The organism is Kordiimonas lacus, from assembly GCF_001550055.1.
Classification (GTDB): domain Bacteria; phylum Pseudomonadota; class Alphaproteobacteria; order Sphingomonadales; family Kordiimonadaceae; genus Kordiimonas; species Kordiimonas lacus.
In genome coordinates this window covers 122844-180514 of sequence record NZ_LRUA01000010.1, presented here as the reverse complement: position 1 = coordinate 180514, position 57671 = coordinate 122844, and the positions used below count along the sequence as shown (strand labels likewise).

At 58.0% G+C, this 57671-nt stretch carries 51 protein-coding genes (2 of these 51 cut by a window edge); 26 read left to right on the top strand and 25 right to left on the bottom strand.

Annotated features, from left to right (window positions below):
* The 3 genes in view from KORLAC_RS15715 to KORLAC_RS15705 are tightly spaced (at most 25 nt apart) and all read left to right on the top strand, a layout consistent with a single transcriptional unit that may run on beyond the window.
* On the top strand, positions 1 to 213 hold the end of the coding sequence (locus tag KORLAC_RS15715) for a S9 family peptidase (protein WP_068308249.1). 1839 nt of this gene lie to the left of the window's left edge; 213 of the gene's 2052 nt are visible here — the last part of the coding sequence; the start codon falls outside the window, past its left edge; its stop codon occupies positions 211 to 213.
* Positions 214 to 238: 25 nt separating this feature from the next.
* Complete coding sequence (locus KORLAC_RS15710) at positions 239 to 865, top strand: GNAT family N-acetyltransferase (RefSeq protein WP_068308246.1); 627 nt, start codon at positions 239 to 241, stop codon at positions 863 to 865.
* Positions 866 to 868: 3 nt separating this feature from the next.
* Positions 869 to 1402, top strand: coding sequence for an STM3941 family protein (locus KORLAC_RS15705; RefSeq protein ID WP_068308244.1), 534 nt, complete (start codon positions 869 to 871; stop codon positions 1400 to 1402).
* Between the two features lie 5 nt (positions 1403 to 1407).
* Here the strand turns inward: KORLAC_RS15705 and KORLAC_RS15700 are convergent, their stop codons facing one another.
* From KORLAC_RS15700 to KORLAC_RS15685, 4 genes are all read right to left on the bottom strand, one after another.
* Positions 1408 to 1851 carry a protein tyrosine phosphatase family protein gene (locus KORLAC_RS15700; RefSeq protein ID WP_068308241.1) on the bottom strand — a complete coding sequence of 148 codons (444 nt, stop codon included), beginning with the start codon at positions 1849 to 1851 and terminating at the stop codon, positions 1408 to 1410.
* Positions 1852 to 1867: 16 nt separating this feature from the next.
* Entirely contained in the window at positions 1868 to 2506 is a 639-nt protein-coding gene (locus KORLAC_RS15695) for a DNA-3-methyladenine glycosylase family protein (RefSeq protein ID WP_068308237.1), read from the bottom strand.
* Positions 2507 to 2767 (bottom strand): hypothetical protein, encoded by a 261-nt coding sequence (locus KORLAC_RS15690; protein ID WP_068308234.1) that lies wholly within the window; start codon positions 2765 to 2767, stop codon positions 2507 to 2509.
* Between the two features lie 147 nt (positions 2768 to 2914).
* Positions 2915 to 4669: a serine hydrolase domain-containing protein gene (locus KORLAC_RS15685; protein WP_068308231.1), complete on the bottom strand. Its 1755-nt coding sequence runs from the start codon at positions 4667 to 4669 to the stop codon at positions 2915 to 2917.
* Positions 4670 to 4823: 154 nt separating this feature from the next.
* Here KORLAC_RS15685 and KORLAC_RS15680 point away from each other — a divergent pair, with 154 nt between their 5' ends.
* Positions 4824 to 5438 (top strand): nitroreductase family protein, encoded by a 615-nt coding sequence (locus tag KORLAC_RS15680; protein WP_068309345.1) that lies wholly within the window; start codon positions 4824 to 4826, stop codon positions 5436 to 5438.
* A gap of 7 nt (positions 5439 to 5445) precedes the next feature.
* Here KORLAC_RS15680 and KORLAC_RS15675 read toward each other — a convergent pair whose 3' ends face one another.
* Entirely contained in the window at positions 5446 to 6327 is an 882-nt protein-coding gene (locus KORLAC_RS15675) for a MipA/OmpV family protein (RefSeq protein ID WP_082714732.1), read from the bottom strand.
* A gap of 146 nt (positions 6328 to 6473) precedes the next feature.
* Complete coding sequence (locus KORLAC_RS15670) at positions 6474 to 7856, bottom strand: MATE family efflux transporter (RefSeq protein WP_068308225.1); 1383 nt, start codon at positions 7854 to 7856, stop codon at positions 6474 to 6476.
* Positions 7857 to 8011: 155 nt separating this feature from the next.
* Between KORLAC_RS15670 and KORLAC_RS15665 the strand changes: the two genes are divergently transcribed.
* The 5 genes from KORLAC_RS15665 (at position 8012) to KORLAC_RS15645 (ending at position 13678) form a co-directional block, all read left to right on the top strand.
* Entirely contained in the window at positions 8012 to 9742 is a 1731-nt protein-coding gene (locus KORLAC_RS15665; RefSeq protein ID WP_068308222.1) for an OPT family oligopeptide transporter, read from the top strand.
* Positions 9743 to 9753: 11 nt separating this feature from the next.
* A complete protein-coding gene (locus KORLAC_RS15660) occupies positions 9754 to 10293 on the top strand; it encodes a hypothetical protein (protein ID WP_068308220.1) in 540 nt (179 codons plus the stop codon).
* A 148-nt stretch (positions 10294 to 10441) separates the two neighbouring features.
* The gene (locus KORLAC_RS15655; RefSeq protein WP_068308217.1) at positions 10442 to 10918 is read left to right on the top strand and encodes a RidA family protein; all 477 of its coding nucleotides are present in this window, start codon (positions 10442 to 10444) and stop codon (positions 10916 to 10918) included.
* 136 nt (positions 10919 to 11054) lie between these two features.
* The gene (locus KORLAC_RS15650) at positions 11055 to 12326 is read left to right on the top strand and encodes a Xaa-Pro dipeptidase (RefSeq protein WP_068308214.1); all 1272 of its coding nucleotides are present in this window, start codon (positions 11055 to 11057) and stop codon (positions 12324 to 12326) included.
* An 86-nt stretch (positions 12327 to 12412) separates the two neighbouring features.
* Positions 12413 to 13678 (top strand): M24 family metallopeptidase, encoded by a 1266-nt coding sequence (locus tag KORLAC_RS15645; RefSeq protein ID WP_068308212.1) that lies wholly within the window; start codon positions 12413 to 12415, stop codon positions 13676 to 13678.
* A 237-nt stretch (positions 13679 to 13915) separates the two neighbouring features.
* Here KORLAC_RS15645 and KORLAC_RS15640 read toward each other — a convergent pair whose 3' ends face one another.
* Positions 13916 to 15487: an MFS transporter gene (locus tag KORLAC_RS15640; RefSeq protein ID WP_068308209.1), complete on the bottom strand. Its 1572-nt coding sequence runs from the start codon at positions 15485 to 15487 to the stop codon at positions 13916 to 13918.
* 198 nt (positions 15488 to 15685) lie between these two features.
* A complete protein-coding gene (locus tag KORLAC_RS15635; RefSeq protein WP_068308207.1) occupies positions 15686 to 16672 on the bottom strand; it encodes a hypothetical protein in 987 nt (328 codons plus the stop codon).
* Between the two features lie 207 nt (positions 16673 to 16879).
* Here KORLAC_RS15635 and KORLAC_RS15630 point away from each other — a divergent pair, with 207 nt between their 5' ends.
* The 3 genes from KORLAC_RS15630 (at position 16880) to KORLAC_RS15620 (ending at position 20919) form a co-directional block, all read left to right on the top strand.
* Positions 16880 to 17386 carry a PAS domain-containing protein gene (locus tag KORLAC_RS15630; protein ID WP_068308205.1) on the top strand — a complete coding sequence of 169 codons (507 nt, stop codon included), beginning with the start codon at positions 16880 to 16882 and terminating at the stop codon, positions 17384 to 17386.
* A gap of 171 nt (positions 17387 to 17557) precedes the next feature.
* Entirely contained in the window at positions 17558 to 19150 is a 1593-nt protein-coding gene (locus KORLAC_RS15625) for an HD domain-containing phosphohydrolase (RefSeq protein WP_068308202.1), read from the top strand.
* A complete protein-coding gene (locus KORLAC_RS15620; protein ID WP_068308199.1) occupies positions 19150 to 20919 on the top strand; it encodes a GAF domain-containing sensor histidine kinase in 1770 nt (589 codons plus the stop codon). The genes KORLAC_RS15625 and KORLAC_RS15620 overlap by 1 nt, the downstream gene beginning before the upstream one ends.
* 35 nt (positions 20920 to 20954) lie before the next feature.
* Here the strand turns inward: KORLAC_RS15620 and KORLAC_RS15615 are convergent, their stop codons facing one another.
* The 4 genes from KORLAC_RS15615 to mobA all read right to left on the bottom strand — a co-directional run bounded on the left by KORLAC_RS15615 (position 20955) and on the right by mobA (position 27145).
* Positions 20955 to 22652, bottom strand: coding sequence for a dipeptidyl-peptidase 3 family protein (locus KORLAC_RS15615; RefSeq protein WP_068308197.1), 1698 nt, complete (start codon positions 22650 to 22652; stop codon positions 20955 to 20957).
* A 50-nt stretch (positions 22653 to 22702) separates the two neighbouring features.
* Complete coding sequence (locus KORLAC_RS15610) at positions 22703 to 25948, bottom strand: S41 family peptidase (RefSeq protein WP_068308194.1); 3246 nt, start codon at positions 25946 to 25948, stop codon at positions 22703 to 22705.
* 209 nt (positions 25949 to 26157) lie between these two features.
* The gene (locus tag KORLAC_RS15605; protein ID WP_068150689.1) at positions 26158 to 26364 is read right to left on the bottom strand and encodes a cold-shock protein; all 207 of its coding nucleotides are present in this window, start codon (positions 26362 to 26364) and stop codon (positions 26158 to 26160) included.
* A gap of 232 nt (positions 26365 to 26596) precedes the next feature.
* Positions 26597 to 27145, bottom strand: a complete 549-nt coding sequence (mobA, locus tag KORLAC_RS15600; RefSeq protein ID WP_068308191.1) for a molybdenum cofactor guanylyltransferase — start codon at positions 27143 to 27145, stop codon at positions 26597 to 26599.
* A 528-nt stretch (positions 27146 to 27673) separates the two neighbouring features.
* Here mobA and KORLAC_RS15595 point away from each other — a divergent pair.
* From KORLAC_RS15595 to KORLAC_RS15585, 3 genes are all read left to right on the top strand, one after another.
* Entirely contained in the window at positions 27674 to 28357 is a 684-nt protein-coding gene (locus KORLAC_RS15595; protein WP_068308188.1) for an RNA polymerase sigma factor, read from the top strand.
* Between the two features lie 40 nt (positions 28358 to 28397).
* On the top strand, positions 28398 to 29384 hold the full coding sequence (locus KORLAC_RS15590; RefSeq protein ID WP_160328653.1) for a FecR family protein: 987 nt from the start codon (positions 28398 to 28400) through the stop codon (positions 29382 to 29384).
* Between the two features lie 67 nt (positions 29385 to 29451).
* The gene (locus KORLAC_RS15585) at positions 29452 to 32631 is read left to right on the top strand and encodes a TonB-dependent receptor (RefSeq protein WP_160328652.1); all 3180 of its coding nucleotides are present in this window, start codon (positions 29452 to 29454) and stop codon (positions 32629 to 32631) included.
* Between the two features lie 70 nt (positions 32632 to 32701).
* On the opposite strand, the gene KORLAC_RS15580 is transcribed toward KORLAC_RS15585, so the two are convergent.
* Positions 32702 to 32980 (bottom strand): energy transducer TonB, encoded by a 279-nt coding sequence (locus tag KORLAC_RS15580; RefSeq protein ID WP_241493437.1) that lies wholly within the window; start codon positions 32978 to 32980, stop codon positions 32702 to 32704.
* Between the two features lie 296 nt (positions 32981 to 33276).
* Here KORLAC_RS15580 and kefF point away from each other — a divergent pair, with 296 nt between their 5' ends.
* The 5 genes from kefF to KORLAC_RS15555 all read left to right on the top strand — a co-directional run bounded on the left by kefF (position 33277) and on the right by KORLAC_RS15555 (position 39054).
* Positions 33277 to 33819, top strand: a complete 543-nt coding sequence (kefF, locus tag KORLAC_RS15575) for a glutathione-regulated potassium-efflux system oxidoreductase KefF (RefSeq protein ID WP_068308176.1) — start codon at positions 33277 to 33279, stop codon at positions 33817 to 33819.
* Positions 33816 to 35612 (top strand): monovalent cation:proton antiporter-2 (CPA2) family protein, encoded by a 1797-nt coding sequence (locus tag KORLAC_RS15570; RefSeq protein WP_068308173.1) that lies wholly within the window; start codon positions 33816 to 33818, stop codon positions 35610 to 35612. The genes kefF and KORLAC_RS15570 overlap by 4 nt, the downstream gene beginning before the upstream one ends.
* Positions 35613 to 35681: 69 nt before the next feature.
* Positions 35682 to 35975 carry a hypothetical protein gene (locus KORLAC_RS15565; protein ID WP_068308170.1) on the top strand — a complete coding sequence of 98 codons (294 nt, stop codon included), beginning with the start codon at positions 35682 to 35684 and terminating at the stop codon, positions 35973 to 35975.
* A gap of 151 nt (positions 35976 to 36126) precedes the next feature.
* Positions 36127 to 37704 carry a SulP family inorganic anion transporter gene (locus KORLAC_RS15560; RefSeq protein ID WP_420913277.1) on the top strand — a complete coding sequence of 526 codons (1578 nt, stop codon included), beginning with the start codon at positions 36127 to 36129 and terminating at the stop codon, positions 37702 to 37704.
* Positions 37705 to 37839: 135 nt separating this feature from the next.
* Positions 37840 to 39054, top strand: a complete 1215-nt coding sequence (locus tag KORLAC_RS15555) for a M24 family metallopeptidase (protein WP_068308167.1) — start codon at positions 37840 to 37842, stop codon at positions 39052 to 39054.
* Here KORLAC_RS15555 and aroQ read toward each other — a convergent pair.
* The 9 genes from aroQ to KORLAC_RS15515 form a co-directional block, all read right to left on the bottom strand.
* Positions 39051 to 40034: a gamma subclass chorismate mutase AroQ gene (gene aroQ, locus KORLAC_RS15550; RefSeq protein ID WP_068308164.1), complete on the bottom strand. Its 984-nt coding sequence runs from the start codon at positions 40032 to 40034 to the stop codon at positions 39051 to 39053. The genes KORLAC_RS15555 and aroQ overlap by 4 nt on opposite strands.
* An 8-nt stretch (positions 40035 to 40042) precedes the next feature.
* Complete coding sequence (locus KORLAC_RS15545; RefSeq protein ID WP_068308161.1) at positions 40043 to 40915, bottom strand: alpha/beta hydrolase family protein; 873 nt, start codon at positions 40913 to 40915, stop codon at positions 40043 to 40045.
* Positions 40916 to 40999: 84 nt separating this feature from the next.
* On the bottom strand, positions 41000 to 42229 hold the full coding sequence (locus KORLAC_RS15540; RefSeq protein WP_068308158.1) for a TIGR03862 family flavoprotein: 1230 nt from the start codon (positions 42227 to 42229) through the stop codon (positions 41000 to 41002).
* A 149-nt stretch (positions 42230 to 42378) separates the two neighbouring features.
* Positions 42379 to 43293: an agmatinase gene (speB, locus tag KORLAC_RS15535; RefSeq protein ID WP_068308156.1), complete on the bottom strand. Its 915-nt coding sequence runs from the start codon at positions 43291 to 43293 to the stop codon at positions 42379 to 42381.
* 5 nt (positions 43294 to 43298) lie between these two features.
* A complete protein-coding gene (locus tag KORLAC_RS15530) occupies positions 43299 to 44351 on the bottom strand; it encodes a 1,9-bis(guanidino)-5-aza-nonane synthase (protein ID WP_068308153.1) in 1053 nt (350 codons plus the stop codon).
* A 52-nt stretch (positions 44352 to 44403) separates the two neighbouring features.
* Positions 44404 to 45654, bottom strand: a complete 1251-nt coding sequence (locus tag KORLAC_RS15525; RefSeq protein ID WP_082714728.1) for a type III PLP-dependent enzyme — start codon at positions 45652 to 45654, stop codon at positions 44404 to 44406.
* Positions 45655 to 45762: 108 nt separating this feature from the next.
* Entirely contained in the window at positions 45763 to 45906 is a 144-nt protein-coding gene (locus KORLAC_RS18915) for a hypothetical protein (RefSeq protein ID WP_160328651.1), read from the bottom strand.
* Positions 45907 to 46110: 204 nt separating this feature from the next.
* Entirely contained in the window at positions 46111 to 46770 is a 660-nt protein-coding gene (gene rluA, locus KORLAC_RS15520; RefSeq protein ID WP_068308150.1) for a bifunctional tRNA pseudouridine(32) synthase/23S rRNA pseudouridine(746) synthase RluA, read from the bottom strand.
* Entirely contained in the window at positions 46770 to 47315 is a 546-nt protein-coding gene (locus tag KORLAC_RS15515) for a GNAT family N-acetyltransferase (protein ID WP_068308147.1), read from the bottom strand. Before KORLAC_RS15515 ends, rluA begins: the two co-directional genes overlap by 1 nt.
* Before the next feature lie 142 nt (positions 47316 to 47457).
* On the opposite strand from KORLAC_RS15515, the gene KORLAC_RS15510 reads away from it, so the two are divergent.
* Complete coding sequence (locus KORLAC_RS15510; protein WP_068308144.1) at positions 47458 to 48000, top strand: hypothetical protein; 543 nt, start codon at positions 47458 to 47460, stop codon at positions 47998 to 48000.
* Positions 48001 to 48004: 4 nt separating this feature from the next.
* Here KORLAC_RS15510 and KORLAC_RS15505 read toward each other — a convergent pair whose 3' ends face one another.
* Positions 48005 to 48988 (bottom strand): ion channel, encoded by a 984-nt coding sequence (locus tag KORLAC_RS15505; protein ID WP_068308141.1) that lies wholly within the window; start codon positions 48986 to 48988, stop codon positions 48005 to 48007.
* 160 nt (positions 48989 to 49148) lie between these two features.
* Between KORLAC_RS15505 and KORLAC_RS15500 the strand changes: the two genes are divergently transcribed.
* Positions 49149 to 50858 carry a formate--tetrahydrofolate ligase gene (locus KORLAC_RS15500; RefSeq protein WP_068308138.1) on the top strand — a complete coding sequence of 570 codons (1710 nt, stop codon included), beginning with the start codon at positions 49149 to 49151 and terminating at the stop codon, positions 50856 to 50858.
* A gap of 27 nt (positions 50859 to 50885) precedes the next feature.
* Positions 50886 to 51107, top strand: a complete 222-nt coding sequence (locus tag KORLAC_RS15495; protein WP_068308135.1) for a SlyX family protein — start codon at positions 50886 to 50888, stop codon at positions 51105 to 51107.
* Here the strand turns inward: KORLAC_RS15495 and KORLAC_RS15490 are convergent.
* Entirely contained in the window at positions 51104 to 52816 is a 1713-nt protein-coding gene (locus tag KORLAC_RS15490) for a monovalent cation:proton antiporter-2 (CPA2) family protein (protein WP_068308132.1), read from the bottom strand. The two genes, KORLAC_RS15495 and KORLAC_RS15490, sit on opposite strands and share 4 nt — an antisense overlap.
* A gap of 60 nt (positions 52817 to 52876) precedes the next feature.
* On the bottom strand, positions 52877 to 54313 hold the full coding sequence (locus tag KORLAC_RS15485) for an oligosaccharide flippase family protein (protein WP_068308129.1): 1437 nt from the start codon (positions 54311 to 54313) through the stop codon (positions 52877 to 52879).
* Between the two features lie 261 nt (positions 54314 to 54574).
* On the opposite strand from KORLAC_RS15485, the gene KORLAC_RS15480 reads away from it, so the two are divergent.
* The 3 genes from KORLAC_RS15480 to KORLAC_RS15470 form a co-directional block, all read left to right on the top strand.
* Positions 54575 to 55045: a cupin domain-containing protein gene (locus tag KORLAC_RS15480; RefSeq protein WP_068308126.1), complete on the top strand. Its 471-nt coding sequence runs from the start codon at positions 54575 to 54577 to the stop codon at positions 55043 to 55045.
* A gap of 92 nt (positions 55046 to 55137) precedes the next feature.
* Positions 55138 to 57000: a DNA helicase RecQ gene (recQ, locus tag KORLAC_RS15475; protein ID WP_206594989.1), complete on the top strand. Its 1863-nt coding sequence runs from the start codon at positions 55138 to 55140 to the stop codon at positions 56998 to 57000.
* A gap of 146 nt (positions 57001 to 57146) precedes the next feature.
* Positions 57147 to 57671 carry the 5' end (the start) of a hypothetical protein gene (locus KORLAC_RS15470; protein ID WP_139167402.1) on the top strand. The gene runs 1059 nt beyond the window's last position, so the window shows 525 of its 1584 coding nt (coding positions 1-525); the start codon lies at positions 57147 to 57149; its stop codon lies beyond the right edge, outside the window.

The window sequence follows — 57671 nt, the reverse complement described above, 5'->3', positions numbered from 1 at the left end:
CTGGTAACAGGCGGCCTCAATGACCCGCGCGTGACCTATTGGGAGCCCGCCAAATGGACCGCCAAACTGCGCGCCACCAAAACCGACGATAACCTCCTCATGATGAAGATCAACATGGGGGCGGGGCACGGCGGCAAGTCAGGCCGGTTTGAACGTTACCGCGAGGTGGCGGAGGAATATACCTTCCTTCTGATGGCATTTGATCTTATTTAACCGAACGATTGGTTGGGAAATATTTATGGCACTGGATGGCACGTATGATCGGGAAGTTCTGGCGCTTGATCCGACGCCGGTTGAGACGGAGCGCTTACGGCTGAGGCTGTTTGAGGAAGGCGACGCACACGCCATGTGGCTGATGCTCTCAAACCCCAATGTGATGCGTTTCATTCCGCGCCCGGCAGGCACTGATGAGGCCGAGGAAAAGCAGGCTTTTCTCAAGGGTCTGAAGGAAGGGCGCTTCAAATTCTTCTATGCGGTGACTTGGAAAAGCTCTCAGCATGGTACGGACGAAACGGCCCTTGGCTGGGTGTTGATGCGCCCCACGCCTGATGGTCGGTTCGTTGAAGTGGGCTATTGGTTCCGGGAAGAATATTGGGGCATGGGGCTGGCCACGGAAGCGGGCCGAGCGGCAATTGAAGCCGCGCGCAAAACCATGGGCTTTCCAGACCATGACCTGTTCGCATACGTGCTTCGGGGCAATGAGCCCAGCCGCAATGTGCTCAGGAAGCTAGGGCTGGAGCACCGGCAGGACGCCGTGATCGACGGCGATGAAGTATGGGAACTATATGGTCCGGGTGCCGAGATTTACGAAGAAACCGTGCGCTTCATTCACAAGCAGCCAGAAACAATCCCAGTTGAAGGATAGGCAATGGATATTACTTTCAAGGCTTCGAAGGTGCGCCAATTTGCCATAGTTTTGTTGGGCATTGGGCTTGTATGCGGCTATATTTGGTGGTGGTTTGAGGCAACCAATGGACATTGGGGCCTTAAGGCTTTCATAATTCTTGGCGGCAGCTTTTTCGCTCTATGCACTATCCGTGGAGTATATGTTCTTGCAAATGGCATTGACCAATTGGAAATCAATTCCCAGGGATTTCATGCAAAGGCTTGGGCCGAGTTCGTGCCATGGACGAAAGTCAAAGGTGTGTACACCAGCGAAACCAACCGTCAGAAATTCGCTTGCTTTGAGCTTGAAGAAGACGCTCTGCCAAATGGACAGCGCCTTTGGCTTAAACGCACTCTGACTAACCTAAATAGCAGGCTTGGTTTCGGTCAGGTGCAAGTTGCAACGAGCCACTATTCAGAACCTCACGAGGAAATCATTGAAGCGGCATGTGGCGCGTTCCGGCGGGCGGTTCCGAATGTTGACTGCGGCCCAGACGGCTGCTGGCGCAAAGCGTAACCAGTCTAGCCGTGATGCAGTTGCTTGAGGTGATCAAGCGTGGGGGCCATGCCTGAGACGTCATAGCCTGCCTTGGCGGCGTGGGCGAGAATGTCCGGTGTTTCCATCGCACCTGTCAGCGCCTGTGCCAAAGACCATAGCGTGCAGGACCGGGTGCCTGAGCGGCAATAAGCCAGCACCGGGCCGTCCGCGTCCTTCAGCGCCATCGCCATCATTTCGATCGATTCGAACGTCAGTTGACCGCCGACCACCGGAATGGTGGCCCACTTCAGGCCCTTGTCCGCCGCGTAGGCCGCCAGGTCATCATTTTTGGGCTGGCCGCCTTCTTCGCCGTCTGGACGGTTGTTGATGATCAGCTTGAAGCCCGCGTCCTTCGCGGCGTCGATGTCAGCCTTGCCAATTTGGGGGGAGACAGAAACCGTGTCTGTCACTTTTTTGAAGTCGCTCATGTCTGTCTCCTGAAACTTAATCACCAATGGCGGGAGCGTTAGAATAGTAATGCCAGGCCAGAAGCGCAATGGCGCTGCGGTGTGGTTTCCAACGTTCGCCGATTGTCAGAGCCTCTTTCTCGGTCGGGCGCTCCGCATGCCCCACGATCCGGCCTGCACCCACGCGCACCGCCAGGTCGCCCACCGGCCAGATGTCGGGCCGCCCCAGCGAGAACATCAGATACATATGCGCGCTCCAGACCCCCAGGCCCTTCACCGCCGTGATGGCCGCAATCGCGTCGTCGTCCGACATATGTGGCAGCGCGTCCACATCCAGCGTGCCGTCGCGTACTGTTTCCACAAGTGACCGGGCATAGGAAATCTTCTGCCATGACAGGCCCGCACCCCGAAGCTGTTCGTCGGTCACCTTATCGTAGCTGTCCGGGTTGGCTGGATCACCCACCAGCGCCTCAACCCGGCCGCGGATGGTGGCGGCGGCCTTCACCGAAAGCTGCTGGCCGACAATTACTTGCATGAAGGTCTGGAAGCCCTGTGTGCCGCGCCGCTCGGCGGGGTAGCCCACAAGCTTGACCGCTGCAGCCACATGGGGGCAGTCCTCAGCCAGGAGATCAAGCCTGCGCCTGATCTCGCTTTCCGTCAAAATGAATTCAGTCATCTATCCCACAAAATGCTCGAGCATGGCGCGAAGCACCTGCTTGTCTTCCTTCAGGTCTGTCTGGATAGCACGGGCGTCGGTTTCGGCCAATGCCTTGACGACAATGGTGACCGAAAGTGTCCCATCCTTGTGCGCGACAGTGCTGACGCGGGATGGTTGGCTTTGGCTGGTGGAAAAGTGGGATAACACGTTACTTAACGCGTGGGGTTGCCTCCAGGTGAGGACTTCAAAGCGATTGGCTATTTCAAACGGCGCAGTCATGGTGCGCGACTCCCATAAACAAATTGTGGTTGGATCGAACGACAGAGACCCGGCTTCCCTTGGAAACCGGGCGGATCATTCGCCACATTCGTTTATACGCACCTGTTTGTGTCATGAGCGGGACCATATAGGGGCAGCCTTCATAAATCAATAGGCTGTGAAGGTGCCAGCCACGCCCCAGATGATGGTGGTCAAAAACAGGCCGATGGCGGCCAGCGAAATCAGTCCCAGGTGCGGCCCGGCGAACAGTAGTGCAAAGCCGCGCTCGGGCATATTCTGCTGCCTGATGAAGGTCGTCGACAGCATGGGCAGGGCCAGCATCAGCATCAGCCCGACGTTGAGCCCCGTACGCCACAGCACAATCAGCCACGGCATCTGAAGCTTATAGAGGACGGTTGGCCACCAGTGCCAGTCGGCATACAGCCCGAACCCGACAAGTGCCGCGCCGGTGAGGCAGAACCAACCATAGCGGCGCCACTGCACGGATGTTTTGCTGCGGATATGCAATGCCCCGGTCAAGAGGATGATGATCATCAACGGAGTATAGTTGCCCGCGATTGGTCGGATATAGCCAAGCATACCCACCTTTACGTAGGCCACATCGCCGATATAGGCATAGCCGCCGGCCTTGTATGGGCTGAAGATCAGCGGCGGTTCGGCAAGGCTGCCTCGGTAGGCGTATGGCGCTTCCCATTGATAGCGCCGAGACAAAGGCGGTCCCGCCACAAAGTCCGCGCGCGGCGGCCAAACGATCGTCGCGGTCAAGGTCTCGCCATCAATCATGCGGGTTGTCAGTGTGCAGGTCTCGGATCCGTCCACCCGGTCTTTTACCCAGGCCGATATGTTGGCGCATTGATAGCGCCCGCCCAATTGTTCCGGTTCGAGCAATTTATCCGCAGCTGCAATTGCCTCCTGCCGGGTCCATGTCGGGGGAATGTTGGCAGTCGCGTTCGAGAGTGCCCGTTCGCGAAACAGCTTGCCCGTGCAGCTTTGGCTTTGGGTGCTGGGAAAAGGCGTGGCCTCCGGATCGACATAGGCAATGCCCGATGCAGGGAAGGCCACGACTGAAACACCCGGCCTGCAGTGCCCAAGCTGGACCCATTCATGCGACCCAGAGCGGTAGCGTCGTGACCCTGCCATAGCGTCAAACCCAAGCGGGTGCATCTGCCATAAGGGGTCTGATATCAGGCGGGCGTGGTTTTCCGGTGTCAGGAACGGTGCGCCTGACGCGTCTTCATTGACAAGCAGCAAACGGGCCAACGCTATAACGGCATCCCCGCGCAAAACCGCGTCCGATAATGGTGTGGCGGTCACATCGGGATATCTGGTCTCTACAGGCATTAAAGCCTCTTCCGACAGGCCAAGCGGCCGTAGAAGTTCCTGGGTGAGCAGATCGACAACAGACTGGCCTGTACGCTTTTCAAGGAAGGCCTGTAGCAACCGCCAACCGATGGGGTCATGCAGTGAAACCTGCCCTGCACCCCGCGACTTGATCAGGTAATAGTTGAGAGGCGCCTCATTCATGCCCGCGACGGGCCTTGCAAACCCGCCGGTTTCCGCCAGCAGATGCCCAGGCGTGATCGCGACCTCGAAGGGATTGAAATCCATCAGGTTCGGCATGGCTTTGGCGACCGGCTCATCAAGGCTGATTACGCCCTTGTCTGCCAGCCGCAGCGTGACGAGGGCGAGCACATATTTTGCACTGTCCCCCAGCGGGTAATAGGCTTCGGCCATCTCATCCGCTATGCCGTGCACGTCATGGCCGTTGATATAGAAAGCCTCAGGCGCGGCTTCCTTGAGGCGCGGCAACACGTCGTCGGGCCGCAGCACAACCGCCTGTCCAAAAGCGGGCGCCGCCATGAGCATCAGGCTCAGCCACATGATGAAACGGGAAAAGCGCATAAACCCCCACGCAGTTCGCTGGATATTTCCGTCAGGGTGATTTAAGCACGAGTTTGAGGGGATTACCACCGATGCATCAGAAGGAGCAGCAGGCGTGGCAACTGGGGAAAAATTCATCCCGCTTGAGGGCTTTGAAGCCCGCACGGGCGAGGAAATGCTTGAGCGCTCGAAAGCGTTCTATGAGATGATGAAAAAGCGGCGCACGGTAAGGGATTTTTCCAACAAGCCCGTGCCGCGCGAGGTGATTGAGAATGCCATCCGCACCGCCGGGCGCGCGCCATCGGGCGCCAACAAACAGCCCTGGCATTTTGCTGTCATCGCCGATCCTGCGGCCAAGAAAAAGCTGCGCGAAGCGGCTGAAGCCGAAGAACGTGAGTTTTATGGCGGGCGGGCGACGGATGAGTGGCTGGAGGACCTTGAGCCTTTCGGCACGGATGCCAGCAAACCCTTCCTGGAGACAGCCCCCTATCTGATTGCCGTGTTCCGCGAGAGCTACGGTATCGATGCGGAGACGGGCGAGCGCACCAATAATTATTATGTCCATGAAAGTGCAGGGCTGGCGGCAGGCTTCCTGATTGCGGCCCTTCACAATGCCGGGCTGGCCACGCTCACCCACACGCCGTCGCCCATGGGGTTCCTCAATGAGATCTGCGGCCGTCCAAAGAATGAACGCCCCACCATGCTGGTGGTGTGCGGCTACCCGGCAGACGGCGTCAAGGTGCCGGATATCGACAAGAAAAGCCTGGATGACATCTCGACCTGGATCTGAGTTGTCGCTAGAACTGGAATGTCAGGCCAACGCCTGCGATCGCCTGCAAGGGTGAACCCGTGCCGTCTGCGACGATCGGGCTGTCGGCCGCGTCGCCCAGCAAATGGCCGACGGAGACCAGCCCCATGAGGCGCGCTTTTTCAGTCAAGCGGTAGGCACCGATCAGGTTTGCCGACACTTCGGATAGACCGGCAGAGGCCTGGAAGGTTTCATAGACTGAATTTTCAGCCTGCTCGCGGGTGATGCCGAAATTGGTCTGCATGCCCTTTTTGGACATATAGCGCAGGCGGACGCCAAGTCCGGCGGCGAAATCGCCATTCTGGTATATGCCGTGCCCGGCGGTCAGCCGAATAGTCGTGCCCTGGCCGGCGCCGAGCCCACGACGGATATCCGCGTCAATCAACAGGCTTTCGCGTTTGAACCGGGCAAAGATGCCGACGTCAAAAGTGGTGCCGATATCCCCAAGGCCGGTCAGCGCCTTGTTCGAGCTTTCCTTGCGCCCGAAATGCAGGTTCAGCAGAGGTCCGATCTCCAGCTTATCTGTTTTGAAAGCGGTGTAGGTCAGCTTGCTGCCATTCAGGCGCCAGATTTCCTTGTAGCGGACATCCAGGATTGGCACAGCACGGAACCGGTAATTGTCTGACCCGACATAATCGGGAATCCAGCCGAAACCGATGCCCATGCGGGCATTCATCTGTTCGCTATCCAGGTCGCCAGGCCAGATCAGGTCGATGCCTTCCTGCACCGCCTCGATGGCATTATTGAACCGGTCCGCCAGGTTCAGGCCCTGAGAGGATGCATGCGCGGTATTTGTTTGGCAAAAAACAGCCGTCAGCAGCGATGCTGGCAGCATGATCTTTCGTATCTGGCACGGGTGCCACGGTGACATAGTCTATCTTTCCTCCGCCTCGGTCAGATCTCCCCGGATTGATGCTGAAACCCCGCCTGACTCTTATTAGGAAGCCATAAAAGGGTAAAAGTATGGCAAACGGAACCTGAAAATTTTTTAGGTTTTTTCGACGAATTGACGCCGCGTTAGATGCGGGTGCGCGCCAGATGATAGAAGCGCGCCATCTGCAAAATCCAGCTGGTGATCACACCCATGCACATGCCTTCCATCAGTCCGGCCCAACCGTGCCCTACGGGGAAAGCCATGATGTAACAGGCTGGCAGCATGACGATGATAAAGGCAAAACCTTGCAGATAGGTGGGCCACCAGGTTTCCCGGTAGCCGCGCAAAATCATGGACGCGACCATCTGGCTGGCATCAAAAATCATGGCGATGGCATAGATCACCACCGGCGGCACCAGTAGCGCGATGATGCGCTGGTCGTCCGTGAAGATGTCCAGCAGCGGTTCGATAAAGAAATAAATGCCAACGGCAAAAGCGCCCGTCAGGAGGAAGTTCAGCAGAATACCGGACAGGCCCGCGAGCGCTGCGTCAGCCTTGTCAGCGCGGGAGAAGGCGATGCCAACGCGTACGCTGGATGCGACGCCGATGCCGATGGACATCATCAGCGGTACACCCACCACCTGGAACACCACACCGTGTGCCGCGAGCGGCACAGTACCAAGCCAACCCGCAAAGATGGCCAGCGCGCCAAACGCCAGCACTTCCGCGGCCAGGGAGACGGCAGAAGCATAACCCATATGGCGCTGATCGCGCCATTCGTGCCACTTCTGGCCGTGCGGTTTGCGCAAGCCGTAACCGCGCACGCTGGGGGCGAACCAGACATAGCCAAGGGCCGCGATGGCCATAAAAATGCGGACGCCGGTGGAAGCCCAGGCTGACCCTTCCGCGCCCAATTCAGGCATGCCGAAATGCCCAAAGATCAGGGCGTAGTTGAGTGCCACATTCACAAGGTTAGCGCCCACCATCACATAAAAGCCCACCTCGGCGCGCTTGATGCCCTCGAGGAACATGGTGCAGCAGACGAACAGCATATGGGCAGGCAGGCCCAGCGCCAGGATGCGGATCAGCTTTCCGCCCTCCTGCGCTTTCACTTCCGGTTGCCCCAGAAGTGTCAGCCAGGTTTCTGCGGGCCATACCGCCAGCATGATGCCGATGCCGACAGCAATAGTGAAAGGCACGTTCCTACGCCACACCCGGCCCGCTTCGCGCTTGTCGTCCGCGCCGATGGCGTTGGCTGTATAGACGGTGATACCGCCCAGAAGCCCGAGACCCACCACAAGAGCAAACATGATGACCGACTGGTTGGCCAGATTAAGCCAGGCCAGGTGCTCGGTGGCATAGTGGCCGACCATGGCAGTATCCACCATCGCCAGCCCGAAAATGCCGATGCGCATCATCACCGCAGGCAAGGCAAGCCGCGCCAGTTCGCTGAAGTGACGCTTCAGACGCTCGCGCAGCCACTGGGGGTCCAACCCCTGGCTATTTGTGGTGCCGTTTTCGGACATATCGGTTCGCTGTGCGTTATTGTTTGGGTCGCCTGAGCGCCCTTGTTGTGCTACTGCTATGCTGGTTTTGCGCGGCTGGCAAGCAATTGAAGGCGCAGAACTTATAAAAAATAAGTGAATATCTCAGGGGAAATACCTGAGGGGGAGAGTTAAAGGTGTCACAAGAAACTGCAGTGAGCCAGGGGCCGATTACACGCGGCGCATACCCTGAGCTCACACCACAAGCAGTGCTGGTGGGCTATTTTCTGGGCGTTATCATTGCGCTTTCAATAGGCTTCGCAGCACTCAAGCTAGGTTTTTCCATCGAGGGATCTGAACTGGCGGCCATCCTTGGCTTCGGTATCCTGCGCGGCATTTTGCGCAGGCGGTCCATCATTGAAAACAACGTTGCCCAAACCGTGGCAAGTGCCGTGAACGGCGCATCATCGGGCATGATGTTCTCGGTTCCGGCAATCTTCATTCTGGGCTACGGCACAGAATTTAATCCCTATGTGCTGACATTCGGTGCCATTGCCGGTGCATTCCTCGGCATTGCGTTCATCATTCCGCTTCGGAAGCAGATGATCGATTTCGAGCGCCTGACCTATCCAGGCGGTGTGGCTGTAGCCACGATCCTCAAATCACCAGGCGCGGGCATTGAGAAGGCAAAGCTGCTTCTTATCGCCATGCTGGTTTCCGGGGCTGTTCACGTGATCAGCCTCTCGACCGGGTTTGAGAACTGGCCTCTGTTCGATCAGCTTGGCCTGCCGGGCTACTTCAACGGTACCTTCTATGTGTCACTGATGACCATCGGTGTTGGCTATATCGCCGGTCGCGGCGGTGTGGCCTTCATCATTGGCGGCTATGTCTGTTATTTCGTGCTGGCGCCGCTGTTGAACTGGTTTGACATGCCTGTTGCCGGCGTTGATGTCTCTAACCCGAGCGAGCTTCGTCTCGGCCTGTTCCGGCCAACCGGTATCGGCATGCTGATCGGTGGTGCGGTGATCGGTGTGATGTTCGCATTCCCGCTGATCCGTTCGGCGATCTCATCCATGCAATCGTCCGCTAAGGTGGACAGCGCCATGAGCCGCGACGAGATGCCGATCAAGCTTCTCTATGCAGGCATCGCCGGTGCGGCCATCCTCTTGACCATCATGGCGATTACCTCAGCTGAGGAAGTTGGCATCGTGCGGGGTCTGATGATGGGTGTGCTTGGCACGGTCTGGATCTGGATGGCAGGGATCATCCTGTCGGAAGCCATCGGTCGGACCAACTGGTCCCCGCTTTCCGGCATGACCTTGATTGCCGTCACCCTTCTGATCGTGATCACCCAAAGCTTTGGTGGCATGGAAACCACGCAGGCGATCGTTGCCGCGATCACCGTGGGCGCTGCAACCTGTGTCGCCATGAGCCAGGCAACCGACCTGATGCTGGATATGAAGACAGGCTACCTTGTGGGAGCCACGCCGCGTATGCAGCAGATGGGTCAGTTCTTTGGCGCGTGGCTTGGCCCGATTGTGATCATTGGCCTGATCTTCCTGCTTCATGAAGCCTGGGGCCTTGGCTCCGATCAGCTGCCGGCGCCGCAAGGCCAGGCACTGGCGTCCATGGTGGAAGGCATCACAGGCGGCAATGTTCCGACCGAGAAATATATCGCCGGTGCTATTCTTGGCGCCCTTCTGTCGGCGGTTCAAACCGGCCTTGGTATCACCGTGGGGCTTGGTTTCTACCTGCCGTTCAATGTGGTTCTGACCTACTCGATCGGGACGCTTCTTCGGGAAATTTCCGACCGCAAGAAGGGTCACAGCTGGTCTGACAACAAGGGTATCCCTGTTGCCGCCGGCCTGATCGTTGGTGAAGCGCTTGTCGGTGTCGGGTACGCCGCCTACATGATCTTTGCAGCATAAGGAGAGAAGAGATGAAAACAGTTGCTTACCTTCTTGTCATGCTTTCTTTCCTTGCGGGTGCATTCCTGACGTCTCTGGACAAGCTCACGCTGGACTGGATGACCTTTGTGCCGGTGATGCTGGTTGGGGTTGTGGGCGTTGTGATGCTGAAGCGCGCTGAAGCGGCGGAAGCCAGGTGCTCAGAAAAGCTTGAGCATCACCGTGGTGAACTGAAGGGGGCGCTTGAGAATATTCTCAAGAACCTGGAAGAGCTCCATGGTCGCAAGGACAAGGTTCCAACCTATGACATGCGGTTCGAGATCGACCGCCTGTTCAGGGATGACCTGAACCGTTTTGCGGATGCCCGCGACAGCATGAAGCATATCTTCGGCCTGCAGGCTTACGCTGACATCATGTCCAGCTTTGCGGCGGGTGAACGCTATATCAACCGTGTCTGGTCGGCCTCCACGGACGGCTATGTGGACGAGGTGCTGATGTATGTGGACAAGTCGCTGGACCAGTTCCACCACGCGAAAGAAGAGTTCGACAAGGCGGTCAAGGCTGCCGCCTGATCCCGCTTTGAACTCAAGAACATCAAACCGGCGGCCTCAGGGTCGTCGGTTTTCTTTTGCCGCGCTTGGACAACCTTCTGCCGCAGAATTCTTGTGGCGCTGGTGCCTTCTCTCCAATGTGGTGGCGACAGCAATGGAGGGAGTACTCATGAAACAAGTTTTGAAAACCATGTGCCTGGCAGGATTGGTGGCTGGTGTCCCGGGTGCCGCAATGGCTGAAAGCGCCCGTGACCGCGCAGACGTTATCGTGCCGGAACGCTGGAAGAATACCTATGAAAACTGGCATTTCGCGCCCGCGGTAAAAATAGATGGCCGGATTTACCTGTCGGGTGCGGTTGCCACACCGATAGACGGCGATGCGGTAGCCGGGTATCACCGGGTTTGGCAACGCATTGAGGAGATCCTTCGTGCGTCCGGCGCCAGTCTGGACGACATTGTTGAAATGACAACCTTCCACACAGACCTGCAGGCCCAGCTGCCTGACTTCATGGCTGTGAAGGATGACTATATCCGTGCACCCTATCCTGCATGGACTGCCATCGGCATAACGGAACTTGCAACCCCGGCCGGTATTGCAGAGGTCAAGGTGGTCGCCCACGTCAGTGACGTTGTGCCAGCGCAATAGCGGCCCACCATTACACGAATTTGTGTTCTCCTATTGCTCGTTTCATCCGGTGTGGCGCGTGGACAAAGGCGCTTTCACCGCTTACGCTCCCTCGCCAGAAACAAGCACAACCGCAGACATGCCGGGGAGGACAAACATGCGCACACTTTTACTGGCCCTCATGACCATCCTGATGGTGCCTTTCGGGGTATCAGCCCAGGACATCTATCTGACAGCCGACGCCATGATCGACGTGATTGATGGCAAGCGGGTGGAAAAGCCCGCGATTGTGATCCGGGAGGACCGTATCGTGGCCATCGGCCGGCAGGGCCAGCTTGAGGTGCCGGAAGACGCACGGGTCATCAATCTTGATGGCCAGACCTTGCTGCCTGGTTTCATGGACATGCATGTGCACCTGTCGGGCGGGCCGGAGACGCCGTTTTTTGAAAGTATGAGCTATTCGGTCCCGCGCCAGACTGTGGTGGCGGTGAAGAATGCCAGGAAAACCCTGATGGCCGGTTTCACCACGGTGCGCGATGTGGGCGCCAGCGGCTATAGCGTGATCGGTGTCCGCGACGGCATCAATGGTGGCGATATCATCGGCCCGCGCATTTATGCGGTTGGGAACGCGCTTGGGGTCACCGGCGGTCACTGTGACAATAACTTCATGGCGCCTGAGGCGCACGCCAAGTCAGACGGTGTGGCAGACGGCCCGTGGGCCGCGCGTGAAAAGGTGCGTGAAAATATCAAATACGGTGCCAACGCCATCAAGTTCTGCGCCACGGGCGGTGTGTTTTCCAAAGGCACCAAAGTGGGCATCCAGCAATATAGCCTCGAGGAAATGAAGGCGATTGTGGACGAAGCGCACCGGCGCGAAATTACCGTGGCGGCCCATGCGCACGGCACCGACGGCATCAAGGCCGCGATTGTGGCGGGTGTGGATTCGGTTGAGCATGTCAGCTTCCTGGATGACGAGGGCGTGGCGCTGGCCAAACAGTTCGGCACTTATTTTTCGATGGATATCTATAACACCGAATATACGCTGACCTACGGCGAGCAGAACGGCGTGCCGGAGGAAAACCTCAATAAGGAACGCCAGGTGTCCAAGCGCCAGCGGGAAAGCTTCACCAAGGCGGTAAAGGGCGGCGTGAAGATGGTCTTCGGCTCTGACGCCGCGATCTATCCGCATGGTGACAATGCCAAACAGTTTTCGCGCATGGTACAGTTTGGCATGACGCCGCTGCAGGCGCTGCAGGCGGCCACCATCAATTCAGCCACGCTGCTGAAGCGCGAGACCGACCTGGGCGCCATCCGCGAGGGTCATCTGGCAGACCTGGTGGCTGTGTCCGGTAATCCGCTGGAAGACATCAGCGTCACCGAACGCGTGACTTTTGTGATGAAGGGCGGCGTTACTTATAAAAAACCTTGAGCCGAAAAATCGTATTGCGGAGACAGGGCCCGAGGATGCATCCTCGGGCCCAATCCATTCCAATAAGGACCAAAGCGGGGACAGACATGACACTTTCAAAACGCGACTTTTTCAAGCTGGGTGCAGCCGCGGGCGGCGCGGCCCTTCTGGCGGGCACGGCCACCAGCAGCCTGCGGGCGAGCGACAGCTTGCAGCCCATCACCGGCGACGTGACGCCCATCGGCGTGGATGAGCGCAAGGCGCGCGTTGCCAAGGCCCAACGGCTGATGGCCGAGCACGGTATCGACGCGATCCTGTTGGAGCCCGGGTCGGCGATGCTGTATTTCACTGGCATCAGCTGGTGGCGCAGCGAACGGCTGACCGCCGTGGTGATTCCGCGGGAAGGTGAAATCGCCGTCGTGACACCTTTCTTTGAAGAACCCAGCGTGCGCGAAAGCATGACCTTCGGCAGTGACGTGCGCACCTGGAACGAACATGAAAACCCGTTCGAGCGCGTGGCTGGCATCCTCAAGGATCGCGGCCTCAAGGGCGGCAAGATCGGCCTTGAAGATACCGTGCGTTATTTCATTGTTGAGGGCCTCAAGAAAGCAGCGCCGGGGTTTGAAATCACGTCGGCACTGGATGTCACGCTGGGCTGCCGCATGTATAAATCGGCGCATGAAATTGCGCTGATGCGCAAGGCCAATGAAGTGACGCTGACAGCCTACAGCCAAGTGTGGGACAAGCTGGAGGCGGGCATGACGCCGGCGGACATCACCGCCATGATGCGCAAGGCGCAGGCAAGCCTTGGCGGGCAGGGTATCTGGGGCATGGCGCTCCTGGCGGAAGCCAGCGCCTACCCGCATGGTTCGGGCCAGCCGCAGACGCTCAAGGAAGGCGACATCGTGCTGATGGACTGCGGCTGTCAGGTCCATGGCTACCAAAGCGATATCTCCCGCACCTTTGTGTTCGGGGAGCCGACAAAGCGGCAGCGCGAGGTCTGGAATACGGTGCGACGCGGCCAGCAGATCGCATTCGAGACCGCGCAAGTCGGCACGCCCGCGGGCGCGGTGGATGATGCGGTCCGCAAAATGTATGAGGGCCTTGGCTATGGCCCCGGGTACAAGACCCCAGGCCTCAGCCACCGTACGGGACACGGTATCGGCATGGACGGGCACGAGAGTGTGAATTTCGTCCACGGCGAAACAACAAAGCTGGCGCCCGGCATGTGCTTTTCCAACGAGCCCGGCTTGTATATTTTCGGGGAATTCGGCGTCCGGCTTGAGGACTGCATCCATATGACGGATGCTGGCCCGGCCTGGTTTACCGTGCCGCCTGAAAGCCTGGACAAGCCCATCGGCCGCATGGGATGATATGCCTGCCTCACGCCGGTAGCAATGCAACCTTATTTAGGCCCAAATGTGCACCTAAATTTTTTCTAGGTAGCCAGTTACCAAGCAAACGGGCATCTTGACACTTAGTCGATTGGTGATCGGCGAACTATTGTGGGGCGTGCCATTGATGGGGGTGGCACGTCCCCTTTTTCTTTGTGCAGCCATCAAAAAAGCCGCGGCAGATACCGCGGCTTTTGGTGTTTTTGGTGCCCAACTTTATTCTGCGGGCGTGGCCTGTGTCTTCATTTCTTCCTCTTCGCGCAGGGAAGCAATCCTGTATGTCCACTTGCCATAGTGATAGAGGCCAAAAGCGGAGATGATGCCTACGGTGGCCATGATATACCAGACAGTACCAATGTCGTTCGCGGCATAAAGCTGAGAGGTCAGCGCCTCTGCCGTTTGGCCTGTCACTTCCACCAGTTTTTCAAAGGCTTCTCCATTAGGGACAGAAGCAACCTGGTCGGCGCTCCACCCCTCGGTCTCCAGCATACGGCGCGAGATCTGCTCTTTCGAGGCAAGTTCCCCATAAAGGTAAAATCCAACGAAGCTCTCTGTCATCCAGCCAATCGCAAGGGGCAGCTGGCTGAAGCCCAAGTACATCGCCTTTTTTTGCGCAGGGGCAATATTTCCGACGTATTCACTTGATTTTGGACTGGCCAGCATTTCGCCTAGCGAGAAGATCACAACTGCCAGAACAATAAGCCAAGCATAGTTGAATCCGCCAAAAATGATTAGCGCGCCAGAGGCCAGGAATGTACCAATGGCCATCGAATTTGCCGCCTTGATTTTGGCACTCAAGCCAGCAATCCAGAAACAAATAACCATGATCAGCATTGAGTTCAGGTTTACCACGCCCTCAGGCATGATGGCGGTCCCCTCGTTGTTCATGGCGAAAAAGCGAATGGCAAAGCCGCTGGGGCCTTCTTCACCCCATATGTCGCGTACCAACACACTTGTATCCACCCAGTCGCGGAAGTAGAGCGGGCCAATATCCCAAAAAATATAGAGCATGAACCAGAAGCCGGAGAACAGAACGATGTACCAGACGAGGACAGGGTTCGAGAGTTCCCGAAGACTATCGAGCCACAGAGGCTCTTCCTGAACAGTGCCGTTTTTGACTTTTTCCCGGTGTGCCAGGCGTTCTTCTTTGTCCACTTCCTTGTAGCTCAACAGCAGCAGGAAGTTCAGCGAGATGATGGCGGCGCAGGCATAAAAGACATAGGCCCATTCAAGTTGCCGCATATAGGCCGCGAGGACAGGCCCCAAAAAACCACCGATATTTACGGTTTGATAGAAGATACCCCACGCCATGGAACTGTTCTGGCGATTGGTTGCTTTTACGATTGTGCCCTGAATACCCGGTTTGAATATCCCTGTGCCGAATGCAAGCACCACGGCACCCGCCATAAAGCCCCAGAATGTCGGAAAAATTGCCATCAGCAAATAGCCGCCAATTTTGACCACTGTTGAGGCAAAGATGGTTTCCTTGTAGCCAATGCGGTCAGAAAGGCCGCCAGTAAATACAGGCACGAAGGTTTGGGTGATAACCCATATGGTCATAATGATCCCGACCTCGGCTTCAACCAGCCCGAGCCCGCCGTTTGAGACGGAGTCGGTGCCATAAAGGCCAGCAACTTGGCGCGTACCGTAAAAAGCAAGGCGTTCGACCATTTCCATGCCGCCGCAAATCCAGAACACATAGGACAGGCTGGCGATGGCGGCGAAGGTGCCAAGCTGTTTGACGTCCTTCACGGACGTGGTTGTGAGGTCCTTATCTCCCTCGGACATTTCTTTCCCCTTTTATCTTGTTGGGCACTTTTCTGTTGTTTTGGCAGCCTCCCAAGCTGCGTGCCATACTCGAAACTGCGGCGCATTAGGGCGCAGACATGTGCGTGGGTCAACGCCAATCCGGTAAAAAGCTGATTTTGTGCGATAAAAGGAGAGCGGAAGGGGTAGGGGGCGGATCCGCCGCCCCCGAAAGATATTTTAGTATTTGGTGGTGAATTCGATGGTTTCAACCTCGGTGTTGCCATCGAAAATTTCTTCCGACCGGATAGTGCCGGACATGGGCAGGCCGGTTACGAGGTCGATCACATATTCACCCTGCCGGTTCAGTTGCAGCAGGCGATATTTCTCAACCAGTGCGTCGACGGCCGCTTCCTGCGCGGGGCCATTTTGTTCCATCAGGACCGGTTTCAGGCGCTCGAGAAATCCTTTGAACTCTTCGTCGTTCAGATATTGGTCGAAGCGGATAACGGCTTCACTTTTTTCCTCGTCATAGCTCACAACCTGCCAGCTATCGATGGTGTGGAATGTGGCCTGGCCTGGGGCGAAATACCGCGTGGTGTTGAACTCGGTGTAATAATCGAGATAGAGCGACCGGCCAGTGCCGTAGAATACCATCTGGCCTTGCTCCAGCACAGCGGCTGCCAGGGCCTCATCTTCTTCCGGGAATGCCTCCAGCAGCGACTGTTCTGTGACGGCCACCACCTGCGCCTGTTGTTGTTTATTCAGGCCGTTTTCCTTGGCGAATGACTTGGCCCATTTCTGCAGGCTCTTGCGTGCCTGTTTGATCACTTTCCGGATGTTTTTTGTTTCCGTCAGTTCCAGTGGGTAGCCGGTGTTGTCTGCGGCATATTCGTATGTAATGCCTTGCGCAGCATCCGTTATCTGCACGAGGACATTGCTGAACAGGGGCGGCATGCCCTGCAGGTCCAGAAACTCTGAATCCAGCGACTTGTAGCGATAGATGACTTGTTCACCCTCTGTGCGAAGCGGAGTCAGCGTCATGGTTTCACGGGCGGTTAGGCTTACCGGACCCTGTTCCATTTTATAGGTGACATCCATCGTGATAGGTTTTTCCATCTCGATGCTCAGTGGCATCTCAATGGACGCGGGTTCTTCTTCTTGTGCAGTGGCCGGCAGCAACCCACCGATGAGCAGCAACGTCGCTGCAAGCAAAAGTTTTTTCATGATCGTTCGCCGGCACGGCCGGCACTCCCTGAATGTAGATTCTCTAATTTCGTCTTTGGCACACTTATACAGCAAGAAGGCACTGTTGCAACTCGGTCTGAGCGTGGTTCGTGCTAAAATTAACCATTGGGTGACGGTCGCCCTGTATGCTGGTGCGATATGTAAAGGAGGCAGCTTATTTCGTCTTTTGAAGAAGATGCCGGGACCATGGGCCGGACGCGGGAAAACCTGCCTGGTTTTTCGCTGGAAGAGGCGGAGAGCTATCGGGCTGAGCGTCCCGAAGTTGAGCGCGTTCTGTCCTATTTCGAGGAAAGGACCGGCGGCAAGCGGCTGGCCTGGCGGGCGGATATTGAGCCCGGCCAACTGAGGGATATCCTGCCTGACGTCTGCATCATGACGCCCGAGTTTGACCCGGCCGGCGTGCTTGAGGATGTCAAGGTGCGCCTGATGGGCACCAATGTGGTGAATTTCTATGGCGAGATGACGGGCAAAAGCATATTCATCCATCCGTCCAGTGAGGTTGCAGACCGCATTTTCAAAAGCGCGGCCTTCTGCCTTGAACGCCGCAAACCGGTGCTGGTGCAGGCCTACACCCTGTCTGAGGAAAAAAATTATCTTCGGGTTTCGGTGATGTATGTGCCGCTGTCCGAAAACAACAGGGATATCGACCGGTTGTTCCTGCATGTCGCGGTTCGCCGGGCCTTTGCATGCTAGGCGCTGAAGTTGCGCTATGGTTGTGGTATGATTAACCGATCATAAAATGGTTTGTGCAAACATTGCATGGCCTGAAAATGTCAGGAGTCGTTCAGGGAGAAATACCAGGGGGAAAGGTGGCAGGGGAGCGAAGTCTTCCCGCCTCATCAACATCAAAGGCGGAGACACCGCGTGGACGATGACTTTTTGGTTATAGAAGATGACGACGACCTGTTGATTGAGGACGATGAAGGCGATGCCCCGTCCGTCGATCAGCATGCCTGGAAAATCCTGATTGTCGATGATGAGCCGGATGTCCATGTGGCAACCAAACTTGCGCTCAAGGGCTTCCAGTTTGACGGTATGTCGCTCCAGTTCCTGGAAGCCATGTCGGGCGCTGCTGCCCGTAAAATCCTGGAAGAGGAAAATGATATCGCCATCATCCTTCTGGATGTGGTGATGGAAAGCGACGACGCTGGTCTCAATCTGGTGGATTTCATCCGGAATGAACTGGGCAACTCCATGGTGCGGATCGTGCTCAGGACCGGCCAGCCGGGCCAGGCGCCCGAACGCGACGTCATCGTGCGCTACGACATCAATGACTATAAGGAAAAGACAGATCTTTCGTCGACCAAGCTGTTTACGCTGATCTATGCCACGCTGAGAAGCTACCGCGACATCAATATCATTGAAGCCAGCCGCCGTGGTTTGGTGCGGGTGATCGATTCGTCCGCCGAAATGTTCAAGGAGCAGTTCCTGGACAATTTCGCCAGCGGTGTGTTGAAGCAGGTGTCATCCCTGGTGGCGGGTGGGCGCGATGTGGCCTTCTCCCTTGAGGACGCAGCCGCCGCGACCCACGACCGCAAGGAAATGACTCTGGTCGCCGGCACGGGCCGGTTCGCAGGCAATGTCGGCAAATCTGCCTGGGAGCATTTCCCCAGCCGTGTGGCCGCGGCCATCGAGGAACACCGGGAACGCGGGCGCGGCGAATATGGCTTCTGGGTCGACGGCTCCTACATCGGCATGGTGGTGGGCAATTCGGGCCGGGCCAGCATCCTTTATCTGGTCGGCGAAGGCCGCCCGGCAGTGATTGACACCCACCTGATTCAGATTTTCGTCCGCAATGTGCTGATTGCCGTTGAAAACCTTTACCTGCGGAACGCGCTGATCGATACCCAGCGCGAGGTGGTCTACCGCCTGGCGCAGGCCGTTGAGACCCGGTCGAAGGAAACCGGCAACCATGTGAAGCGGGTCGCGGAGCTATCGAAGCTTCTGGGTGTTGAGATGGGCATGGACGAACATGAGGCCGAAACCTTCCGGCTGGCATCCCCGCTTCATGATATTGGCAAGATCGGCATCCCGGACGCCATCCTCAACAAGCCCGGCAAGCTGACGCCGGAAGAGTTTGATATCATGCGTACCCATGCCCAACTCGGGTATGACATACTCAAGCATTCTGATCGCGCGCTGTTGCAGGTGGCGGCGTCGCTGGCCTATGAGCACCACGAAAAATGGGACGGCAGTGGCTACCCCAACGGCCTTAAGGGCAACGAGATTTCGTTGGTTGGGCGCATCACTGCCTTGGCGGATGTATATGACGCGCTGGTGTCAGAGCGCTGCTACAAGAAGCCCTGGCCCGAAGACGAGGTGCATGCCCTGTTGCGCGAGGAGCGCGGCAAGCATTTCCAGCCGGAACTCATTGACGTCTTCTTCAAGAAGCTGCCGGAAATCCGGACGATATATGATCGCTACCGGGATACGCTGCCGGTTAATGAGGACGACTGATGCTGCCCAAGGACCCGTACGAAGGTGAGCTGAGCGCGTCACCCGTGGGCTATATCGTCTATGGCCCCGATGGCCGGTTGGTGTCCTTCAACGAGCGGATCGGCGAGCTGTTTCCCGGCTTCATCCATAACGACATGATCGGCAAAACCCGTGAAGAAGTGCGGGATATCTTGCGCACGTATGAGCCTGCAGCCGTTAAGGCGCTTAACAGGCTGGATGAAATATCGGATTTGAGCGCAGAGGACGGCATCTTCGAGTTTGGCAAAGGCCGCTATTGTGCGCTCGATGACCTGGCGCTACCGGATGGCAGCACCCTGACGCTGATCCGGGACCTGTCCGAGAAGAAGCGCAGCCTGGACAGCATCGCGCGGATGGAACGGGCGCTGTCTGAGCTGGCGAATGAGGAAGCCATCTATGATGGCACCAAGGAACGTGCCTATCTGATCATGACCGAGGTCGCCGGCAAGGCATTGATGGCCACACGCACGGATGTGTGGCTGATGAATGTGGACCGCACGTCGCTGTATCCGCAGGAATCATACTGGTCGCCCACGGGCGAACATATGGAGCTGGAGCGGCTGGACAAGGAGGTCAACCCGGCGCTGTTCGAGATGCTGGCAGCCGGTGAGCCCATCTGTGTGCCTAACGTCAAGGCGGTGGATTTCCTCAAGGGTGTGCGCTCAGGCGACGGGCGCGAACAGGACATCAAGTCCATCCTCATTGTGCCCATCATGCGCGGCCCTCGTGTCGTCGGCGCGATTGCAGCGGCCGAGGAAACCTATGAGCGTGAATGGCGCCAAAGCGAAATCGCTTTCGTATCCTACCTGTGTGACCTGATCCTCAGGATGCTGGAGGCCCACGACAGGCGTGTGGCCGAAGAGGGCCTGCGCGGTTTCAATGAAATGCTGGAGATGAAGGTAAAGAAGCGGACCCGTGACCTTGAAGAGGCCATGGAAACCCTGAAGCTGGCGCAGGAGGAATTGGTGCGGTCTGAAAAGATGGCGTCGCTCGGCGGCTTGGTGGCTGGTGTCGCGCATGAAATCAATACGCCGCTTGGCGTGGCGCTGACCAGCATCACGCACATGGCTGAGGTGTTCGAAGGCTTCAAGCGCATGGTGGATACCGGCAGGATCAAGAAATCAGACCTGACCAATTTCATGGAAACAACGGACGAGGGTACCACCGTTGTGCGCCGGAACCTGGAGCGCGCGGCCCATCTGGTGCGCAGCTTCAAGATGGTGGCGGTGGACCAGTCAGCCGACGACACGCGCGAGATTGATGTGGGGGACTATATCAACGAGATTGTCGACAGCCTGGTGCCGACGCTGAGGAAAAAAGGCGTGAAGGTCGAAGCCGAAGCCGGTGGCAAGCTGATGATGAAAACCGTGCCCGGGGACCTGTCGCATATCCTGACCAACCTGATCATGAACGCCGCCCTGCACGGCTTTTCAGACCGGCCAGACTTTGACGACAAACAGATCAAGGTCACCGCACAGGCAGGCAAGAAGGACGTGATCATTGAGGTGATGGATAATGGTCGCGGCATCCCTGAAGACATCCGCGAAAAGATTTTTGAGCCGTTTTTCACCACTGCGCGCAGCACCGGCGGCTCGGGCCTTGGGCTCAATATCGTCTATAATACCGTCTATCACAAACTGGGCGGCAGCATTGAGGTGGGCGATGCCGAGGGCGGCGGCACCCGGTTCACCATCAAGTTGCCGCTTGAGAACCGGAAGACGGCACAGCGGCAAAAAGAAAGGGCGGAGTAATCCCCGCCCTTCATTGGTTCCTCAGTGCCGGGACCCTAGATCTTGCTGGGATATTCGGGCTGGATGTCCACCGGAATGTCGGCGGTGCGGGCGATGGCCGCCTTGGAGGCCTCATCCAGTTTGCCGTAGGTGCTCAGGAAGGCTTTGGTTTCATCATAGTTACCATCACCCTGCAGCATCACAACCCGGCGCACGATATCCGTCACTGCCGCTTCCATCTTGTCATAGTCCAGGCTGAAGCGGCCCGTCTCAGGGTCGGTGGTGAAGGCGCCGTCTTCCTTCAGCAGGCTATATTGGAAGGCTGCGCCCTGGCCGTGGGCTTCGTCGACGCCAAAGCGCATGGCGCGGAACAGGCCGACAAAATAGGTGGCCAGCATATTGTCGCGCTCGGCTTTCGGCAGCTCGCCCTTTTCCATCATGAAGAGGATATTATAGACGCCCATCGCGTCCGCCTTGCCTTCTTCAATGGCGCTATAGAGCTCTTTCAGCTGGGCGTTCACAGTGGTCTCGACGCCGTCAACCGTGATGGAGCCAGGTCCTAGGCTGTGGGACAGCTCATGGAACAGCGTCTCGTTGGCCATATATTTGGCCATCAGCTTTTCGGCGTCTGCGGGCGCCAGGATATGTTCGGCCATCGGGTTCAGGATCAGCTTGAACTTGGCTTCCAGCACGTTATTGAGCAGGACCTTCTTCGCGCCTTTGGCTTCGCGTACGCGCTCGTCATTCGGCAGGTTGAAGGCAATGGTCTGCACACCCGGCACATTGTCGCCGCCGCCATGAATCTGGTAGGTGGCTGCAATCGGGCTTTCGAACCCACGCTTGAAGTTCTTGTAGCTGTCGTCCACCGGCAGGTTGGCTTCCATGTCCCGCAGATAGTCCTTGTAGCGTGCGAGGGCCGCGCTTTCTTCCGGGTTCCTGATGGTAATGAAGGCTTCATAGGCGGCTTTGTAGCCAAAGAGGCCATCGGTATAGACCTCATAAGGCCCGATTGCGACTTCGATTGGTGTGTCGGCAAGGTCCATCCAGGCCATTTCGCTTTCGAAATAATCGTCTGTCAGGAAGCTTTCCGCGCGCAAAGTCAGGAACTTCTTCAGGCTTGGGTTCGATGTGATCTCAGCTGCTTCGCGCATCAGCTTGGCCGCGGGCTCAAGCCACTCGCGGTAATGCTCGCGGTAAGGGATGGCGACCAGTTTGTCGCCGTCGCGGCGGATCACGGTATAGAGGCTGGTGAAAGCCTCTTTGTCCTCGGGGTGGGCCTCGATCCAGGCTTCAAACTCTTCTTTCGTCATGTCCGCCGGGTAAAAGGCGGCGCCTGCGGGCATTTCGGTGTTGCCGTAAAAGGGGTGCGCTTCCGCAACCGTATCCCACGGCCCAAAATGCAGGTCGAACATATCCAGCAGCAGGTCTTTGTTCGGCGCGTCTGAGGCCGCGATTTCAGCACGGATCGCCGGGTTGTCTTCGCTGCGCTGGCGCAGGTAGATCTCACTCATCAGCTCGGCGGCTTCATTGAGCTTGTTCACGACCGCGCGTTCTTCGTCTGTCAGGAAGCTGGTATCCACATCCATCTTCACCTTGGCGATCTTGGCGCGCTGGGCCTGCAGGTCGTAGGCATGCTCTGCCGCGTGCTGCTCTTGCTGCGCCACAGGCTCCGGCGCACCCTGACTGGACATATAATAATAGCCGCCGGCGAGCGCGAGCGCTGCTGCCGTCAGGCCGATCACGGTTTTAGACATGATAATTTCCCCTTCTTATATTCTTGGTTTTTTATTCAGATGCCCCTGTCTTATTCAGATTTCAGGGTGGTATCCAGGTCCTCAAGCATCACCCGCACGGCTTCTTCAAGCTGCGCGTCTTTGCCTGCAGCAACATCACCGGGCATGTTTTTCACTTTCACATCGGGCTCAAGCTGCTTGTTTTCCATCCAGTCACCTTCTGTATCCAGAATGCCCATCTGCGGGATGCCGAATACCAGGTCACCGGTCATCAGCCGTTCCCACCAGACGTAGGAACAAGTACCCGGCACCGGCATGCCCACGGTCTTGCCCATTCCAAGCGCGGCAAAGCCCGCCGGGAAACAGTGGCCATCAGAATAGTTGCCTTCGTTCATCAGTACGATGGAAGGCTTGGTCCACTGCGTCAGCGGTTCGCCCTGGGCTTTGCGGCCGCGCGGCATGTTGGTCATATATTGTTTGCCGTCCAGGAGCTTGATCAGGTCGTTTGTCAGGTCGCCGCCCCGGTTGTTGCGGGTGTCGACAACCAGCGCTTCGGCGTTCATATAACGCCCGAACATGTCGCGGTAGACGCTGCGGTAAACATTGTCTGCCATGCGCGGTACATGGACATAGCCAAGGCGTCCGCCCGAGAGTTCCTCAACCAGCTTGCGGCGGCTTTCCACCCAGCGGTCATACATCATGCCGGCTTCATCGCGCAGGCTGGTGGGCTTGACGACAATATCGAAGGCGTCGCCGTCTTCCGGTTTGAAGGTCAGGCGGGTGCGCTCACCGGCCTTGCCGTCCAGCAGGGCGAACATGTTGGTCGTGGCGTCAAGGCTGGTGCCGTTGATGGCTGTCAGGGTCATGCCGGCCGCGACTGTTTTTTCAGCCTCCAGCACTGGGCTGTCTTCCAGCACCTCAGTCACGCGGAAGCTGCCGTTCTCGAACAACAGGCCCAGGGCTGCAGTGCTGGTACCGCCATTGCCGCCCCGATAGTAAGCGCCGGTGTGCGAGCCGTTCAGTTCCCCCAGCATTTCTTCCATCAGGCGGGCGAAATCCCGGTTGTTTGACGTGCTATCCACCTTTTTCGCATAGTCGCGGCGCATGGCATCCCAGTCCTGGCCGTGGAAGCCGGGCCGGTAGAATTTGTCATTCACCTGACGCCAGATATGCTCGAATAGGTAGCGGCGCTCGGCAGATGCGCTGATGGTCTGGTCGGCGGACACCTTGATGCCCTCAGGCTTGCCGCTTTTGGTGTCCACTTTCTTGAAGGCGCCGTCCGCCAGCAGGAACAGGGTTTTACCGTCGCCAGAGAGGGTCATCGAGGCCCGGTCTGCGCCCAGCGGCAGCAGCTTCTTGGTCTCATTTTCCAGGAAGTCGTGAACCCACAGGTCATAGCCGCCTTCAAACGACGACAGATAATAGAGCTTGTCCGCGTCCTTCGACAGGAGCGCCGTGCCAAGGTTGGACGAATGGATTGTCAGCCGCGCCTGGCGGTCTTCGATTTTGTCCCATTCGATGGCGATGGGCGTCACCTCTTCAGCGTCTTTCTTGTCGCTGTCTTTGGTGTCGTCCTCTTTCTCATCATCCTTCTTGGCTTTTTCCGCTTCGGCGTCCGCCTCTTTCTTCAGCGCCAGCTCTTCCTTGTTTGCCTTGAATTTGTCCCAGGCCTCCTTGTTGAGGAAGCTGGCGTAAATATCGAACTGGGTGCCGTGGCTGCCGTGGTCGCGCTGGCCGTAGCGGGCGCTGTACCAATAGATGATGCCGCCGCTTTCGTGCCAGGTGGGCGACGTGTCCGTGTAGCCCGAAAGGCTGATATCATGTGGGCCTTCGCTGCCGTCGGCCGGCACAATGGCGACATTGGTGAAGAACAGGCGACCGTTTGAGGCGAAATCCGCCGTGATCCATTTGCTGTCGGGCGACCAGTCAAAGGTGATGTCCCCGTCCACATAGGAATAGTTCTGTGTGGCGTCCAGCACGGTGGTGACGCTTTTGCTGTCGCGGTCATAAACGCGGATATTGTCGCGCGTGCCAATGAAGGCGACCTTCTTGCCGTCGGGTGAAGACAGCGGCTGGAACACGTCCTCGTCTGTTTCAAACAGCTCGGTTTCCTCAAACCCTGTGGCCGTGAAGAAATATTTCTCGCCGTCATACTTGCGGTTTGTCTCCATGATGCGCCACTTGCCGTCCCGCTCTGCCGCATACAGAAGGCCGTCACCGTCCTTGGTGAAGCTGACGCTGCGTTCCATGCCTGGCGTGTCGGTGATGCGGGTGGTTGTGGCGAATTCGGTTGAAGTGACAAACACATCCCCGCGCGAGACGAAGGCGATTTCCTTGCCGTTCGGGGACACGGCAAACTCACCAATGCGGCCTGCAACCGACAGACGCTCTTCTTCTGTACCGTGGCCATCATTGGCGAAGGTCACCTCAATGGCTTTCGGTTTCCTGCCGGGCTTGACGGTATAAAGATCGCCAAAATAGAGGTAGGCGAGCGTGTCATCCTTGGCCGCAGACAGGGACCTGACGGCATGCAGGCTGTGGTCTGTCAGTTGCCTGGCGTCGCCGCCCACTTTGCCGGCCCAGACGTTGAAGGTGCCGCTGCGGTCGCTAAGGAAATAGAAGCTGTCATCTTTCCGGCCCCAAACCGGTTCCTGGTCACCGGCCGGGTTGGTCGTCAGTTGGGTATGGGCACCGGTGCTGGGATCATACATCCACACATCGCGGGCGAAGGCAGAGCGGTCGTGTTTCCGAAGATCACTTTCGCGGCCTTTTTCCTCCTGGTAGATCAGCTTGTCGCCGCCCTTGTTCCAGTGTGCGTTCACAGCCGGAAGGGTAAGAAGCTGCACAGGCGTGCCGCCAGACAGGTCGACAGAATATAGTTCCGGATAGGCTGAAGCAGGGAACTGGCTGCTGGCAGCATCGTCCAGCCGGGCAGACTGGAACAGCACGCTTTTGCTGTCTTCTGTGAAATCGCTGGGGATATCGTCTGCAGAATGGAACGTCAGCCGGGTGGCATCGCCACCTGTCGCCCGCATGACATAGACATCCAGATTGCCATTGCGGTCAGACGCAAAAGCCAGCGTCTTGCCGTCCTTCGACCAGACCGGGTGGCCTTCCCAGGCAGCATTCACTGTCAGCGGAACGGCTGTACCGCCTTTCGCCGGAACCTTGTAGATGTCACCCCTGTAACTGAACGCGATCTCATCGCCGTTTGGTGAGATGGCGGCATGCTGGAGCCAGTTTGGGCTGATGTCGGCCGCGAGCGCAGTGCCGGACATAAGTGTGGCAAGTGTCAGTGTGATGGATGTCTTTTTCATTATATCCCCCAGGATCCCCGTTGTCGGCAGCTTCCCCCGAAGCCACCACTTTTTATAGGGATTCTTCCTGCCACGCCTGAAGGCGGATTGCAACTGGTCCAGTAGTGGGACTGATTGCCGCGCCAGCGGGGACGTTGGGGGGATGGAAAATGACACAAAAAAAGGGACGGTAAAAACCGTCCCTTTCCTACCTTGCGGTATGAATTCTGTTAGCGAAGCTTCAGCTCGCCAGCAGACATACGACCACGGCGGTCTTCAACCAGTTCGTAAGAAACAGGCTGGTTGTCTTCGAGGCCGGAAAGACCAGCGCGCTCGAGAGCAGAGATGTGTACGAACACGTCGTTGCCGCCATCTTCTGGTTTAATGAAGCCGAAGCCTTTAGTGGTGTTGAACCATTTTACAGTACCGTTTGCCATCTTAGTGGTCTCCAAGTAGTAGCGAAGTCAGTCGTGGCATCGGCGTTTTTGGAAACAGTTCGGTACCAAGCAGATCAGTCGCAGTCCGCATTCAGACTTGGGTCAAGTGATTCCAAATCCATGCAAAACGCACCTTATACTAACGCAGGCTGCTGTCCAGCAGATTCAAGATGTAACGGAATGAAAATTATATGACATTCCGGTTGGCCTGTGCCCTAAATGACGCAGCTTTCTATTTCCCGGCAATCTGCGCCAGCACCGCTGGCGTGTTTATGTTCACAAGGGCGTCACCCCAGGCAGGGTCTGACGGTATGCTTGTCACGCCAAAGGCGGCATGCAGGTCCCGTATGCGATCACCGATTATGGTGACACCTTCCTGCACGAGGGCGGTGAAGGGCAAATACATATCATCAAAGTAGGCCCCTGGTGTGTTTGCCAGCAAGGCCTTGATATGATTGGGCTTCAGGAAAGGCATGTCGACCGGCAGTACCAGGATGCGCGCGGGCTTTTGCAGGCGCGGCAGGTACGCGGCGATGGCACGCGCGGGACCTGCGAAAGGCTGTTCGTCTGCCACGCCTAACGGGTGGTCCGGCCGCCCCAGGACGACAACCCGGTCGCTGCCCACCTCAGCGGCCAAATCGCAGGCGCGGTCAAGCATCCTGCGGCCGTCGATTTCTATCTCGGCCTTGTCTTGCCCCATGCGGCTGGAGCGCCCGCCCGCCAGGACGAATGTTGTCAGGGTTTCGGTCATGCCGGGGATGATAAGACGGATTTGTCCCATTTCATACGGCGAATCACCCGGGTTTGGGCGGTTCTTGTGCGCCCAAACTATATCAATGGTTTAGGAAAACAGCGAAACGGCGGCGTTGCCTGAAGGTTTCGGGTGTGGGATGGGGCAGATTGTCAGGCTGGTGTTGCTTTTAAGTAACGCTAGGAAAAGTGATGCGCTAAACGAAATATTATTACAATAAACTATAAGTAAATAACTGTTTATTTGGAAATATTTATTTAAATTTCCAAGAGAAATAGCGGAGTGGGCAAAATACCCGCTCCGCTTGGAAAGTTAAAACATGAGAGGAAACACCATCTGTGCTTCGTACCATTAGACAACCCATCTGACGCCATCCCTCCAACTTTTTTTGTTGCTGGCCTAAGACGGACGATCTATGACCAAACTATTGGTTCTGATTTTCCGTTTAGAAGGCGCAGGAACGCTGGTGTTTCAGTGCTCGGGGAAACGGGGGGCGAAGCGGGCCTTTTGGTGGCGACAGCCTCAAAGGCGGTACTTCGGATAGGTGAGGGAATATTTGTGCTGCGAAAAGCACCGCATATCAAACTGGTGAAAGACGGCGAGCCGGCACCCGAGGACGTGGGAGGCGGGGATCGTCCGCTTCTGGACGAGGCTGCGCGGCGTAAAAATATCCGGGCGCTTGAGGCCACCATCAAGGCCAGTCATGGGCTGTTGGTGGGCTGGATCACCAAGAAACTGGGCAATGCGGACGACGCATCCGATGTCGCTCAGGATGTTTATATGAGGGTCTACCGCTTTGCGAGTGTCGAAGTAATAGAGAACCCTCAGGCTCTCCTGTTCAAGACCGCGGCAAATCTGGCGATTAATGAATTGAAACGCCGTGGCCGTGTGCTCAGGCGCCAGGTGCAGGTGGATGATGACAGTGTCTCGAAGACTGTCGCAGACCTGCCAACGGACGACCCGACGCCCGAAGAAGCCCTTGGGCACAGGCAGGATGTGGGGGAAATGATGGATGCGATCCGGGCGTTGCCTGACAAGCCGCGGATCGCCTTCATCAAAAACCGGTTTGAGGACAAGACCTATGCTGCGATTGCAGGCGAGATGGGTGTGTCCGAAAGCACGGTTGAGAAATATATGATGGACGCCCTGAAGCGCCTTCGCACCCGGCTGTTGAAGAAGCCGGGCGCTGCCATTTTGCCGTTACCCCGCAAGACGCGGCGGGGCCGAGGTGGCAAGGCGTGACAAAAGTGGACTACAGGCGAAAGGCCTTGAAGTGATGACAATGAGCAAGAAGCAGGACATAGAAGAGCAGGCGGCCCAATGGGCTGTGGGGCTTATGTCTGGCGACAATCGTGCGCATACCGAAGCGGACCTGGCGGACTGGCGGGACGAAGACCCACGCCACGCCCGGGCTTATGCTGAACTGGCGGCGATGACCGCTGACCTTGACGCGGTTGGCGAGGCTGCGCTCCAGGAAGAATTCGAGCGTGAGCTTCACGAGGTCGCCGAAGAGCGCAAGCGTCAGCGCTGGGTTGCAGGCATTTCTTCTCTGGCAGCAGGCTTTGTCGTTGCGGCTGTTTTGTCTGTGAGCATGTGGGTTTCAGCGCCTGAGCCGGTTACGTATGCGACTGCGAAGGGCCAGCGGTCCACCATCGCGCTGGCGGACGGTAGCGTGCTTCAGCTGAATACCAATACTCAGGTTACCACCCTTATGGAGGACGACGAACGCCACGTCACTATCGAACGGGGCGAGGCTTTCTTCAGCGTCAAGCGGGATGAAAGCCGTCCGTTCATTGTTGATGCCGGCGATACGCAGGTGCGGGTGCTGGGCACCAAGTTCAATGTCCGCCTGGGCGCTTCGTCGAATGTTGTATCGGTCCTTTCAGGTCTGGTGTCGGTCGCACAGCGGTCAGATGATGACGATGTGCGTGAAGTGGCACTTTTGCATGCGGGCGAGCAGGCAGAGCATGACGCCAACAAGAATGAGGCCGTTGTTGAAGGCTTCGATACCGGGTCCGTCATGGCATGGCGCACAGGTAAGGCGCTGTATCACGAGACACCGCTCAGTGTTGTTGTTCAGGACCTGAATCGCTATTTCAACGCACCGCTTGAAATAGCGGACGCGCAGTTGGCGGACCTGCCGGTATCCGGTACCTTTAACCTCACGGACCAGGACGTCGTTGTAGATGCCCTTGAATCGGCATTTTCAATTGACGCGGTCAAGCGTCTGGACGGCGTGATACTTCTTTATGCGAGACAAAAGAATTAGATCGTCCTAGAAGCGATACTCGTGCCAGCGGGGAGGCTTAAAAGGGCTCGGGATGAAGTGCAGTGGCTTGACATCGGTATCTTATTTGGCGGTGACCCTCGCTATAGGGGGTCCCGTTTTTGCGTCTGAGATTGCGGCAACGAATGAGGTTGCCAGCATCAACACCATGGTGCAGTTCGACCTGACGGGAAAAGCCCTCTCTGACGCTCTGCTGGAATTCACAGACCTGACAGGCCTTGGCCTGGTGTTCGACAGCCGCCTTGTTGCGGGCAAGGACGCGCCTGACCTGGCGGGCCAATATTCTGCCAAGGTTGCGCTGGACCTTCTGCTTGCCAACAGCGGCCTGCATGTAGTGGACGTGGGCGGCAATACGTTGGCGATTGTGCCGGTCCGGCCCGTGATTACGCGTCCGGTGGGTGGCGGCTCAGGCTTCGTACCGGTGACAGACACGGGAAGCCTGTCACTGAGCGCCACAGCGGTGATCGATGAGCTGCTGATTGTTGGCACCCGCACCAGCAATCCGCCTTACTATAAATTCAAGCCGACCCAGGCGCTGGGCGGCGAAGATGTGCAGTTTGGCGGCAAGGTGAATGTTTCGGACTTTCTGTTTGAACTGCCAAGCATGCTGTCGGATATCACATCAGCCAATACCACGATCTTTGGTACCCCGGCCGGGCTGAACATGGCCGACCTCAGAGGTATCGGGCCGGAGCGGACGCTTGTGCTGGTGAACGGACGGCGATTCGTACCCACATTTGGTGGATCGCTGACGCTTTACGGTGTGGACCTAAACAGCATCCCCGCGTCATTGGTGGAACGCATCGAAATCATCAACGGCGGCGCAGCGACTTCCTACGGCGGTGAGGCGGTTTCTGGCGTGGTGAATTTCACCCTGCAGGACCATCTGGACGGCTGGAGCGGTGCCGTTCAGGGCGGTGTGACAGAGCGCGGCGACCGCGAGGAAATTCTGGCCACCCTGACCTTCGGCAACGAATTTTCGGAAGGCAAGGGCAGTGTGATCGCAAGCCTGACCATCGATGATCAGTCCGGCCTTTATATGTCAGACCGGGAAGTAACGTCGAACCCAAGTGGCTTTGCCCTAAATGGACGCCGGTCGTTTGAAGAAGGCGCTGTGTTTACGCGTGGGTTTGGCGGCAGCAGCACGACGCCTACGGGGCATATCCAAAGTGTAGCCCTGTCAAATGGTGAAATCGCGTCGCTGGACGGTCGGTATTATTTTAATGATACAGGAACTGGGATTGCTCCAGCCGATGGCAGCCTAAGTCAGATTTATAACTTTGCCGAAGGCCATACGTTGATCACTCCGATCGACCGCCTGTTTGCAACCCTTAACCTGAATTATGATATTTCCCGCGGGCACAAGCTGGTGTTTGAGAACAGCCTCGCCGATACAAATGTAATTTCGCAGTTGGCGCCCATTCCGCTGGGGATTGGTAGTGGCCTCAACCGTGAAGACGGGACGCCGGTGACCGTTCCACTTAATAACCCATATATCCCAGACGACTTGCGCGATCTGTTGACGGACCAGGGTTTCGCCGGGGCTGAGGGGTTGATCCTGTCGCGGCGCATGGTCGAGCTTGGCCCGCGCCGGACCTATATCTCGCGGCGTACGCTCAGGTCGCTGATCGGCTTCCAAGGCATGATGGCGCCGGGCTGGTCCTACGATGTCTACTATCAGTTTGGCCGTAACGAGGTAGACGAAGAACGTGACGGCCTTCTGGATATCAAAAACTATGCTGCTGCGATCAACCCCGAGACTTGCAGCCGGACCGTTGGCTGCAGTGTGATCAACCCGTTCGGGTATGGGCATTTGAGCGACGCACAGATCGACTTCCTGAAGGCGCCGAATGCCAAACGCAAGATCAGTACGCGCCAGAATGTTTTCAGCTTTGCAATTTCGGGCCCGCTGGACGGATTCACCGATGAAGACACCAAGCTGACCCTGGGCCTTGAGTATCGCCATGAAGCACTTGACGACGAACCGGACCCAGCGCTTGAAGTGCGACCGGTCAGCGGATCCCTGGTCTTTCCAGGGTCGAGTGGCGGCTTTGACGCCATCGAAGGTTTCTTCGACGTCACCGCACCGCTTCTCAAGGACAAGAGATTTGCCAAAGAACTGACCGCAACATTCGGCCTGCGTCTTTCCGATTTCTCCACCACCAGTGGAATCGTCAACTGGCATGCCGGTGGCTATTGGGCTCCGGGTGGTGGTGTTTCGGTTCGCCTGTCTTTTCAGAGCGGGCGGCGGCCTCCAAACATTGCCGAACTGTTTGCCGGTGGTCCCAGCGGGTTCGATACATTTCAAGATCCGTGTAGCCAGATCATCAGGTTCGACGTCAGCACCCTGGCCAAGAACTGTCGCAGCAAGGGGCGTCTTGGCGTGCCGGATGGGTTCGAACAAAGCCAGTCATTTGTGGATATCCAAAGTTTCGGAAACCCGAATCTGAGCGAAGAACGTTCCACCAACCTGACCTGGGGCATGACATTTGACAGCGAAGGCCTGTTCGATCATTTCCCGGGGCGTTTGAGGGTGTCCGTTGATACCTACCGGATCAAGGTATCGAACTATATCGTTAACTTGGACGCCGACCAGCTTCTGGATGTGTGCTATCAAAGCGAAGGTCTGACCAACCTATTCTGTGGCGATAATCCGGTGACAGGCAGCCCCTATATCCAGCGCGACCCGTCGACCGGAAGCCTGCTCGCGGTGACAGGCACGATCTTCAATGCCGGTCAGTTCTGGCTGAAGGGTTATGATGTTGAACTCCAGTACCTGCTGGACCTGAAAGGGCAAGGCCATTTTCTTGACGGCATCTCTGTAACTGGGCTGTATTCGCGAAATCTTGACACCAAGCTGCAGAACTCTGTCGACGGCCCCATTGAGGACCTGCGCGGCCTACCGAAATACCCCAAGCACCGTATTCAGGCGGGAATCAGTTTTGACATGGGCAATGTGACGGTGGACTGGGATGTACGTTTCCGGGGAACGGCTGTGTCCAACCTGGCGCTCATTGACGTGCCTGAAGGGCAGGTTCCAGCAGTCTTCTATAACGACGTTGCGGCGCGTTTTCGGGTCAACGAGCATGTCACCGTCTACGGTGGAATCCGCAACCTGTTTGATGAAACCGCACCCCGCGTATTCGGCGGCTCGGTGCAGGATACGTTTCCGGAATTCTACGACACGGTGGGGCGGCGCTTCTATCTTGGCGCTGTATTCGACTTCTAGGCTAAGGCCGGAAAGGCGAAAGCACGGCCAGTGAAAGCCGTGCTTTGATCATGTCGGGCGGGCCATTTGCCTAGTCGAGCGACCAGTTCAGCGGCAGCACAAATGTAAGGTCTGTCCGGCCATCAGGTAGCGGCGGCAGAGGGCTCAGCTTGCCGATAAGCGGCGGGATGGCGCGGTCCAGCACATCTTCGCCCGTGGCTTCAACAATTTCATAATTGCTGATGGTGCCATCGGCGGCCACAGTCAGGCGCACTTTGGCACGGCCTTCAATTTGCCTGGCAACGGCCAATCGGGGATAGCCCTGTTTAGCCCTCACCTTCTGTACAACGGCCTGCTGCCAGTCAGTCATTGCGTCTGCGAGCACTGCAGGGGATGAGAAACAAAGGAACGAGGCTACAAGAATTGCGCTGGTAAGTCGGATCATCATGGCCAATTACCTTTATGATGTTACGCCGTCATGGTGGCGCTGGCTGGAGCCCGGAGGCTCCCAAATAAAAGCGTATCCACTATGCACAGGACCGGTTAACAATCATTAAACCATAGGATGAAGGGCAAGGGAAACTGCATCACAATAGAATGTGTGGTGCAACGCCCGCGCATTGCCTATGCTATGGCGGAAGTTCCACCGGCGATATGAGGAAGTCTATGAGCCGCGCACTGGTCCTTTTTGCGCACCCAAACCCCCAGCGTTCGCGCCTGAACAGGCATTTGATTCTGGCTGCCAGGCAGGTGCCGGAGGTGGCAGTGCATGACCTTTATGAAATGTATCCTGACATGCATATCAACGTCGCGCACGAGCAGGAAGCCTTGGTGCAGGCGGATTTGGTGGTCTTTCAGTTCCCGATTTACTGGTTCAGCGCCCCTGCTATTTTGAAGGAATGGCAGGACAGCGTGCTGACCAAGGGATTTGCGTTTGGCGCCGGCGGCACGGCTCTCAAGGGCAAGCATTTCATGCTGGCGGTCACCACCGGCGGTGATGCGGCATCCTACGCTGAAACCCGCCCGCACGGGGCCCCCATGTCTGCCTATCTGAGGCCATTTGAACAAACCGCCAGCTTTTGCGGTATGCGGCTGGTGACACCTTATATCTGTCACGGTGTTGGCCAGATCACACCGGCCGATATCAAGGGCGAGGCCGAGCGCTTCACGGCTGCTATCCGGCGCCGTGTCATGGAGAAAGCCGCATGATGACAGAAGGATTCCTTGAAAGTGCGATGATCTATCTGGCCGCTGCCGTGATAGCGGTACCCATTTTCAAACGCCTCGGTTTGGGGGCGGTGCTGGGCTATCTGGTGGCGGGCATGGTGATTGGCCCCTGGGGCCTGAAGCTGATTTCCGACGTGGACACCATCTTCAAATTCTCCGAATTCGGAGTGGTCATGTTGATGTTCCTGATCGGGCTGGAGCTCAAGCCTGCGACCTTGTGGCAGCTCAGGAAGCCGGTATTCGGCCTGGGCGGCGCGCAGGTTCTGATGAGCGTGCTTCTTCTGGGCTTATGCGCCAGTTTGCTGGGCCTTGAACTTGGGGTGGCGCTTATTGCGGCACTTTCGCTTGGCGTTTCGTCCACCCCGATTGCGCTGCAATCCCTTGAGGAACGGGGCCTGTCGAAAAACCCTGTGGGGCGGCTGACCTTTTCGGTTCTGCTGTTCCAGGACCTGGCCATGATTCCGGTGCTTGCCATCGTTCCCTTGTTTGCCACCCATGCCATAGCGCAAGACCTGGGTGTTGCCGCCTTCCTCAAACCGTTTGCCGTCTTCCTGTTGATCATCGTTGGGGGGCGCTATCTCTTGCGGCCGGTTTTCCGCTTCATTGCCGAAACGCGTCTGCGGGAGGTGTTCACGGCCTTTTCCCTGTTTCTGGTGATTGGTACAGGGTTGTTGATGCAGGCGGTGGGCATTTCCATGGCGCTGGGCACCTTCCTTGCTGGTGTGCTGTTGGCCGAATCAGAGTATCGGCACGAGCTTGAACTTAACCTGGAGCCTTTCAAAGGCTTGCTCCTCGGCCTGTTTTTCATAGCCGTCGGTATGACGGTGGATTTCTCGCTGCTGATCGCCGACCCATTGCGGGTGCTCATGTTGCTTGGCGGCTTCCTGGCGGTGAAGATTTTGGTGCTGCTTGCACTGTCCCGCCCCGCGAAAATGTCGCTGGCGGATGGCTGGCTGTTTGCCTTTGTGCTGTCGCAGGGCGGCGAGTTCGCCTTTGTCCTGATTTCCCTGGGGGCGCAGGCCGGGCTGGTGGACACCGAACTGGCGGGCCTTCTGGTGCTGATCGCAACCTTCTCCATGCTGACAACGCCAATTTTGATGCTGGTTTATGACCGCTATATCTGCCCACGTGTGTGCCGGGAGCAGGAGCTGGAAAGCGACGTGCGGGACGAAGGCCATCCGGTCATCATCGCCGGCTACGGGCGCTTTGGCCAGATTGTCGGGCGGCTGCTGATGTCGCTCGGGATCCCCATTACAGTATTGGACCATAATCCCAACCACATTGAGATGCTCCGGAAATTCGGCTTCAAGGTTTTCTATGGCGATGCCGGTCGGCTCGACCTTCTGGAAGCGGCGGGGATAGCCAAGGCCCGGGTCCTGGTGCTGGCGATCGATGATCAGGAAGTGCTTCTGGAGACGGCCAAGCTGGTCAGGCGGCTTTATCCTGATCTGGCGATCCTGGCGCGCGCCCGGGGGCGGGGCGATGTGTCTGACCTGGCTGAAATCGGTGTCACGTTGGCGCGCCGGGAAACGTTCGGTTCCGCGCTTGAGATCGGTGAGCTGACACTGAAAGAACTCGGTTTCGGCGCCCATCAGGCGCACCGGGTGGCGCGCAAGTTCCGCGGCTATGACGAAAAGATGCTGAAGGATTCGCGGCAGTTCCGGGGCGACCAGAAGAAGGCCATCGACTTTGCCATCAAGGCGCGGCAGGAACTCGAGCGGCTGATGCAGGCGGACGAGGAAGAGATCAAAGGCCGTGACAAAGATTGGCAGTAGGCCTTGACCTGGGTGCACCGGCCGCGTTAAAGCCGCGCCAAGACAAGCCCGAATTTAAGCGAGAGAGATATGCCCAGGAAACTGACCGTCACCGTACTGAAGGATGAAAAACCGTTCCTGAACGGAACCTTCGATGTGGCCGACCAGGACTATCCCGTTATCGTGAATCTGCTTCGGGAAGTGGATATGACCCACGGCCAGGCGGCATCGATGCTGTCGGGCTATATGCATGCGGGCGACGTGGGCAAGGTGACGGACGAGATGGGCAAGCTGGCAATGCTGGCGGTGGTCTATATGCTTGAGGCGGGCGAAACGGACATCGAAATCCCGCTCGAGACCGGCGCCGCGGCACCAAACGCCTAACAGAAATTTCATCTTTTCAGGCCATAGTGGGCCGCCCAAAGCTTGCATTTCCGGGCAAAATGGCCCAGAAGGCACGCTCAATTTTGCGCGGGGTGCGCGCGTGCGTGCCCTTAACCCCGCAACAGACGTCTCCAACGCTGAAGGAAATCCCGTGCAGTCGACGGCAAAAAACAAGGCCAGCCTGGCCGCGAACTTTACCCCTGACCGTATCAAGACCGAGGTCCTGTCGGGCCTGACGGTGGCGCTTGCGCTGGTGCCGGAAGCGGTGGCCTTTGCTTTCGTGGCCCATGTGCATCCGCTTGTTGGCCTCTATGCCGCCTTTATTGTTGGGTTGGTGACCGCGCTGTTTGGTGGTCGTCCGGGCATGATCTCCGGCGCCACGGGCGCGCTTGCGGTCGTGATGGTGTCTCTTGTGGTGACCCACGGTGTTGAATATCTGTTCGCAACCGTGATCCTGATGGGCATTATTCAGGTGCTGGCGGGCATCGCGCGCCTCGGCAAGTTCATCCGCATGGTGCCATACCCCGTGATGCTTGGGTTCGTGAATGGCCTCGCAATCGTGATTTTCCTGGCCCAACTTGGCCAGTTCAAGGTCAAGGACGCTGAAGGCGCGCTGCACTGGATGGCCGGCGAACAGCTTTTCCTGATGCTTGGCCTTGTGGGCCTGACCATGGCGCTGATTGTGCTTTCCGGCAAATTCATCAAATTCCTGCCCGCGCCGCTTGTGGGTATCCTGGCAATATCCGGTATTGTGATCGGCCTTGATCTTGATGTGCGCACGGTGGGTGACATGGCGTCCATCGCTGGCGGCCTGCCGGACTTCCATATCCCAAGCGTCCCGTTCAATCTGGAAACATTCGGCATCATCCTGCCCTATGCCCTGATTCTTGCCGCGATCGGCCTGATCGAATCGCTCCTGACGCTGAACCTGGTGGCGGAAATTACCGAAACCAAGGGCGGCGCCAGCCAGGAATGTGCGGCCCAGGGTGCGGCCAACATCATCACCGGCTTCTTTGGCGGCATGGGCGGTTGCGCCATGATTGGCCAAAGCATGATCAATGTGGAATCGGGCGGGCGTACGCGGCTGTCGGGCACCTCGGCTGCGCTGTTTCTTCTAATTTTCATCCTGTTCGCGAGCGGCCTGATTGAACAGATTCCGCTGGCCGCCCTTGTGGGGGTGATGTTCATGGTGGTGATTGCCACCTTTGCTTGGTCCAGCCTGCGCATCATGCACAAAATCCCGAAATCCGATGCGTTTGTTCTGGTGCTGGTGTCCGGCGTAACCGTGGCGAGTGACCTTGCGAAGGCGGTTGTCGTTGGCGTGATCGTGGCGGCGCTGGTGTTCGCCTGGAAAAGCTCCACCCGGATCGTGGCGCGCGTGGAACAGGACGCCAAGGGCCGCAAGGTCTACCGTCTTTCGGGCCCACTGTTCTTCGGCTCGGTTGAAAGCTTCAATGAGCTGTTTGACCCCAAGACAGACCCAGACCGTGTGATCGTTGATTTCGCAGAAACCCGGGTGCTGGACCATTCTGGCCTGCAGGCCATCGATGCGCTGGCCGACCGCTACAAGCGCGCTGACCGCACGCTTCGGCTTGTGCACCTGTCGTCTGACTGCAAGGCGCTTCTGAAAAAAGCGGGCACCATGGTCAAGGCCAGCCATGAGGAAGATCCGATCTACGGCGTGGCTGTGGACTATGGCGAACAGCTGAGCAAGTCAGCAAGTTGGTAAAGAAAATTCAGGGCCCGCGCGGCCCTGTTTTTTTGCCTGAAGATACTCTCGATAAATTGTATACAATTTCCTTTTCTTGCCGGGAAAAGCTGATAGTCTGCGCGCAAACTTGATGAGTATAAGCGAGGGACAGCAATGACAATTGGCGTAGGGGGCTCAACAGCCCAGGCAGAACTGGCGAAACTTTCCGATATGACAGCGGGCGTGTCGCCCATCGGGCGGGGTGAATTTGACGCGCGGCTTCAGAAGGCCCGCACCCTGATGACATCGGAAGGCCTTGAGGCCGTGTATCTGAACGCAGGCACCAACCTTTACTATTTCACCGGCACGCGCTGGTACGCGAGCGAACGGCTTGTGGGCGCGATCGTGACACAGGATGCGCTGCACTATATCTGCCCGGCGTTCGAGATCGACACGGTCAAGGACTTCATGGGCATCGAGGGCGAGATCCATGGCTGGGAAGAACATGAAAGCCCCTATGAGCTGTTCGGTAACCTGCTCGTGGACCTTGGTATCACGGCGGGCCGCATCGGTATGGACGAAAGCACCAGCTTCGCCATGACCAACGGCATCCGTCTGGCCCATCCGGGCTATGACTATGTGGACGCCAAGCCGGTGACCGCCGGTTGCCGCACCCGCAAAACCAAATCCGAAATCGCGCTGATCAAACGCGCAATGGAAATGACCATCGAGGTGCACAAGGCTGCCGCGCGCATCCTGCGCGAAGGCATCACCACGGCGGAAGTGAAAGAGTTCATCCACGAAGCGCACAAGCGCGTGGGTGCCCCGAAGGGCAGCTATTTTGTGATTGTGCTGTTCGGCAAGGCCACCAGCTTCCCGCATGGGGTGAGCTATGAACAGACCTTGAAGGAAGGCGACACGGTGTTGATCGACACCGGCTGTCAGCTGCATGACTATATTTCCGATATCACGCGCACCTATGTGTTTGGTGAACCAAACGCCAAGCAGCGCGAGGTATGGAATGTGGAAAAGGCGGCACAGGCGGCGGCGTTTAAAGCCGCCCAGCTGGGCACGCCGTGTGGTGACGTGGATACCGCCGCGCGGGCCTATGTCGAAATCAAGGGCTATGGCCCCGGCTACAAGACACCGGGTGTGCCGCACCGCACCGGCCACGGCATCGGGCTTGATATTCACGAATGGCCCTATCTGGTGAAAAGCGACCGTACGCCGCTTGATGTCGGCATGACCTTCTCGAACGAGCCGATGATGGTGATCGACGGCGAGTTCGGCGTGCGGCTAGAGGACCATTTCTATATGGCCGAAGACGGCCCGAAATGGTTCACCCAGCCCAGCCACAGCATCGATGACCCCTTCGGGCTTGAGGCCTAGTCGATAGCGATACATTCAGTGGTGGGATGCAGTCCCATCACTGCTTCTCCCCAGACTGCCCATGAGAAATCGGTTCCTTCCGGTTTCTCTCCCAGAACGGGAAGGGATGGGCAAAAAGCCAACAGAAATTCTGCCTTTTGAACTGCGTCCAGCAAGGCGTCTGTCAGGATATCAATCCTTGGCCGGATGTCGTCTGCCAGAGACGGGATTGACTCAAAGGGAGGCTGCTCGTTTGGAATCCACACCTCGAAAAGTTCACGTTGGAGCAGCTTGGAAGCTTCCATCTGCATGAATATCGCTTGTCGGGCGAATGCAGGGTCCAGCCCCATCTCAACGGCACGCTGTGTCGTTGTGTCGATGATACGCGCTTCCCGCTCAGGCGCTTCAATGGGCAGGTCGTTGTTCCACTTATAGCGTGCCACGTCGGCCATGACGCCCAGCCTGCTGGCGATGGCCTCCTTCAGGGTTTCCAGCCGCGCCATATGATCCTGCCGCGGTTTGCTGAAACTCACGGAAACGTTGGCTGCTCCGGCCTCCGACAGCTTAACCTTGAAGATCTGGTCATAGACATCCTCGCCCGCATATTTGAGGTGGGAGCCAGCCAACAGGTTCGCCAGCATGGGCGTGGTGTTGCTGTGGCCCACGACCAAAAAGACGCCGTCCTTGCTTTTCAGCTCAGCCGCGAAGGCGTCAAGCGCCCGCGGGTCATAGAGGTTGACGGCAAGGCCGGTTTTTTCCGCCGTTGGCTGCGCCGTTTCGCGCGTGCGCTTATAGTCGGTCGAATAAATGCCGGTCAGCCCTTTGTCTGCAAGATACCCTGCGATCCAATCGGCGCGGGCGCGGCCCATGGCTGTCAGGTCAGGGTCGCGGGTGCCGTCGGCGACCTTTTCGGCATGGCGCACCAGATAGATGGTGGCGTCAGCCAGCGCGGCGGGGGTGGCAATCAGAACAATGAAAAGGAAGGCGAAAAGGCGGGTCATGGCGGGTCCTATCTACAGTGCTCTGACATCCAGGAAGTAACGGTGGTGTTGAAGGCAACGCGGGTCCAGGCAAAGCCATGGTCGCCTTCCATCACCACGTGGCGGAACGGGTCAGCACCGCCAGCCTTCGCGGCGTCCGCGAGCGCTTGTTGGCCTTCAGGCGGCACCACGACATCCTGCTTGGCTGTTACAATCATCAGCGCGCGGCCCTTGAAGGCTACCATCCTGGACTGCAGATTGAAGGCTGCCTTGTTGGCCATTGTTTCCTTGATGAGGTCCGCGAAGCTATAGTCCTTCAGGCCCGGTACCGGCACATTGGCATCCGCGCTTACAACAGTATTGGGGTCGGCCGCTTCCACGAAGTTCACAAGGTCTGCCGGGGCAGCAGCCACCGTACAGGCCAGCTCCGCGTCCATTGCGCCATTCATCAGCGCATTGAAACCGCCCAGGCTGTGGCCGAACAGGCTGACGCGGCTGGGATCGATACGGTCCTTGCCCGCTTGGCCCTGCGCCCGCACAAAGGCGACAGCCGCTGCGGCGTCTGCCACCACATTCCTGACTGAATAATCGCCGCCTGATCCCCAGGCGCCGCGATAGTGGAAATAGAGCACATTGAAACCCACCCGGCGCAGCATCTGGGCCGTATCCAGGTTCTTCTCATTGCCCGGGAAGCCGTGCAGCATAACGACAGTCGGGTGCGGCCCGGCACCGTTCGCCAGATACATATGGCCGTTCATCATGGCATCGCCGCTTGGGATTTGAAGCTCCACCATGCCCGGTGGGTTGTCGGCATCAATGGTGACAGGATCGCTCAGAAGCGGGTCCGTGTCCGCAAAAGCAGGTGCAGTAAAGGCCGCCAGAAGGCCAAGAATGATGCGCATGATTGTGCTCCCCAATCCGAATGTAGTGGCCAGTAAAGGCCCAAGCGCCGGTGCAAGTCAATCGTGCAAGTCAATGCAGTGTTATCAGCCGTGGGCCTTCAGCCAGTCCATGGCGCCAGAGGCTGCCTGCTTGCCCTGGGCGAAACAGGCGGTCAGCAGATAGCCGCCTGTGGGGGCTTCCCAGTCCACCATCTCACCCGCGCAGAATACACCCGGCATGGCCTTCAGCATCAGGGCGTCATCCAGTTCGTCAAACGCCACGCCGCCGGCGACACTGATGGCTTCCTCGATGGGGCGCGGGCTTTCCAGCTGCAGCGGCAGCGCCTTGATGCCTGCCGCCAGTTTGGCCGGGTCAGTGAAGGTGTCCGCGGGCAGGCATTCACGCAACAGGGCGGCTTTGACACCGGTGAGGCCCGTGGCTTTCTTGATGTGCGTTGCCATGGATTTCTTGCCGCGTGGCTTTGACAGGGCATTCGTCAATTGTTCAGCCGTGCGGTCGGGGGTCAGGTCCAGCATCAGAGCCACTGGCCCATGCGCCTCAATGGCGTCGCGGATGGCGGCGGAATGGGCATAAATGCTGCTGCCTTCCACCCCGTGCTTGGAGACGACAAAATCGCCCTTGATGGCTTCCTCAGCGAACGACAGCACCGTGTTTTTCACCGGTTCGCCCTCGAACCGGTCGCGGAAATGGTCGGTCCAGTTCACATTGAAGCCGCAGTTGGCCGGACGGAAAGGTGTCACATGAATGCCGCGTTCCTTAAGGTGTGGCACCCAGCTGCCGTCCGACCCAAGCCGGGGCCAGCTGACACCGCCCAAGGCCAGGATCACGGTTTTGGCCTTTACGGCAATTTCCTGTTCCGGCGTCTGAATGCGAAGCGCGCCGTCTTCCCGCCAGCCGGTCCATCGGTGTAGGGTCTTGAGGACAGCGTGGCCGTCCTTCAGGCGTGTCAGCCATGCGCGAAGAAGCGGCGAGGCCTTGAAGGCGGTGGGGAAAATGCGGCCTGAGCTGCCGACGAAGGTTTCGGTATCCAGGCCCTTGGCCCAATCACGAATCGCCCAGCTGTTGAAGCCGCGGATGGCATCTCCAAGGCGGTCTTCGCCCGCGCCGTAGCGCTTGAGGAACGCCTGGACGGGTTCGGCGTGCGACAGGTTCAGGCCGGATTTTCCCGCCATCAGGAACTTGCGCGCGGGTGTGGGCATGGCGTCATAGATCACTGGTGTGATGCCGGCATGAATCAGATCCTCTGCCGCCATCAAGCCGGCGGGCCCGGCACCAATGATGGCCACATCCACTTGTTCCTCAGTTGGCGTCACGGCGCTTTTCCCCACTGGTCAGGTCTCGCCCGGACACTAGTGCGAACGGCACTGGCAAGCAAGCTGGTTTGAGGTGGCCATTTGACGCATGAATGCAAAGAGGCGGCACCAGTGGCCGCCTCTTTTCTGGTCTGATGTAGCCGCCCGACTTACTGGGCCAGCGCGTAATTCAGAATTTTGTAGGCAAGCTTTGCGGCCAGGAAGTTGGGGGCGTGGAAGCCGTCGATGGGCGCAAGCTCGTTGATGTCCGCACCCACGATGGTGCCTGCCTTCGATGCCGCCTTGATGATCTTCATCGCATCGTTCCACATCACGCCGCCAGGTTCCGGTGTGCCGGTTGCGGGCATCAGCGACCCATCAAAGCCGTCCAGATCGAACGTCAGATAGATGTTGCGACCCTTCAGGGGTGCAATGATCTCCTCCACATTCCAGTCATCGCGGTCCTTGCCCCAATGGATGGTGATGCGGTGGCGGTTGGCGTCCAGGAACGGGATTTCCTCTGCGGAAATATTCCGGATGCCGACAGACACCAGTTCGACAGACGGGTGGTCGAGCACACGGCGAAGCGCTGCCGCGTGGCTATAGTGCTCGCCCTCATAGCCGTCGCGCAGGTCTGCGTGAGCGTCGAAATGCAGGATGATCAGGTCATCATACTTGTCAAAGTATGGCCGGATGGCGCCTGGCGTGATCGAATGTTCGCCACCGAACACCAGCGGGAATTTGCCGTCATCCAGCACCGCACGGGTGTAGCTTTCAAGCCTATCCAGCGCCGCCGGGATATTGGCGCCGTCGATGGGCTTTTCAGCCATGGTCACAATGCCGTAATCCCGGAAAGGCTCTTTCCAGAGGTCCTCGTCGAACAGTTCCACCTGATGACTGGCTTCAATCATGGCTGCCGGGCCCTGGGCTGTGCCGCCCCCATAGGAGACGGAAGCCTCCAGCCCGAACGGGATGATCACCGCGCGCGCGTCAGCGTAAGTCGCCGCATCCTCTGCCTCGAGCCCGAGGAAAGCATCCTCGGGCGCCAAGAGGTCAAAGGGCGCGTTTCTGATTGCGTCTTTCATCAGATTTACTTCTGAAAGAGCTTCGCGAATTCACGGCGTGGGCGACCCTTCCAGGCACCGCGATGGTAGGCGTCAGATGCCAGAAGCGGCACAACGGAAGACGCTTCCGCGAACACCATCTGTTCCCAAACTGTGTCTACCTTGCCCCAGCTTGAGGCTTCCTTCAGCGTGGATGACGAGCAGGCACCGTCGCGCACGTCAGCAACCGTGATCTGAACGGCGTATTTGTGCATATCCACTTCCTTGCCCAGGATTTCGGCACAAACAACCGTGTCCTGCACAAAGTTTTTCGGCACGCCGCCACCGATCATCAGAAGGCCGGTCTGGCCCGCTGCGATCTTGATGTCTGTCAGTTCGCGGAAGTCAGCCACGCTGTCGATGGACATATAGTTGCCCGGGTTTTCAACCTGGTGCTTTACAAGGCCGAAACCGGCCGAGCAGTCAGAGAAAGCAGGCACGAAGATCGGCACGTTGTGATCATAGCAGGTCTCGATCAGGGAGCCCTTCTTGACGGCGTTCTTTTTCAGCCACTTGCCCATCTCCCAGATGAACTCGCGGGAGGAGTATGGCCGGCGCTCGAGGCTATCGGCGATGATCTTGATGGTTTCGTCACACGCCTGCAGCTCTTCCTCATCGATGTAGGTATCATAGATACGGTCGATATAGAGGTCACGCAGCTTGCCGTCGTCCATGAACTGGTCGCCCTGATAGTGGCTGAAACCAAGGGCCTCGAAAAAGTCCATGTCCACGATGGAAGCGCCGGTGGAAACGATGGCGTCTACCATGCCAGCTTCCACCAGGTCGCGGTACACATGCATGCAGCCGCCCGCGGACGTAGAACCCGCCAGTGTCAGGATCACGCTGCAGTCCTTGTCTTCAACAGCCATGTTGAAGATCTGGGTGGCGCGGGCCAGATCGCGCGAGGTGAAAGCCATCTTGTCCATCGCATCGATGATCGGGCGGGCGTCGAAGCTTTTGATGTCGATATGCTCGACCTTCTTCGACAGAAGTTCCGCTTTTTCGTTTGAGATGATCGGCGAAGTGATTTGTTCGTTCATTTTTCAGTCCAATTCTTCAGTCTGTAGGTTCTGCCAAGGCTCGATAAAGCGATCAGGCAATCAGGGTCGGCGCAGCCACAAGGGTCGGCACCGAAATTGTGTTCGGAGTGTCTGTTTCACGTGAAATTGCAACCATCGTTTCGGAATAGAAACCATTGAAGCGTGCTTGCATGGTATGGCCGTATGCGCCCAGATGTTCGAAGATCACCCAGTCGCCTTCAGCCACATCCACCGGCAGCGGGAAGGGACCTTCCATCTTGTCGCAGCTGTCGCAGGTTGGACCGAAGCAGCGGTAGAAACTGGTTTCATCCAGAGTGGCACGGCCGTCGGCGGTGATGAGCGACAGCGGGAAGGGCCACTCTGGCACACCCGCGTCAAACAGCGCGCCATAGGTGCCGTCATTGAGATAGAGGTCCGTGCCTTTCCGCAGCTCCACGCGGGCGGCGACAGCGCCGGATTCGGCGACGAGCGCCCGGCCGGGTTCGCACAGGGTTTCAGCATCCGCGAACCCGTGCATGTCGAGTGCGCTGTGGATGGTCTGGAAATAGCTGTCGAGCGCCGGTGGTTCCATGCCCGGATAAGCCACAGGGAAGCCGCCGCCTACGTCGATCACGTCCAGCTTGATGCCAGCGTGGCCAACTACGGCCGCCGCCTGCAGAATGGCTTCGGAGAAAGCGCCCGGGCGCATGCACTGGCTGCCCACATGGAAGCTGACACCCAGCTTCATAGCGACCTGACGGGCACGGCTGAGCAGCATTGGCGCCATATCAAGCGGCGCGCCGAACTTGCCGGAAAGCTCATAAGCCGCACCTTTGGCTGACACGCCAAGACGCAGGAACAGCTCCAGGTCTTCGGCATAGCCGGTTTCCTCGAGAATCTTGTTCAGCTCATCCATATGGTCGAACGCGAAGGCACGTACACCCATCATATAGGCGCGCTGGATGGCCTGGCGGCTCTTGATCGGGTGCATGAAGTAAAGCTTCGCGCCCGGCAGCAGGCCGGCCACCAACTCAACCTCGCGGATGGAGGCGACATCGAAATCGCGCACGCCAGCAGTATACAGCGTTTTCAGCACTTCCGCGTGCGGGTTGGCTTTCACCGCATACATGGAGCGGCCGCGGAATCCGGTCAGGAACTCGGCTGCCTTGTCCTGGAGAACGTCCGGGAAGAACAGGTGCACGCTGTCGTTCGAGGCCTCAGCTTCGATTGCGCCACGGATGGAGGAGTAGCAATTCAGTTCGCCATACTGTCCGCGAAAATCTTCGGTTGGGGACGATGGGCGTACAATTTCCAATACCTGCATTGGCCTGGATTCCTTCACTCAAGAGGAAAAAAGCACATGACCCCTGGGATACGAATCCGTGGGTCCTAGACAGGGCCGCCAGCGCAGTGCCGGCGTTTGGCGCATCTTTTAGCGATGCGCGGAAATATGGAAAAGTTTCAGTACAACTGAGAAATAGTCGTACATGTCAGCCGACAGGAACAGCCGGTTGGCTTCAAATTCATGGGATGCAGACAGTTGCTGCAGCGTTTCTTTACGTGCGGTACGGATCATTCCGGCAAACCCCTCGATCAACTTTGACCGGATAGTGGCCGGCCCCAATCAACAAAGGACGATTTGCGTCGTTACCCGTACATGGCTGCCGGAAGCCTGATGGCTTGTTTGCCCGGGAGTCGTGGCACGTGCGCTTTTTACGTCTGGCGGCGTAAATGATGTTTTTTCACCCTGATTGCAAGCAATTTTTTTTGCGCGCGTTTTCTAGAAGGGAACCGGCGCTTCAAAGGTGAGCATTTCCGCCGTTTCAGGGTGTCTCAGCGTCAGGGTTTTTGCATGCAGTTGCAGGCGCGGCGCTGCCTCGAGCGCGTCGCCTTCCGCGTATAAATTGTCACCCAGAATCGGGTGGCCGAGGCTGAGCATATGGACCCTAAGCTGGTGTGACCGCCCCGTGACAGGGTAGAGCGCCACGCGGGTGGCACCTTCTTCACGCTCGATCACCTTATAGCGGGTCAGTGCGCGGCGGCCGGTCTCGAAACAAACTTTCTGCTTGGGCCTGTTGGGATAGTCGAACGCCATCGGCAGGTCCACCTCGCCCTCGTCCGCACCCATATGGCCGAAGACGCGCGCTTCGTAGGTCTTTTCCGTCAGCCGGTCCTCGAACTGGCGGCCAAGGTTCCTCAGCGCATCCATGTGCCGTGCCATGATGATGACACCCGACGTTTCCATGTCCAGCCGGTGCACGATCCGCGCGCCCGTATATTGGGCCTGCACCCGGGTCGCCAGGCAATCCTGCTTTTCTTCGGTCCGGCCCGGCACAGACAGAAGCCCCGGTTGCTTGTTCAACACCAGGATATCTTCGTCTTCATGCAGGATTTCGAGCCAGGGCTCAGTGGGCGGATTATAGGGCAGGAGCAAGACCATCAGACCAGCGACTTTTCCATTTTGATAAGCGGTACATTGACGCCCAGGGACGTCGGGACCTCTTCATACACGACGGGTTCATATCCGCAAACCTTATAGAGCGGCTCGCCCGACAGAGTGGCCATCAGCTGGCAGGTCTGGAAGCCTTCCTCACGGGCCTTGCTTTCACACAAGTCCATGATCAGGCGGCCAATGCCGCGCCTGGCCCAGTCGGGGTGGGTATACATGGCGCGAATGCGGGCAGCTTCCGATGCCGGGTCCAGCAGGCGGGGGTTGCGGCCCTTGGTATGGTTGGCGCCATACAGCGTTTCCCGCCGGGACCAGCCGCCACAGCCGACAATCTCATTGCCGCACTGGATGGCATAATAGGTGCCGTCCTCGATCAGTTGTGTGTCCATACCCATCAGTTCGAAGGACGCCTGAACCTGTTCGGGCGTCAGGAAGCTGTCCTGCAGCGTACCGATGGAGGCATGCATGATGGTGGTTAGCTCAGGGATGTCTTCTTTTGTGGCCACGCGGTGCGTGAAATCGGGTGTCTGGGTCATGGCAATGCCTGTGGCTGATACGGGTCCTTCATCATATGGGCGGCAGGTGGGGGCCTGTCCAACGAAATCTCTGGCCCTGTAAGCCAAAGTTGCGATGTGCGTGCGCCTTAAAGCTGCTTTAATGCGTGCCGGGAGGAAGCTCATGAAAGGTCTTCTTTTATCGTTCTGGTTTCTGTTGGTCGCCAGCCCAGCAGCGGCAATTGAGGTTCCGCCGCTCGCATCAGAGGCGGAAGTCAAGGAAGCCGTGCAGGTGTTTCTTGACTGGACCAAAGCCTATGAAGAAGGGCGCTATCTGGACCAGTGGAAGCTGACCCACCCGCGTATCCAGCGCTGGCACCACAAGAAGCGATGGCGCCGTACAATGAGCAAGGGCAGGTCCCGGTCGGGCGACCTGTTGGCGGCAAACATCACCACGGCAGGCCCTGTGGATGCGCGCAAGCTCCCCTGCACCGAAATGCGCCACTGCTACCGCAAGGACATGCAGGTGGTGATCATCTTTCTGGAAACAAAGTACGAGAAGGCGGAACCGCAGCAGCCCGAATATGTCATGATGGCCAAATCGGAGGATGGCTGGAAGTTCGGTGGTGGCACCTTTCCGGCGCTACCCGCAGGCGAGACGATTGTGATTTTGGACCGCAAGGATGAAGCCAGATACGAGAGGCCCGGAGTGGAGGTGCAGAACTGACCTTTCAGCGTGTCATCTTTTTTACGAACACCACAACGAACAGGGCTAGCGTAAAGCTGCCGGTGAAGGCCTCGATTGCAGCAACAAATCGTGATGCCCCGACGGGGGTGATGTCCCCGTACCCCAGCGTTGTGAAGGTCACGACGCTATAATAGAGGCTATTCAGGAAATGGCCGATGTTAGTGGCCCAGCTCTGACTGGTGGAAAAGCCCATTTCTTCCCCGCCGGACGTCGTGCCCAGCAGGAAGTAGGCAATAGCGCACACAAAAATCAGAATGAGGGAGAAGATGATGACGTTCAGCGGCCGTTCGCCATAGCCGCAAAAGAGGTCGATAAATTTGGACGTGAGGCGCCGGGCCGACAGCGGCGGATACTGGAACCGCCGCATGGTCAGTTCCTTTTGAATGAACCGCCCACCCATCTCGAACAGGCCCTGTTGTTCTGCGGCTTTCCTGAGGTCGCGGTAAATTTCCTCGGACTGTTCGAAGTTGTCGCGCGCGGTCTTGTGCTTCTGCCACCTGCCCGCCTTATGGGCCAGATCCTCCTGCATCAGGCGCTTGCCGATGTCCATGCCGTCTATGCGTGCACCGCGCCACTTGATGCCAAGCAGATTTGTGCCAGAGAAATCGCAACAATGCAGGTTGGCGTCTGAAACATCGGCTTTCATCAAGGACCCGTGTTTGAGTGTCAGGTTGAAGAGGTGAGCCTCTGAGAGGTCGGCGCGATACAGGTCAGAATAGGAGAGGTCAAATCCCTTCTGATGGCCACGGTTCACCAGGTCAACGCCTTTCAGGTTTGCTCCTTTGAGCTGAAGGCCCTGCATAAGGCCACCACTGCGCGCATGGTCTTCAAGCCGGGTCTTCAAGTCGTGATTGCTTTTGTCGGTATTGGGGCAGTGCCAGAAGCAAAGGCCATCTTTGGCGGTCTCTTCGCCGCAGCGATGTCCGTCGGGACTAACGTATTTGCAGGGTGCCTTTTTGTCGGTCATGGATGAGTCCACTTCTTATTGCAGCGTATCCGACAAGGTTTAGCATTCGATTAATGCCCGGATGCCGTAACGGAAATTGACAGCACGCCCGCCAGCCACCATAGTTTTGCGTGAGGGACAACAGGACGCCAAAGAGCGCCGAAAAAGGGAAGGATTTGAGGTGGCTAGCCAACCTTCAGACCAACACGCACATCCAAAATCTGACATTGATATCGCCCAGGCGGCCACCATGCCGCCGATCATGGAGGTGGCCAAAGACAAGCTGGGCATCGAGGCAACGGATCTTGAACCCTACGGTCACTATAAGGCCAAACTGTCGCTGGATTATATTGAGGCCCTGAACGGGCGGCCCGACGGCAAGCTCATTCTGGTGACAGCCATCACGCCGACCCCGGCTGGCGAAGGCAAGACCACCACCACCGTGGGGCTTGGCGACGCACTGAACCGTGTGGGCAAAAAGGCCATGATGTGTCTCCGGGAACCCAGCCTTGGCCCTTGCTTTGGCATGAAGGGCGGCGCCGCAGGTGGCGGTTATGCCCAAGTGGTGCCCATGGAAGACATCAACCTGCATTTCACGGGCGATTTTCACGCCATAGGGGCCGCCAACAACCTCCTGGCCGCGCTCATCGACAACCATGTTTATTGGCGTCAGAATGATGAAACCGGGCTCGATAATCGGCGCATCACCTGGCGCCGCGCGGTGGATATGAATGACCGCTCGCTTCGGCAGATCACCACGTCGCTTGGCGGGGTCGCGAACGGTGCGCCCCGGGAAGCGGGTTTTGATATCACCGTAGCATCAGAGGTGATGGCCATCCTGTGCCTGGCGAAGGACCTGAAGGACCTGGAACGTCGGTTGGGCAATGTGATCATTGGCCTGACGCGCGACCGCAAGCCGGTATTGGCCAAAGAAATCAACGCCCAGGGCGCGATGACGGCCTTGCTTAAAGATGCCATGAAGCCCAACCTGGTGCAGACGCTTGAGGGCAACCCGGCCTTTGTGCACGGCGGCCCGTTTGCCAACATCGCCCATGGCTGCAACACGCTGATCGCCACCAAGACGGCCCTCAAGCTGGCGGACTATGTGGTCACGGAAGCGGGGTTCGGCGCCGACCTGGGGGCCGAGAAATTCTTCGATATCAAATGCCGCAAGGGTGGCTTGAAGCCTGATGCGGCTGTCCTGGTGGCCACGATCCGGGCGCTCAAGATGCATGGCGGTGTGGCCAAGGATGATCTGACGACGGAAAATCTGGATGCGCTGGAGAAGGGATGCGTGAACCTCGAGCGCCATGTGCGCAACCTGAAGCGCTTTGGCGTGAAGGTGGTTGTGGGCATCAACCGCTTCTCTGCCGACACACCGGCCGAGATGGACCTGGTGCGCAAGAAATGCGCGTCACTGGGTGTCACCGCGGTGGAAAGCGACCATTGGGCCCAAGGCGGTGCGGGGGCAGAGGAACTGGCCCGCAAAGTTGTGGAAGCGGCGGAAAGTGGTGACAGCAATTTCAAGCCACTATACGGCGATGATACATCGCTCTGGAACAAGGTTCAGACCATTGCGACCGAGCTTTATGGTGCCAGCGAGATCATCGCCGACAAGAAAGTGCGTGGCCAGATCAGGGACCTGGAGGCCGATTATGGCCACTTCCCGGTCTGCATCGCCAAAACACAGTATAGCTTTTCCACCGATCCGGACTATAAAGGCGCGCCCACGGGGCATGTGGTGCCGATCCGTGAAGTACGGCTGTCGGCGGGTGCTGAGTTCCTGGTGGTGGTGTGTGGTGACATCATGACCATGCCGGGGCTGCCGCGGGTGCCATCGGCCAACGCCATCCATGTGGACGGTAAGGGCCGTGTCGCGGGGCTTTTCTGAGCCCCGCCGCAATAGAAGGAAGATAGTATGGCCGACGACGCCAAGCTGACTGAGCGCATGGATGATCTTGAGGTCAAATTTGCGTTCCAGCAGGAAACAATCGAAACGCTGAACAGCGCAGTGACAGACCAGTGGACGGAGATTGACCGGCTGAAGAAGTCATTGGCGCAGTTGCAGGGGCAGATCGCCGACCTTGAGGATTCCCAGGGGCCCGCCGATCCCGGCAATATCAAGCCGCCGCACTATTAAGCCTTACCCTCAGGGCCTTCTTTTGGCGCGATGGCGCGGTAGTCGTCTGAGCGGAGCGCCGTTACGACCGTCTGGATATCGGCTTCATCTGCGTTGAGCGACCGGGCCACTTCTGCCCCCAGGCTGAGGCTGGCTTCCAGGGTTTCCGGTACGGCGTGCACCGCGCCCAGCTTGCGCATGGCCTTGGCCGCCGTGGCATTGTGCGTGCGCACGAAAATCGGCAGGTTCGGGCATTCCCGTTTGGCACAGATGATCATGCGTTCTGCCGCCTTCGGGTCATCCACCGTGATCACCAACAGGGCTGCGGTATTCGCCCCGACAGCGCGCAAGATCTCAGGTCGGGCGGCGTCGCCATAGATGGCGGTGTGACCGGCCTCGCGCGCACGTTTGACATGCTCGGGGTTCAGGTCGACTGCGGTGAAGGGTAGTTCCAGGTCAGTCAGGATACGGGCGATGGTGTCGCCGACCCGGCCAAACCCGGCGATGACAATATGTTTTCTTCCTTCGGTTTCGGCCTTTTTAATCGGCGCAGGAACACCAGTGTCGCGTGCCACCTGACGCGCGAGCCGTTCGCCCAAAAGGAACAGGAGTGGTGTTACCGCCATTGATAGCGCGATTACGGCGGACAACATTTCCACCAGCGGCCCGTCAAGCAAGCCTTCTATCTGAGCATAAGTAAACAACACGAAACCGAACTCGCCAGACTGGGCAAGCAGCGCCCCAACCTTGATAGCCTCACTCAGCGGCTGCTTCATTGCCCGCACCAGCAGGACGATGATGGTGGCTTTAATCGCCAACAGGCCCAGCAGGCCAGACACCAAGAGCCCGGTGTGACCCAACAGCGTGCCGATGTTGATGCCCATACCCACAGACATGAAAAACAGCCCCAGAAGCAGGCCCCGGAAGGGTTGGACGTCCACCTCCACCTGATGGCGAAATTCAGATTCAGCAAGCAAGAGGCCGGCGATAAAGGCGCCCATGGCCATCGAAAGGCCAATGCTTTCCATCAGCCAGCCGAAGCCCAGTACCAGCAGAAGCGCAAAGCCGGTGAAGACCTCAGGTGTCCGGCCAGCGGCCACCAGGCGAAACAGTGGGTTGATGGCCAGCCGCCCTGCCATGATCACGCCCGCAAGAATGGCCATGGTTTCAAGAAGCGCGATCCCGAAGGAAGCCCCGATGGTGGCTTCGCCCTTGACCAGAATGGGCACAAGCGCCAGCAGCGGCACAACTGCCAAATCCTGCAACAAGAGAATGGAAAAGCCAGAGCGGCCCCATTGGCTGGAGAGCTGGTTCTTGGACGCCAGCAACTGGATGCCGAAAGCTGTACTGGAGAGCGCCAGCCCAAAGCCGATCAGGGCGCTGGGCGCAGCATCAAAGCCAAAGCCATATTGTGCGACCATCCAAAGGACGACGCCGGTGACCAGGAGTTGCGCGCTACCAAGACCGAACACCTGGCGCCGCATTACCCACAGCCGCGCGGGTTTGAGTTCGATCCCGATCAGGAACAGCAGGAACACCACGCCAAACTCGCCGAGATGGGCAATTTGGGCAGGGTTGGTGATCAGCCCCAGACCCCAAGGGCCGATCAGCATGCCGCCCACCAGATAGCCGAGGATGGCGCTAAGCCCTAACCGGCTGAAGACGGTCGCGGCAATTACGGCAACGGCCATCAGGCTGAGGATTTCTAAAAGCATGGCGTCTTGGTGCATGGTAGGTCTGTATGGCTCTTTTCGGGGTTAAACACAAACTGGCATTTTCGGGTTGCTATCTTATGTCGCGGGTTTCTGGCCGCGAATTGTATCGGTGATTTTTGTAATCATGGCGGGCTCCCATATCCTCAGGCTGAGGCCATAGACGATCGCCGAGGCACTAGCAAGGAGCAGCAATGCCACCAGCGACAGATGGCCATCGCCTGCATAGAGACGAAAACAAAATGCCGGAAGCGCGCAAACAAGGGCAATTCGCAAGGGCCCCTTGAGCGCGCGCGCGAACGCGCCAGGCGAGATCAGCTTCAGCCGATGAAGCTGCGCGCAGGCTGTTAGCAGGTAGGCAACGACCGGGAGGATCATCAGGATCGCGACGGTTCTGAGGTCGAAGAAAAAGGCGGTCATCAACACCGCCACCTTGGTGCCGTTGTCGGCTAGCTGATTGCGGATCAGCGCCCCGCCGTGACCCAACGCCACAAGCGCGGAACAGGCCAGCGTGACAGGGCTGGTCAGCAGCCCATAAATCACCAGATACGATGCGATCGATGCGGCTTCCGACCATTGATAACCGAAAAGGGTCAGAACCACCTCAGGCGCCACGATGGCCAGCACCAACCCGGCAGGCCAGAGCAAAGTGGCGTAGATGTGCACGACATCCTGCACGACGGGTTCGCATGGGTTGCCGGCTTTATGCTGTCGCGCGATTTCGGGCACAAGCACGTTATGGAAGCTCATCTGAGCCACCTGCGATATCAATCGTGGCAATGTGTAGCCCCGGTCAAACTGGGCCGAGGGCGCGAGCCCCAGCAATTTGCCCAGAATGAAGTTGTTGGCATGGTTGCCGATCATGCCGATGACCGTCGCTGTCGACAGGCTCAGGCCGTATCGGATGATGATCCTGGCGCCGTCAAGTCGTGGCGAGACAGGGATGTTTCCCCGGAACAGGGTAAGCCCCACCAGAATGGAGACGATCTTTTCGGCCACCAAGGCCATCGCCAGCGCAAGCGCGCCATAGCCATAGAGAACCGCCGCGATGGTGGTAATGGCGGAGACAACCATCAATCCGCTGTCGATGGCCATGAAGGCCCGAAACCGCATGTCCCGGCGCATCAGGCCGCGCATGATGGGAACGTGGGTGTTCAGCGCAGTGGCCAGGGCAGTCAGGCGGGTGATATCGGCGATGATGTCGGCACCAAAGAAAGCACCCAGCGGTTCAGACAACAGCCATAACACCACTGCCAGCAGAAGATTGAGCAGCATGTTGACGGTGAAGACAGACCGCATGAGCAGTTTATCGATCGCCTTGTAGCTGGCGACGAAATTTTCAACGCCGGCACTTTCAAAGGCGCGCACAAAGGCGGCAGCGGCGAGGGCCACGCCGAAGCTTCCGATTTCCTCTGGCGTCAGCATGCGGGCGACAAAAATCGACAGCCCGAACTGGATGCCGAGCTTCACAACCGATGACAGGCCGGAAAAATAGAGGGAACGCCCAAGCCCCATGGTGCTTCATGCCCCTTGAATGCCAAAAAATATATACAATCAACAGGTTATCTGGGGCTGACGGATGCGTCCAGCAGAATTGGTACTATCGGTCTTAGGGTGAATTGGCCTTCAACCGGTTTGGGCCGCCGTGGGACATGAATTGTTGATGGGTAGGATCAGGGCCTTGATCTTGTGAAAGATCAGGGTCCTTCAGACAGGAATTTGCTGTACCATGGGGCGGCAATTGATTGGCGGAAACATCTAATCGGGGAACAGGCAATGAAAATGACGCATCAGATTTTGGCGCCGGTTTTGGCGGTGACGGTGGTGGTGGGCACTGCATCTTCGGCAGATGACCCGATCACAGGCCTTGAGGAAGCGATGGTCCACGTGGATGCAGCAGCCAAGGCGTGGGACAAGATCACCGGGACCCCGTTCCCGGATGGGCTTGAACGAAAGCGCCTGCACGCCAACAAGGCAACGGGCGGCGGTGCCGGTATTCTGAAATTCCCTGAAGGCTATATCGAACCGCGCCACTATCACACCACGGCAGGCCATTCGGTCTATATCCTTAAAGGCAGTCTCAAGATTGGGGGCGAAACCTATGGCCCAGGCAACTTCTTTTACGCCCCAAAAAACGTTGCCCACGGCCCTAATGAAGCCCTTGAGGAAACAGAAATCCTGATCTGGAGCGATGGCCCGCTGGACCTGCATATGGGTGACCTGCCGCCGGCGGGTGACGGGCAATAGGGCTGTTTGCTGGCGGTTTGCGTAAACCAATTTGCTTCAGCCTGAATTGAACGGTTCAAATTCACCGGCAGACCGTCTAGGGTGCGGGTCTCATGGCTGCATCGGCGGCTGTCTTGAAATTCTCACCAGGCCTTTCCATGCATCTTGATGACCAGCCCGATCAGTCGCTCCACAGTATGCTCAAGCAGGTGTTCGGCTTTGGCGACTTCCGCCCAGGGCAGGAAGAGGTTGTTCGGGACTTGATTGCTGGCAACAGCGTGTTGGCTGTGATGCCGACGGGCGCGGGCAAAAGCCTCTGTTACCAGATGGCGGCCCTGATGCGGCCCGGGATTACCATTGTGGTGTCGCCGCTTCTGGCGCTCATGGCGGATCAGGTCGCGAGCTTGGAGGCCAACGGTGTGGCCGCGGCCAGCATCAACAGCACGCTCACGCGCGACGAGAAAATTTCAGTATGGAACCGGCTGACAGCGGGGGAGCTGAAGCTTCTGTACCTGTCGCCCGAGCAGCTGATGAACGGGCGGCTGCTGCCGGCGCTTGCCAAACAGCAGGTCTCGATGTTCGTGGTGGACGAGGCCCACTGTGTGTCCCAGTGGGGGCATGATTTCAGGCCCGAATACCGCCAGCTGGATGCTTTGCGCAACCTGTTTCCCGACGTGCCCATCGGCGCCTTCACGGCGACGGCAGATGCACCCACACGCACTGAGATCATGGATCACCTACTGCATGGTGACGGCAGGCTGCTGGTGCAAGGGTTTGACCGACCCAACATCCGCATCGATGTGGCCCAGAAGGATAACGCCAAGGCGCAGCTTTTGGCTTTTATCCGCGAGTTTGAAGGCCGTCAGGGCATTGTCTATTGCCTGTCACGCGCCAGCGTTGAGCGGACGGCCGAGTATCTGAACAGGAATGGCTATCAGGCGCTGCCTTATCACGCCGGCATGCCCGCAGATGTGCGCCTTGCGAACCAGGAACAGTTCCTGGCGCGCCCCGATGTGATCATGGTGGCCACCATCGCCTTCGGCATGGGCATCGACAAGCCCGACGTGCGGTTCGTGATCCATATGGACCTGCCGTCCAGCATGGAAGCTTACTATCAGGAAATGGGCCGTGCAGGCCGGGACGGCGCACCGGCGCGGGCCCTGATGCTATACGGCTTCGACAATATCCGTGCCCGGCGCGAGATGATTGCCGGCTCGCCCGCGAGCGAAGAGAAGAAGCGGTTGGATGTGCAGCGGCTCAACGCGCTCCTGAGTTTCTGCGAGGCGCCAAGCTGCCGCCGGACTGTGCTTTTGCGCTATTTCGGTGATGACCACGGCGCGCCGTGTCGCAACTGCGATGCCTGCATCAACCCGCCCGAGCTTTATGACGGCACCCATGAAGCCGGACTGGTTTTGAACGCCATCGAGGCCACGGGCCAGATGTTCGGACGCACCCACATCAAGGACATCCTTGTGGGTGGTAACACGCAGAAAATCCGTGATGCCAGGCACGACGCGCTGGCGGTTTACGGGGCTGGCAAAGATATCGACGCCCGCGACTGGCAATCCATCTTCCGTCAGATGCTGGCGGCGGGGCTGATTGACGTCAGCCTGCAGCATGGCTCGCTCCTGATCGCGTCCAAGGGCTGGGATCTGATGCGCGGTGAAGGTACGGTTGATTTCATCAAGCAGAAAGCCCGCAAGGCGGCGTCGCGCCGGCCCGCATCCCGCCCGGTGGTGGAAGGCGTGCACGAAGGCCTTTATGAGCACCTCAAGGGCATGCGGCTGGAGCTGGCGCGCGAGCGTGGTGTGCCGGCCTATGTGATTTTCCATGATGCGGTGCTGCAGGCCATGGCGGCTGAAAAACCGGAAAGCCCGGACGCGATGCTGGCTATCAGCGGCGTCGGCCCACAAAAATTCGACCGGTTCGGGCAGGCTTTCCTGGATGCCATAGCGGATTATGCCGTTGACGCCTGACCGTGTGGATTTGCAATTAGCCGCCTGCTTGCCTACTATCCATTCCCAAGGGGTCGAATGCCGGAGGATGTATGGGCTATTTGTCATGCAAGCCGCGTTCGGAGTTTTTCACTAAAAATCGGGCTTCCCGACTGCCGAAGCACCTTTTGGCAGGGGCCTTCTGCCTGACCGCAGTCTTCAGCGCCCCGGCATCTGCCCAACAGGTGTGTGAAAACGCCTACAAATATTTTGATGACCACAGCCACTGGAAGCGCGGCGTGGACGATGTGGTCGAGCCCAAGGTCATCCGTGAGAAGCGACGCCAGCTGAACGCGTGCGTAGCGGCCACATCAAATGATGTGAATAAGGGCAGGGCCCTCTCCATACTGGGGCACCTCAGCCTGGCGGAAGACAATTTCCAGGAAGCGATCCAGCTTTATCGCCGCACTCTGTCGGCCGCTAACTGGACGACCGATAGTGAAATCAGGTTTCGCGTCCATTTGATCGCTGCAATCTGGGAATCAAAAGATTACCGGGGCTACATCCGCGAGGCTTCCTATATGCTTTCCAATTTTGGTAGCCAGCTGGGTTACCGGCGGGAACTTCTCTATTCGCGTCGGGCTCAGGCGCACGAAAAGCTGGGCAACAAAAAGGCTGCCCTGTCCGACTTCCTGCAAAGTGGCCTTCTGGAC

Bases quoted from the DNA above. Each gene is read 5' to 3' on its own strand.
- KORLAC_RS15710 (WP_068308246.1), top strand. From the start codon at position 239: ATGGCACTGGATGGCACGTATGATCGGGAAGTTCTGGCGCTTGATCCG.
- KORLAC_RS15705 (WP_068308244.1), top strand. From the start codon at position 869: ATGGATATTACTTTCAAGGCTTCGAAGGTGCGCCAATTTGCCATAGTT.
- KORLAC_RS15700 (WP_068308241.1), bottom strand. From the start codon at position 1,851: ATGAGCGACTTCAAAAAAGTGACAGACACGGTTTCTGTCTCCCCCCAA.
- KORLAC_RS15695 (WP_068308237.1), bottom strand. From the start codon at position 2,506: ATGACTGAATTCATTTTGACGGAAAGCGAGATCAGGCGCAGGCTTGAT.
- KORLAC_RS15690 (WP_068308234.1), bottom strand. From the start codon at position 2,767: ATGACTGCGCCGTTTGAAATAGCCAATCGCTTTGAAGTCCTCACCTGG.
- KORLAC_RS15685 (WP_068308231.1), bottom strand. From the start codon at position 4,669: ATGCGCTTTTCCCGTTTCATCATGTGGCTGAGCCTGATGCTCATGGCG.
- KORLAC_RS15680 (WP_068309345.1), top strand. From the start codon at position 4,824: ATGCTTGAGCGCTCGAAAGCGTTCTATGAGATGATGAAAAAGCGGCGC.
- KORLAC_RS15675 (WP_082714732.1), bottom strand. From the start codon at position 6,327: ATGTCACCGTGGCACCCGTGCCAGATACGAAAGATCATGCTGCCAGCA.
- KORLAC_RS15670 (WP_068308225.1), bottom strand. From the start codon at position 7,856: ATGTCCGAAAACGGCACCACAAATAGCCAGGGGTTGGACCCCCAGTGG.
- KORLAC_RS15660 (WP_068308220.1), top strand. From the start codon at position 9,754: ATGAAAACAGTTGCTTACCTTCTTGTCATGCTTTCTTTCCTTGCGGGT.
- KORLAC_RS15655 (WP_068308217.1), top strand. From the start codon at position 10,442: ATGAAACAAGTTTTGAAAACCATGTGCCTGGCAGGATTGGTGGCTGGT.
- KORLAC_RS15650 (WP_068308214.1), top strand. From the start codon at position 11,055: ATGCGCACACTTTTACTGGCCCTCATGACCATCCTGATGGTGCCTTTC.
- KORLAC_RS15645 (WP_068308212.1), top strand. From the start codon at position 12,413: ATGACACTTTCAAAACGCGACTTTTTCAAGCTGGGTGCAGCCGCGGGC.
- KORLAC_RS15640 (WP_068308209.1), bottom strand. From the start codon at position 15,487: ATGTCCGAGGGAGATAAGGACCTCACAACCACGTCCGTGAAGGACGTC.
- KORLAC_RS15635 (WP_068308207.1), bottom strand. From the start codon at position 16,672: ATGAAAAAACTTTTGCTTGCAGCGACGTTGCTGCTCATCGGTGGGTTG.
- KORLAC_RS15630 (WP_068308205.1), top strand. From the start codon at position 16,880: ATGGGCCGGACGCGGGAAAACCTGCCTGGTTTTTCGCTGGAAGAGGCG.
- KORLAC_RS15620 (WP_068308199.1), top strand. From the start codon at position 19,150: ATGCTGCCCAAGGACCCGTACGAAGGTGAGCTGAGCGCGTCACCCGTG.
- KORLAC_RS15615 (WP_068308197.1), bottom strand. From the start codon at position 22,652: ATGTCTAAAACCGTGATCGGCCTGACGGCAGCAGCGCTCGCGCTCGCC.
- KORLAC_RS15610 (WP_068308194.1), bottom strand. From the start codon at position 25,948: ATGAAAAAGACATCCATCACACTGACACTTGCCACACTTATGTCCGGC.
- KORLAC_RS15605 (WP_068150689.1), bottom strand. From the start codon at position 26,364: ATGGCAAACGGTACTGTAAAATGGTTCAACACCACTAAAGGCTTCGGC.
- mobA (WP_068308191.1), bottom strand. From the start codon at position 27,145: ATGGGACAAATCCGTCTTATCATCCCCGGCATGACCGAAACCCTGACA.
- KORLAC_RS15590 (WP_160328653.1), top strand. From the start codon at position 28,398: ATGAGCAAGAAGCAGGACATAGAAGAGCAGGCGGCCCAATGGGCTGTG.
- KORLAC_RS15580 (WP_241493437.1), bottom strand. From the start codon at position 32,980: ATGACTGACTGGCAGCAGGCCGTTGTACAGAAGGTGAGGGCTAAACAG.
- kefF (WP_068308176.1), top strand. From the start codon at position 33,277: ATGAGCCGCGCACTGGTCCTTTTTGCGCACCCAAACCCCCAGCGTTCG.
- KORLAC_RS15570 (WP_068308173.1), top strand. From the start codon at position 33,816: ATGATGACAGAAGGATTCCTTGAAAGTGCGATGATCTATCTGGCCGCT.
- KORLAC_RS15565 (WP_068308170.1), top strand. From the start codon at position 35,682: ATGCCCAGGAAACTGACCGTCACCGTACTGAAGGATGAAAAACCGTTC.
- KORLAC_RS15555 (WP_068308167.1), top strand. From the start codon at position 37,840: ATGACAATTGGCGTAGGGGGCTCAACAGCCCAGGCAGAACTGGCGAAA.
- aroQ (WP_068308164.1), bottom strand. From the start codon at position 40,034: ATGACCCGCCTTTTCGCCTTCCTTTTCATTGTTCTGATTGCCACCCCC.
- KORLAC_RS15545 (WP_068308161.1), bottom strand. From the start codon at position 40,915: ATGCGCATCATTCTTGGCCTTCTGGCGGCCTTTACTGCACCTGCTTTT.
- speB (WP_068308156.1), bottom strand. From the start codon at position 43,293: ATGAAAGACGCAATCAGAAACGCGCCCTTTGACCTCTTGGCGCCCGAG.
- KORLAC_RS15530 (WP_068308153.1), bottom strand. From the start codon at position 44,351: ATGAACGAACAAATCACTTCGCCGATCATCTCAAACGAAAAAGCGGAA.
- KORLAC_RS15525 (WP_082714728.1), bottom strand. From the start codon at position 45,654: ATGCAGGTATTGGAAATTGTACGCCCATCGTCCCCAACCGAAGATTTT.
- KORLAC_RS18915 (WP_160328651.1), bottom strand. From the start codon at position 45,906: ATGATCCGTACCGCACGTAAAGAAACGCTGCAGCAACTGTCTGCATCC.
- rluA (WP_068308150.1), bottom strand. From the start codon at position 46,770: ATGGTCTTGCTCCTGCCCTATAATCCGCCCACTGAGCCCTGGCTCGAA.
- KORLAC_RS15515 (WP_068308147.1), bottom strand. From the start codon at position 47,315: ATGACCCAGACACCCGATTTCACGCACCGCGTGGCCACAAAAGAAGAC.
- KORLAC_RS15510 (WP_068308144.1), top strand. From the start codon at position 47,458: ATGAAAGGTCTTCTTTTATCGTTCTGGTTTCTGTTGGTCGCCAGCCCA.
- KORLAC_RS15505 (WP_068308141.1), bottom strand. From the start codon at position 48,988: ATGACCGACAAAAAGGCACCCTGCAAATACGTTAGTCCCGACGGACAT.
- KORLAC_RS15495 (WP_068308135.1), top strand. From the start codon at position 50,886: ATGGCCGACGACGCCAAGCTGACTGAGCGCATGGATGATCTTGAGGTC.
- KORLAC_RS15490 (WP_068308132.1), bottom strand. From the start codon at position 52,816: ATGCACCAAGACGCCATGCTTTTAGAAATCCTCAGCCTGATGGCCGTT.
- KORLAC_RS15485 (WP_068308129.1), bottom strand. From the start codon at position 54,313: ATGGGGCTTGGGCGTTCCCTCTATTTTTCCGGCCTGTCATCGGTTGTG.
- KORLAC_RS15480 (WP_068308126.1), top strand. From the start codon at position 54,575: ATGAAAATGACGCATCAGATTTTGGCGCCGGTTTTGGCGGTGACGGTG.
- recQ (WP_206594989.1), top strand. From the start codon at position 55,138: ATGGCTGCATCGGCGGCTGTCTTGAAATTCTCACCAGGCCTTTCCATG.